We start from the raw sequence: 57,671 nt of genomic DNA, 5'->3' as shown, positions 1-57,671 counted from the left end.
ACAGACTGCCAAATGCCGTGGGTGCTGCGGAAGCTGGGGCGTGGGGACACGCCCGTTGGTCGGTGTTCCGTCACGGTGGGGTGACGGCTGGTCACGGTGGCGGCGGGTTGCCGGGGATGTGGAACCGGAGGCCCGGTGACCGGTGTCGTCGTACCGCATAGGCTGTCGACATCCGCGATCCATACCGCCGTACAGGCCACACAGAACGCCGCAGGGGGCAACTGCCATGACGACAGGTCGGCTCGGGCTGGGGGCTCCTCCCGGCCGCCAGCCCGGGGGACAAGCCGCGCCGCCGAACGCGGCCTATGCCGGGCAGGTCGTGCACTTTCCCGATCCGGTCCGGGCCGCGCGCCATCCGCGAGGGGTGCGGGTGGACCAGTACGGGTTCCCCGACTTCTCGCCGTACGCGCGGGCTGCCGCGGAGATCGCGGAGCCGCCGGAAGGTTTCGGCGTGGACGAGTTGCGGTTGACGGACTATGTGTCGGCGAACGCGGCGCTCGCGGCGTCGGGGCACGAGCTGTGGGACACGATCCCGGCGGTGGCCACTCCGCACGGCTGGACCTGGCATCACGTGCCGGGGGCGCGTCGGTTGGAGTTGGTCCCGGTCGAGGTGAAGGCGCTGTTGCGGCATCACGGCGGGATCGCGACGGCGAACGTCGATCAGAGCAAGCGGGGGACGCGGCCGTTGCAGGAGACGCGGCCCGCGCACTTCGGGTTGCCGAAGTCGTCGGTGGCGGTGTCGGAGCAGCAGGTGCAGGGGGTCGAGGAGGATCTCGGGTATCGACTGCCGGGCGCGTACCGGTCGTTCCTGAAGGCGGCGGGCGGGTGCGCGCCGGTGGGTGTGGCGCTCGACGCGGAGTTGGGGCTGTTGGTCGATCAGCCGTTCTTCACAGTGCGTGACGAGGCGGCGGTCAATGACCTGGTGTACGTGAACAAGTGTCTGCGTGACCATCTGACCAAGGACTATCTGGGCGTCGGCTTCGTCCAGGGTGGTCTGTTGGCGGTGAAGGTGAAGGGCGACCGGATCGGTTCGGTCTGGTTCTGCGCGTACGACGACGCGCGTGATGTCGACGCGTCGTGGCCGCCGGCCGAGCGCGTGCAGCGGCTGTTGCTGCCGTGCGGTGACGACTTCGACGCGTTCCTGTCCCGACTGGTGGGCCATCCGCCGGAGTTGGAGACGGTGGCGAGCCTGATGGTGGACGGCGGCTTCGCGCATGCGGTGCCCGTGTCGTCGGTGGGGGAGTGAGGTCGGCGATGGTGACGTTCGCGCAGGCGCAGGAGCGCGCGGAAGAGTGGATCAACGGCGATGTGCCGGCGTACCAGCATCGTGAGGTGCTGGTGCGGGAGTTCGGGCTCGGGTTCGTGGTGTGGGCCGAGGACCGCAGCGAGGGGCCGAGGGCGGACGGCGGTGCGCAGCGGTTGGTCATCGCTCGGGACAGCGGGGAGGCGACGCTGTGGCCGGGGTTGCCGGTGGGCGAGGTGATCCGCCGGTACGAGGAGGAGTACGGGGCGCAGGGTGAGGCGGAGCAGTCGGCTCCCGCGCCCGCGGCCCGGGTGGATCTGAATCAGACGTCGTTCTTGTTGAGCCCGCCGGAGTGGCTCCAGGAGGCGGCGGACAAGATGGGCATCCCGGACCGGCGTCAGGGGGACGGCGGGTCGTCGTCCGATACGTCGGGTGGTACGTCGTCCGGCGTGTCGTCCGATGCCTCGGGTACCTCGGGCGACGGGGGTGCCGGAGCGGCGCCCGTGCCGACCGCCGCGCCCGTACCGGCTGCCGCGTCCGGTCCGGCCTCGGACGGTGAGGGGTCGGCGTCGGGTACGGCGTGGCCCGCCGCCGGGGGCGGTGACGAGGCGCCGGAGGTGGCCGCGGGGGCGACTCCGTGGGAGGGCACCGACATCAGTGCCGAGGCGGGCGAGGACCGTTCGGTGCCGCTGCCGGCGACGGTGTTCGCGCCGCCGCTGAGCGACGCCGACGGGGACACGCCGCCGCCCGTGTCCACGCCGGACGCGAAGACGGCTCTGCTGGACGGCGGCAGCCAGTTGCCGCGTACGACGGTGGCTCCCGCGCTGGACGAGAAGGAGCTGCCCGGAACCCCGCCGTCGGGTGCCGCGACCGGTCCCGGTACGCCGCCGCCCGGTGGGCCGCAGACCTCCGGTGTGCCCGACGCGGCGCAGCCCCCGGCCGGTCCGCCCGTGCCGGGGGAGGGTTCGTCGTCGGCCGCCCAGGACATCGCCGACGCCGCGACCAGCAAGGCGCAGCCGCCGCGGAGCGCGCAGGCCGGTGGCGCGCCTCACCCGCCGGGTGCTCCGGGGGTGCCGGGTGCCACGCCTCCGCCGGGCGGGTACGTGCCCACGCAGCTCGTCTCGCAGCTCGGCCCGGACGGCCCAGGGGGCGCGACGGGACCGGGTACGCCGCCCGCGGGTGCGCCGACGCCTCCGGGCCCGCCGAAGCCGCCCGGTGCCACGCCTCCGGGCGGTGCGCACCACGCGGCGACGATGCTCGCGGACCCGAACCAGCCGGGTCCCGGCCAGCCGGGTCCGAACCCGCCCGGTCCTCACCCGCCCGGTCCGAGTCAGCCCGGTCCGAGTCAGCAGGGTCCGAGCCAGCCCGGTCCCGCGCCCGCCGCGCGCGATGCCGTCCATCAGGCCGCGACCATGCTGGCCGGTCCGCCGGTGGGTGCGCCGGTCGGTGGTCCGGGCGCGCCCCCGCCGCCTCCGGGTGTTCCCGGTGTGCCGGTCGGCGCTCCGCAGCCCCTGCCGGGCCGGCCGCCCGTACCGGTACCGGGTCAGCAGCCGTCGTACGGCTATCCGCCGCCCGGTCAGCCGACGGTCGGCCCCGGCTATCAGGCCGTGCTGCGCTATCGCGCTCAGGACGGTTCGGAGCAGCAGCTCATCCGGCGTTCGGCGCCGGGTACGCCGCACCCGGAGTGGCAGATCTTCCATGAGCTGCGCGCGATGAACGTCCCGCCGGACCAGGTGCTGGAGCTGCACACGGAGTTGGAGTCGTGCGAGCTGCCGGGTGCCTACTGCGCGCGGATGATCCGGGAGAACTGGCCGCAGGCGCGGATCACCAGCATCGCCCCGTACGGCACCGACCATGCCTCGCGTCAGCAGGGTATGCAGCAACTGCTCGCGCATCAGGGGGAGTTGCATCAGGTGGCGGACGGTCCGGCGCGTCCGGGTCCGGTGCGTGCGCCGCTGCCGCAGGTGCAGCCCGTGCCGCCGGTTCCGCCGGAGGGCATCGCGCAGGAGATGGCCGGTGCCTTCGGGCCGGGTGTCTTCCGGTTCGACCAGGTGGCGGTCTCCCGGCAGGGGGTGCCGCCGATCGTGGCGCACACCCTGGTGGTGGCCGGACTGCCGCTGGACATGGGCCCGTTCTTCTGGGCGCAGGCCCAGCCGGGCCGCCCGGTGCCGACGCTGGCCGAGCTGGCGCAGGAGCGCGGTGTGCAGCCGGCTCCGGACGCGGGTTCGTACCTCGTCGTGGGCAGTGACTTCGGCAAGGCGATCTGTGTGCAGTACGGCACGGCGGCCATCGTGGCGGTGCCGGTGGAGGCGGGTCCGGGCGGGGCGTCGGTGCCGCCGCAGTTCGTGAACTCGGGGTTGCCGGAGTTCGTGCGCTGCATGGCGCTGCTCGGCCGGATGTGGCGGCTGCGGTACGGGCTCAACCAGGAGCAGGCTGGCCGCTGGACCGTCGACTTCCAGGCCCAGTTGTGCTCGCTCGACCCGGCGGCCCTCGGTTCTCCGGAGAGCTGGTGGTCGGTGGTGCTGGAGCAGATGTGGGACGGACTGCTGTGACCCGCTGACCCGCTGACCCGCTGACCTGCTGACCGGTTGTCCGGTTGACGGAACGTCAAGGGCCGGTCCCGTCGTACGACTTCGTACGACGGGACCGGCCCTTGCGCGTATGTGACATCTCGTAGGTCACCCCTGGTGCCGTTTGTGCCCGGCCGCACCCTGTCGGTGATGCGCGGAGTGTCGTGTTATGAGCACTTCCGCCTGATCCATCAAGATGTGCGCGACATCATCGATGAGCGTCGGGTCAGGTGGAGAGGGGTCCCACGATGAGCAGCGCATCGAGGCCGGGGCAGGGTTTCGCGCGAGTGCGGCGCGGTTACCGCCCCGCCCGGATCGACGCCTTCACCGCGGCTCTCTCCGCGGAACGCGACGCCGCGTGGGAGCGGGCCGCCCGGCTGACGGTGCTGGCCAGGGAGATGGAGGCCGACCTGGAGCTGCTGCGCGAGACGGTGGCGCAGCTGCCCGAGCAGACGTACGAGTGCCTTGGCGAGCAGGCGCGGACCCTCTTCGCGCTGGCCCGGGAGGAGGCGGCGGTCGTACGGGCGGCCGCGCGGCGGGAGGCCGAGTCCCTGGCCGCCGAGGCGGAGGAGGCGGGGCGGCAGGTGCGGGAGGCCGCGCAGGCGTACGCCGACGAGGTGCGCGGCGAGGCCGAGGAGCGGGTCCGTACCCGGATGCTGGCCGCGCGGGCGGAGGCCGACGACGTACGGGTCACGGCGCGGCGCGAGGTGAAGAAGGGGCGCGGGGAGGCGCTGGCCGCGCTGCGCGAGGTGCGTCGGCGCACCGAGGGGCTGCTGGCCGAGCAGACGGCGGAGCAGGCCGAGCGCGAGGACCGCGAGAAGCGCGCGGCGATCGAGCGGACGGCGGCGCTGGAGACGGCGGAGGCGGAGCGGTCGGCCCGCGCGAAGGCCGCGCTGGCGGCGGCGAAGCGGGCGTACGCCGAGGCCGAGGAGGCGGCGCGGCGGATCGAGCGGGACGCCGAGGCGCGCGCGTGCGAGGTGATCGCCGAGGCGCGGGTACGGGCGGACCGCATCGCCTGTGAGACGGAGCGGGTGGTGGCGGCGCACGAGGAGCAGCGGGAGGTCGTCCGGGCCGAGATGGCCCATGTGCGCCACAGTCTCTCCGTGATCACGGACCGGGCTCCTGCGGAGTAGCCGTGGTGCGTCCTGCTCGTCGGGCGTTTCCGGGTGGGGGATTTGACCCTCACGCGGCGTGAAGGTGGAGGCTGACTGCATCGAAGGGCGGAGCCGACCCTGAGGTGGCCTCCGTCTGCGGGGTGAGGGCCCCTAGGGGTATGTCCCTACCGGAGACCGGGGTGGGTTCGTCCCGTCGGAGGACGAGGAAGGACCGGCCTCGTCCTTAACCTGGTCTTACACCGCCGGGGGGCGGTCGACGCACGGGGGCGTACGGGAAGCCGTACGAGAAGGGGTGGGGATTTCCCCCGTACAGAACGGGGTCGGGCACCAGCGCGCCGGGACCTCTTCGCCGCCAGACTGATGGGCGTATCCACCGCGCATGACCTGGTGCGGCACCGCACGTTCGCTTTCACATCGATATGGGAGACATGACATGACATCGGCCGTGACCATTCCCAGGCACGGGGGCACTGGAGGGCGTACGGCCGTTGCCGCGCGAGCGCGACAGGTCGTGAAGGCGTACGGGGCGGGGGAGACCCGGGTCGTCGCTCTCGACCATGTCGACGTGGACATAGCCCGGGGCCAGTTCACCGCGATCATGGGCCCCTCGGGGTCCGGCAAGTCGACGCTGATGCACTGCCTGGCCGGGCTCGACACCGTGACGAGCGGTCAGATCTACCTGGACGAGACCGAGATCACGGGGCTGAAGGACAAGAAGCTCACGCAGCTTCGCCGGGACCGGATCGGCTTCATCTTCCAGGCGTTCAACCTGCTGCCGACGCTGAACGCCCTGGAGAACATCACGCTGCCCATGGACATCGCCGGGCGGAAGCCGGACGCGGCCTGGCTGGACCGGGTCGTGACGACCGTGGGGCTCGCCGGGCGGCTCAAGCACCGGCCCAACCAGCTCTCCGGCGGTCAGCAGCAGCGGGTGGCCGTGGCGCGTGCGCTGGCCGCCCGGCCGGAGATCATCTTCGGTGACGAGCCGACCGGCAACCTCGACTCGCGTGCGGGCGCCGAGGTCCTCGGCTTCCTGCGCCGGTCCGTGGACGAACTGGGCCAGACCATCGTGATGGTCACGCACGACCCCGGGGCCGCCTCCTACGCGGACCGGGTGCTCTACCTCGCGGACGGCAAGATCGTCGACGAGATGCTCCAGCCGACGGCCGAGCAGGTCCTGGACCGGATGAAGGACTTCGACGCGCGGGGGCGCACGTCATGACCGTGCTGAAGACCTCGATGCGCAACTTCTTCGCGCACAAGGGGCGTATGGCCCTGTCCGCCGTCGCGGTCCTGCTGTCGGTGGCGTTCGTGTGCGGCACGCTCGTGTTCACCGACACCATGAACACGACGTTCGACAAGCTCTTCCAGGCGACGGCCTCGGACGTGACGGTCGGCACCAAGGAGTCGAGCGACACCGGCGAGACCACCTCCCGCACCGGCAAGCCGCCGGTCCTGCCCGCCTCCGTGGTCACCGAGGTCCGCAAGGCCGAGGGCGTGAAGTCGGCCGAGGGGGCGGTGTTCTCGACCTCCGTGACCGTGGTGAACGCCGACAAGGACAGGCTGTCGCCCAGCAGCGGGGCCCCGACGATCGTGGGCGGCTGGAACAGCAATGACGCCCGCACCATGAAGATCACCTCCGGGTCGGCGCCCGCGGGCCCCGACCAGGTCATGGTCGACGCGGACACGGCCGACAAGCACCACCTGAAGCTGGGCGACGAGATCGGTGTGATCACCGTCGTCGGCACGCACCACGCCCATGTGTCCGGCATCGCCGACTTCACCGTCACCAACCCCGGCGCGGCGATCTTCTACCTGGACACGAAGACCGCCCAGCAGGCCCTGATCGGCAAGAGCGGGGTGTACACGGAGGTCCACGTCACCGCCGCGCAGGGGGTGAGCGACGAACAGCTCAAGAAGAACGTGACGGCCGTGCTCGGTCACGACTACAAGGTGCAGACGGCCAAGGAGGTCGCCGAGGCCAACCAGAAGGACCTCGAGAGTTTCCTGAACGTGATGAAGTACGCGATGCTCGGCTTCGCCGGGATCGCCTTCCTCGTCGGCATCTTCCTGATCGTCAACACCTTCTCGATGCTGGTCGCCCAGCGCACCCGGGAGATCGGCCTCATGCGGGCCATCGGCTCCTCCCGCAAGCAGGTCAACCGGTCCGTGCTCGTGGAGGCGGTACTGCTGGGCGTGGTCGGTTCCGTGCTCGGTGTGGGCGCGGGCGTCGGTGTCGCGGTCGGCCTGATGAAGCTCATGGGCCAGATGGGGATGAACCTGTCCACCGACGATCTGACCGTCGCCTGGACCACCCCGGCGCTCGGCCTGGTCCTCGGTGTCGTCGTCACCGTCCTCGCCGCCTACCTGCCCGCGCGGCGGGCCGGGAAGATCTCCCCGATGGCGGCCCTGCGCGAGGCGGGCATGCCGGCCGACGCCAAGGCCGGTGTCGTCCGCGCCGTGATCGGCCTGGTCCTCACCGGCGCCGGCATCGCGAGCCTGTACGTGTCCGCCACCGCGGACGCGGCCAAGGGCGGCTCGGCCTGGCTGGGCCTCGGCATCCTGCTGAGCCTGATCGGCTTCGTCGTCATCGGCCCGCTGGTCGCGAGCGTGCTGGTCCGGGTCCTCGGCGCGGTCATGCTGCGGATCTTCGGCCCGGTCGGGCGGATGGCCGAGCGCAACGCCCTGCGCAACCCGCGCCGTACCGGTGCCACCGGCGCCGCGCTGATGATCGGTCTCGCCCTGGTGGCCTGCCTGTCGGTGGTCGGCTCCTCCATGGTGGCCTCCGCGACCGACGAACTCGACAAATCCGTCGGCACGGACTTCATCATCGACAGCGGCAGCACCGGAGTCATCGTGCCGCAGGCCGTCCAGGCCGCGAAGTCCGTACCGGAGATCGCCCGCGTCACCGAGTACCGGGTGCTGGACGCGGACCTGACCACCCCGGACGGCACCGTCGTCAAGAAGGAGACGATCAACGCGGCCGACCCGACCTTCGCGCAGGACCTGCGCACCAAGACGGTCTCCGGCGACATCGCCGACGCCTACCGGCCCGACTCGATGTCCGTCTTCGAGGGCTTCGCCAAGGACCACGGTCTCGAGCTCGGCTCCACCGTCACGGTCGACTTCAAGGACGGCAGGACGGCGAAGCTGACCGTCCGCGCCATCACCAGCGACGAGGCCGTCATGGACAAGGGCGCGATGTACGCCTCCATCGCCACGGTGGCGAAGTACGTCCCCGCCGACAAGATGCCGCAGGACCTGATGCTCTTCGCCATGGCCAAGGAGGGGCAGCAGGACACCGCGTACAAGTCGCTCAAGGCCGCGCTGCACGACTACCCGCAGTACCCCGTGCGCGACCAGACCGACTACAAGAAGGAGCTGAAGGACCAGATCGGCCAGATGCTGAACATGATCTACGGCCTGCTGGCGCTCGCGATCATCGTGGCGATCCTCGGTGTGGTGAACACGCTGGCCCTGTCGGTGGTCGAGCGGACCCGGGAGATCGGCCTGATGCGGGCCATCGGCCTCTCCCGCCGCCAGTTGCGCCGCATGATCCGCCTGGAGTCCGTGGTGATCGCCGTCTTCGGCGCCCTGCTGGGCCTAGGGCTGGGCATCGGCTGGGGCGCGACCGCCCAGAAGCTGCTCGCCCTGGAGGGCTTCAAGGTCCTGGAGATCCCCTGGCCGACGATCATCGGCGTCTTCATCGGCTCGGCCTTCGTGGGCCTGTTCGCCGCCCTGGTCCCGGCGTTCCGGGCGGGCCGGATGAACGTCCTGAACGCGATCGCGACGGACTGAGACAGGTCGTACGAGGACCGGGTACGAGCCGTACGAACCGTGCGGCGCGACCTCCGAGGGCCTTCGAGGGCGGAGGCCATGAGAAGCCGGGGCCGGGAAGTCAGTGGACTTCCCGGCCCCGCTTCGTGCGCCGGGGGCGCCCCCTGTCGTCCACAGCCCCACCGACCCCACTTCCGCGACGTACGCTGGACTGACCCCCGGCCCGCCCGGGGCCTGCTCTGAGTTGCCCGCCTGCGTCGCGACGCCTGGCACGGCACCTCGCCGCGTTGTCGGGATCATCCGCGTACGCCCAGTACGCGGACGACCCTCCGCCTTGCGAGGCACCGCACCAGACGCCGCGACGCCCGCCCTCCGGGCGAACGACGGGCAACTCAGAGCAGGCCCCAGACGTGTCGGGCCCGCCGCGTTGCCCACCTCCGGACGGAAAGCCCCCTCCATGAGCCTGCACGGTCTGCTCGACGCCGTCGTCAAGGACGCCGCCCTCACGGAAGCGGTCGCCGCGGCCGGTGACGGCAACCGCATGCATGTCGACCTCGTCGGCCCGCCCGCGGCGCGCCCCTTCGCCATCGCCGCGCTGGCCCGCGACGCCGCCCGCCCCGTGCTCGCGGTCACGGCCACCGGCCGCGAGGCCGAGGACCTCGCCGCCGCGCTGCGCTCGCTGCTGCCCGCGCAGAGCGTCGTGGAGTACCCCTCGTGGGAGACGCTCCCGCACGAGCGGCTCAGCCCCCGCAGCGACACCGTCGGCCGCCGCCTCGCCGTCCTGCGCCGCCTGGCCCACCCCAGCCCCGACGACCCCGACACCGGCCGGGTCTCCGTCGTCGTCGCGCCCGTGCGCTCCGTACTCCAGCCGCAGGTCAAGGGCCTCGGCGACCTGGAGCCGGTCGCGCTGCGCACCGGCGAGCAGGCCGATCTGAACGACGTCGTCCAGGCGCTGGCCGCCGCCGCGTACTCCCGGGTCGAACTGGTCGAGAAGCGCGGCGAGTTCGCCGTACGCGGCGGCATCCTCGACGTCTTCCCGCCCACCGAGGAACACCCGCTGCGCGTGGAGTTCTGGGGCGACGACATCGAGGAGATCCGCTACTTCAAGATCGCCGACCAGCGCTCCCTGGAGGTCGCCGAGCACGGCCTGTGGGCGCCCCCGTGCCGGGAACTGCTGCTGACGGGCGACGTACGGGAGCGGGCCGCCGCCCTCGCCGAGCGCCACCCCGAACTGGGCGAGCTGCTCGGCAGAATCGCCGAGGGCATCGCCGTCGAGGGCATGGAGTCCCTCGCGCCCGTCCTGGTCGACGACATGGAGTTGCTGCTCGACGTGCTGCCCGCGGGCGCCATGGCCGTCGTCTGCGACCCGGAGCGGGTACGGACGAGGGCCGCGGACCTGGTGGCGACCAGCCAGGAGTTCCTCCAGGCCTCCTGGGCGGCCACGGCGGGTGGCGGGGACGCGCCGATCGACGTCGGCGCGGCCTCCCTGTGGTCCCTCGCGGACGTCCGGGAGCGGGCCCGCGAGCTGGGCATGATGTGGTGGTCCGTGTCGCCGTTCGCGGCGGACGACGAGCTGGACGCCCTCGACGGGGACACGCTCAAGCTCGGTATGCACGCCCCGGAGACCTACCGCGGGGACACCGCGAAGGCGCTCGCCGACACCAAGGGCTGGCTCGCCGACCGGTGGTGCACGGTGTTCGTCACCGAAGGCCACGGCCCGGCCTCCCGCACCGTCGAGGTGCTCGGAGGCGAGGGCATCGCCGCCCGCCTCGACCCCGACCTCGGCGCCCTGTCCCCCGCGGTCGTGCACGTGGCGTGCGGCTCGATCGACCACGGCTTCGTCGACCCCGCGCTCGGACTCGCCGTACTCACCGAGACCGACCTCTCCGGCCAGCGGACCGCCGGCCGCGACGGCGCCCGGATGCCCGTCCGCCGCCGCAAGACCATCGACCCGCTGACCCTGGAGTCCGGCGACTACATCGTCCACGAACAGCACGGCGTGGGCCGCTACATCGAGATGGCCCAGCGCACGGTCCAGGGCGCCACCCGCGAGTACCTGGTGGTGGAGTACGCCCCGGCCAAGCGCGGCCAGCCCGGCGACCGCCTCTACATCCCCACCGACCAGTTGGAGCAGATCACCAAGTACGTCGGCGGCGAGGCCCCGACCCTGCACCGCCTGGGCGGCGCGGACTGGACGAAGACGAAGGCGCGCGCGAAGAAGGCCGTCAAGGAGATCGCCGCGGACCTCATCAAGCTCTACAGTGCGCGCATGGCGGCCCCCGGCCACGCCTTCGGCACGGACACGCCCTGGCAGCGCGAGCTGGAGGACGCCTTCCCCTACGCCGAGACCCCCGACCAGCTCACCACGATCGCCGAGGTCAAGGAGGACATGGAGAAGTCGGTCCCGATGGACCGCCTGATCTGCGGCGACGTGGGCTACGGCAAGACGGAGATCGCGGTCAGGGCCGCCTTCAAGGCCGTGCAGGACGGCAAGCAGGTGGCGGTGCTCGTCCCCACCACCCTGCTGGTCCAGCAGCACTTCGGCACGTTCTCCGAGCGCTACGCCCAGTTCCCGGTGAACGTACGGGCGCTGTCCCGCTTCCAGACGGACACGGAGGCGAAGGCCGTCCTGGAGGGCCTGACGGAAGGCTCGGTGGACGTCGTCATCGGCACCCACCGGCTGTTCTCGTCCCAGACGAAGTTCAAGGACCTCGGTCTCGTCATCGTCGACGAGGAGCAGCGCTTCGGTGTCGAGCACAAGGAGCAGCTCAAGAAGCTGCGCGCCAACGTCGACGTGCTGACGATGTCCGCGACGCCGATCCCGAGGACGCTGGAGATGGCGGTGACGGGCATCCGCGAGATGTCCACGATCACCACCCCGCCCGAGGAGCGCCACCCGGTGCTGACCTTCGTCGGCCCCTACGAGGAGAAGCAGATCGGCGCCGCCGTCCGGCGTGAACTGCTGCGCGAGGGCCAGGTCTTCTACATCCACAACCGGGTGGAGTCCATCGACCGTGCCGCCGCGCGCCTGCGCGAGATCGTCCCGGAGGCGCGGATCGCCACGGCCCACGGCCAGATGTCGGAGCAGACGCTGGAGCAGGTGGTCGTCGACTTCTGGGAGAAGAAGTACGACGTCCTGGTCTCCACGACGATCGTCGAGTCGGGCATCGACATCTCCAACGCGAACACGCTGATCGTGGAGCGCGGCGACAACTTCGGCCTCTCCCAACTGCACCAGTTGCGCGGCCGGGTCGGCCGGGGCCGCGAGCGCGGCTACGCCTACTTCCTGTACCCGCCGGAGAAGCCGCTGACGGAGACCGCCCACGAGCGCCTGGCGACCATCGCCCAGCACACGGAGATGGGCGCGGGCATGTACGTGGCGATGAAGGACCTGGAGATCCGCGGCGCGGGCAATCTCCTCGGCGGCGAACAGTCCGGGCACATCGCGGGCGTGGGCTTCGACCTGTACGTACGGATGGTCGGCGAGGCGGTCGCGGACTACCGCGCCTCCCTGGAGGGCGGGGTCGAGGAGGAGCCGCCGCTGGAGGTCAAGATCGAGCTGCCGGTCGACGCGCATGTCCCGCACGACTACGCGCCGGGCGAGCGGCTGCGCCTCCAGGCCTACCGGGCGATCGCCTCCGCGAACACGGAGGAGGACGTCAAGGCCGTACGCGAGGAACTCGTCGACCGCTACGGCAAGTTGCCCGAGCCGGTCGAGAACCTCCTGCTGGTGGCGGGGCTGCGGATGCTCGCCCGTGCCTGCGGCGTCGGGGAGATCGTCCTCCAGGGCAACAACATCCGCTTCGCACCGGTGGAGTTGAGGGAGTCCCAGGAGCTGCGGCTCAAGCGGCTCTACCCGGGCACCGTCATCAAGCCGGCCACGCACCAGGTCCTGGTGCCCCGCCCGAAGACCGCGAAGGTGGGCGGAAAGCCGCTGACGGGGCGGGAGTTGCTGGGCTGGACCGGGGAGTTCCTGGCGTCGGTCCTGGGTTCGTAGCCCCGGCGCGTGCGGGGCCTGAGCGAGCCGTCTCACCACCGGCGCCCGCAACCGGCGTGCACCGCGGGCCGGTTGGGCGCCGGTATGAAGATGAGGCTGCGGCGGATACGGTGGGACCAGCGGAAACGCGCCCGTCGGGGCGGCCCGCAACGTAGTGGAACACGCAAGGGGAGGACGTCGCGTGGTGCGTCTGAGGGGTGCTGTCGCCGCCGCTGCTCTGGTTCTGGTCGCCGTGAGCGGCTGCGCGGAGGAGACGACGGGGACCGGGGGATCGCAGGAGACGGAGGGGGCCGCGACGCCGCATGAGACCGCGTCCGGCGGTGCCGTGCTTGCCGCGATCGACTCCCTGACCGTCAAGTCATGGGCACCGAAGGACGGTTACGGCCGGGACCGGTTCGGCAGCCCCTGGGCGGACACCGACTCCAACGGCTGCGACACCCGCGACGACATCCTCCGGCGGGACCTGAAGAACGTGAAGTTCACCGACGGGGACTGCAAGGTCGCCTCGGGGCTGCTGGCGCCCGACCCGTACGGCGGCGAGAACGTGACGTTCGCGCGCGGTCGCAGCCAGGTGGACATCGACCACATCGTCGCGCTCTCGAACGCCTGGCAGACCGGCGCCAAGGGCTGGGCCCCCAGCAAGCGGATAGCGCTCGCCAACGACCCGCTCAACCTGCTCGCGGTGGGCGCGACCCCCAACCGCAGCAAGGGCGACGGCGACGCCTCGAACTGGCTCCCGCCGAACAAGGCGTACCGCTGCTCGTACGTCGCCGCCCAGGTGGCCGTGAAGAAGAAGTACGAGCTGTGGGTGACGGCCGCGGAGAAGACGGCGATGAAGAACGTCATCGCGGCCTGCCCGAGCCAGCGGCTCCCCTCCGGCGGCAACCCGACGAACGCGCCGGACCGGTTCCACGCGAACTGAGCCCGCGGGGCCGCCCGCCCGCGTCACCCGCCCAGTGCGTCCAGGTCGATGACCTTGCCCTGGGGCGCGGCGGCCCGTACCGGCTTCCCGTAGTCCGTGAAGGAGATCGTCACCGGTTCCTTCTTGGAGCTGCTGGTGACCTTCAGCAGGTAGGGCTTGCCCGAGGTGGCGACATACGCCGTGTACTTCTCCTTGCCGTCCTTCTCGCGCAGGACGACCGCCGGGACGCCGTCGACCTCGGTCGTCGCGCCGCGCTCGGCGTCCGTGGTCCCCTCGTCGGCCCCGGCCAGCACCGTGTCCAGATCGCAGAACCCGGAGATGTCCGCGGCGTCCTTGCCCGTGACCTTCGTCTTGGTCCACTTCCCGGCCATGAAGGACACCACCGCGTCGGTCTCGTCCTTGGAGTCCCCCTTGCTCTGTGCGCGCAGGAACGCCTCGTCGGGCTTCAGGTAGAGGGTGTCGCCGGTTTTGATCAGTTCGGCCTTGCCCGTTCCGTTCATGCTGATGGTGCCGGCGCAGGTGCCCTTCTTGTCCAGGGCCATGTCGAGCCGGATCATGCCGTCGGACTCGTCGTCGTACACGTCCCCGCGCATGCGCAGCGACGAGGCACCGGTGGTGGCCTTCATGGCGCGTTCGGCGATCTCGCTTCCGGAGAGCCCGGCGAACGGTTCCTCGGGCTTGCTGTCGGCCTTGCTCCCGCCGGGCAGGCAGCCGGTGACTCCGGCGGCGGCTGCGACGGCGAGGCAGAGGGCGGCGAGTGCGGTGCGGCGCATGGGAGTTCCTTGAGGTGATGTGACATGTGGTGCGGTGGGACGTGCCGGGGCGGGGCAGCGCGGCAGGCCGCCCCGGCCGGGGGACCCGGGAAGGTCCGGGGATCCGCGGTGGGTCAGGAGGACTTCGTCCAGTCCGCGCAGCCCGTGGTCTTGAAGTAGGCGTCGCTCGCGGCGACCGTGACGACGGCCGTCCCGCTGGCGTTGTCGTTCGCCGCGATGGAATCGAGGGAGTGCAGGGCGTCCTTGGCGCGCTCCCAGTAGCATCCGTCGTCCTTGTTGCCCGCGGAGGTGTAGGTGCCGGGGGCGATGTCGACGCCGACCCGGAGCATCCCCGCGTCGCCGTCGATCTTCCGGGTACGGGGCGTGCCGGACGGCTTGTCCTCGACGGTCTGCCAGTCCGCGCAGCCGTTCGTCTTGAACAGCTTGTCGCTCGCCTTGATGGTCACGTAACTCGTGCCGGTGACGTTGTCGTTGGCGAGGATCGCCTCGAACTCGCCCGAGGCGTCCTTGGCGCGCTCCCAGTAGCAGCCGTCGGAGTTGTCGGCCGTCCGGTAGGTGCCGGGCTTGACGTCCTTGCCGACCTGGTAGCTGCCGTCGCCGCCGAACGCGGGGGCCTTGCCCTTGTCCTTCGCGTCCTTCGCGGCGGACCCGCCCTTGCCCCCGGAGCCCTGGCCGGACCCGCTTCCGGAGTGCTGCCCCGAGGACGCGGACGTGTCCTTGCCGCCCTTGTCCTCGTCGTTGCCCGCGTTCGCGGACACCGCGCCGATGACGACGACGCCGACCACCACGCCCAGCGCGATCTTGCCCTTGCCCATGACGAAGCCTCCCCCCAGGCGATGCGCCACTGTTCGGCGGATCGCTCGTTCGATGGGTCAATAACAGCAGAGCGTGTGAACCGAGTCAACACGATTCACAGGTTGGGTAGTGTGCACGGGCGTGAAGGGGGGTGCGTTGCGTGCATCGGTATGCTCGACGCCACACAGAGCAGAGGGGAGCCGGTGGGTGGAGGACAACGGGACAGAGGTGACCGCGGCCGGTATCGCCCGGCTCGCGGGGGTCGGCCGGGCCGCCGTCAGCAACTGGCGCCGCCGCCATCCCGACTTCCCCAAGCCGGTCGGCGGCACCGACACCAGCCCCTCCTTCGCGCTCGGCGAGGTGGAGGGCTGGCTGCGCCGCCAGGGCAAGCTCGCCGAGGTGCCGCTGCGCGAGCGCGTGTGGCAGCACCTGGCGGGCCACCCGGAAGGGCCCCTGACGGCGCTCGTCCTCGCGGGATGCGTCCTCGTGCTCGTCCATGACCGGCCCGGCGTCTGGAAGGAGGCGAGCGCGGGCTCCGACGCCCACCTGGCCGAACTCCTGCCCACCGCCCTCGAACAGGTACTGGCCTCCGGCGCGCTCCACGGCTCCGCCGTACCCGTCCCGGCCCCCGAACGGCTCCGGCCCTCGGCCCCGCTGCTGCGCGGCGTCGCCGAACTCGCCGCCGAACTGGGCGCCCCCGAGGCGTACGAGTTCCTGCTCGGCCGGTATCTCGACGCCAACCCCCGTCAGTACACGCTCACTCCGGACGGCCCCGCCGCGCTGATGGCCGACCTCGCGGGCCCCGCCCGCACCGTCCTCGACCCGGCCTGCGGCACCGGCGCCCTGCTGCGCGCCGTCGCCCCCCTGCCCGAACAGCGGCTGTACGGCCAGGACGGCGACCCCGCGCTGGCCGCGTTCACGGCGCTGCGCCTCACCCTGCACACGAAGGCCGCCGTGCGCACCGCCGCCGGGGACAGCCTCCGGGCCGACGCGTTCGACACCCTCAGGGCCGACGCGGTGCTGTGCCACCCGCCGTTCAACGAACGCAACTGGGGCCACGACGAACTCACCTACGACCCCCGCTGGGAGTACGGCTTCCCGGCCCGTACGGAATCCGAACTCGCCTGGGTGCAGCACGCGTTGGCCCGCCTCAAGGACGGTGGCACCGCCGTCCTGCTGATGCCGCCCGCCGCCGCCTCCCGCCGCTCGGGCCGCCGCATCCGGGCCGATCTGCTGCGCCGCGGCGCCCTGCGCGCCGTGATCGCCCTGCCGGCCGGTGCGGCGCCCCCGTACAACATCCCGCTGCACCTGTGGGTGCTGCGCCGCCCCGAAGGAGCGCCCGCGCACCCGGAGTTGCTCGTCGCGGACGGCGGCGCCGCCACCGCCGAGGCGCGCGGCGGCCCGGACTGGGAGAGCGTGCGCACCGCGGTCCTCGACGCCTGGCGCCCGTTCGCGCGCAGCGGCAGCGTGTCGGAGGTGCCGGGCGTGAGCCGCTCCGTACCCGTCATCGAACTCCTCGACGACGACGTCGACCTGGCCCCCGCCCGCCATCTCCCGCCGCCCGCGGCGGGCGGCGGCGCCGAGGAGCTGACGGCCCTGAGCGCCCGCCTCGGCGAGACCCTGCGCCGCACCGCCGAACTCTCCGAGCCGCTCCCCGCGCCCGGCGCCGCCCCGCGCAGCCCCGTCGAACAGGTCCGCTGGTCGCTCACCACCGTCGGCGAACTCGCCCGTGGGGGCGCGCTGTTGATGCGCAGTGGAGGGAACGGCCCCTCGTCGCGCGTACTCACCGACCACGACGTCCTCGCGGGCACCGCACCGTCCGGCACGCTGCCCGCGGTCGGGGAGGAGCCGGTCCTGGTCGAGGAGGGCGATGTCGTCGTGCCCGTCCTCGGCGGCGGCGCCGTCGCGCGGGTGATCGACCGGGTGACCGCCGGAGCCGCCCTCGGGCGCAACCTCACACTGCTGCGGCCCGACCCGGCCGCGCTGGACGCCTGGTTCCTCGCCGGCTTCCTGCGCGGTACCGCCAACACCCGCCAGGCCAGCAGCTATGCCTCCACCGCGACCCGGCTCGATGTGCGCCGCCTCCAACTGCCCCGGCTCCCGCTGGACCGGCAGCGCCGTTACGGCGAACACTTCCGGGCGCTCGCCGCGTTCGAGGACACGCTGCGCCTCGCAGGCCGCCTCGGGGAACAGCTCGTCCGGGGCCTGCACGACGGGCTGACGGACGGCACGGTCGCCCCGGACTGACGGGTGCGGGGACGGGGAGGGGTAGGGGCACGGGGGGAGTACGCGCACGGGGAGGAGTACGGGAGGGGGGACGGGCACGGGTGCGGGGGACAGCAGGGGTTGTGCCCGACCCGTGACGCTGTGTCCGGGGAGGGCTATACGCTCGGACTCCGATCTTCGTCCGTCCTCACCACGGTCCCAGGAGCAGCCATGTACGGCCACGGTGTGCAGCCGCCCACCCGCACTTCGGGCACGGCCACCTTCCTGCGCGTCCTGTTCGCCGCCGTCGGCCCCCTCAGTTGCGGACTGCTCGCCGGTCTGCCGCTGTTCCGGGTGGCCATGCTGCGCGGAAGACGAGGGGACTGGCTGCTGGCCTGGCTCAGCCTGCCGGTGACCATCGCCGCGTTCGCCACCGTCGGCATGCTCCCGGACAACGACCACCGGGGCGACGTCGCGATGGCCGTGCTCCTGCTCCTCGCCGCGTTCAGCACCGCCCACTTCCTGGTCTTCGACGTGCGCCACCACCGCGCCGCCCCGCCCTTCGCGCCATTGCCCTCGCAGACCACGGCCGCCACGCCGCAGACCCCCGTGGTCCCCGCACCACCGCACCAGGGCTACGGCTACCCGGCCCCGGCCCCGCAGCCGTACGCCGCCACGCAGTCCCCGCCGACCCCGTACCCGCCGGTCCCACAGCCCCTGCAACCCCCGCGACCCCCGCAGCCGCAGCAGCCCGCCCCCGCGCGCATCGACCAGGTCCGGGCCGAACTCGACGAGCTGAGCGACTACCTCCGCAAGCACGAGGACGGTCGGTGACCATGGCGAGCGGACGCCTCATCGCCGACCGCTACGCACTGTCCACGCTCATCGGCCAGGGCGGCATGGGCCAGGTCTGGACGGGATACGACCAGCGCCTGGACCGGCGCGTGGCCGTCAAGCTGCTGCGCCCGGACAAGGTGGCCGGCCAGGAGGCCGACGAGCTGCGCCGCCGCTTCGTACGGGAGTGCCGGGTGACCGCGCAGGTCGACCACCCCGGGCTGGTCACCGTGCACGACGCGGGCAGCGCGGGCGAGGAGCTGTATCTCGTGATGCAGTACGTCGACGGGGCCGACCTCGCCGACCACCTCGCCGAGCACGACCCCTACCCCTGGTCGTGGGCGGTGGCCGTCGCCGCGCAGCTCTGCGCCGCGCTGTCCGCCGTGCACGCCGTACCGATCGTGCACCGCGACCTCAAGCCCCGGAACGTGATGGTCCGGCCGGACGGCACGGTCACCGTCCTCGACCTCGGTGTCGCCTCGGTGATGGACACGGACACCACCCGCCTCACCCACACCGGCTCTCCCATCGGCTCGCCCGCCTACATGGCCCCCGAGCAGGCGATGGGCGGCGCGGTCGGCCCCTACACCGACCTGTACGCGCTCGGTGTGCTCCTGCACGAACTCCTCACCGGACAGGCGCCGTTCACCGGGACCACCGCCCTCGGCGTGCTGCACCGCCACCTCTACGACCCGCCCGCCCCGGTGCGCACCCTGCGCCCGGAGGTGCCCGAGGCGCTGGAGGCGCTCGTGCTGCGCCTGCTCGCCAAGGACCCGCAGCACCGCCCGGCCTCGGCCCAGGAGACGTACGAGGAGCTGCTCCCGCTCATACCGGCGCGCGGCACACCCACAGGCGCCCCCCTCGACCCCACACGCCCCTTCCTCCTCCCGCATGCCCCATGGCCGTACCGGGCCCAAGTCCCCGCGCCCCGGCCGCAGTCGGCTCCGGCGCCCGAGCGAGCCGATGTCGCGGGCGCCGTCGACGAGGTCAAGCGGCTGCTCGGCGAGGGCCGGGTCACCCAGGCCGTGGACATCCTCGGCGCGATCCTCCCGGTCGCCGCCGCCCAGCACGGCGAGCACTCACCGGTCGTCCGCACCCTGCGCAAGCAGTACGCGGCCACGCTCATGGACGACGGGCAGTACCGCCGGGCGCTGCCCGAACTGCGCCGCCTCGCCGACGAACGCGCCACCGAGTCGGGCCAGGCCGACCCCCAGTCCCTGCGCTTCCGCTACGACGTCGCCCAGTGCCTGGAACAGCTCGGGGAACCGGTGGCGGCCCTCGCCGAGTACCGGGCCCTGCTGCCGTACTACGAGAACCGGTACGTGGCCGGGGACCCGGAACTCGCCCTGGACGTCCGCCGCCGCATCGGCCATCTGCTGCTCGCCCTCGGCGACCGGGTGAGCGCCCAGGACACCCTGGTGCGGCTCCTGCACGACGTGGAGCGCCTGCGCGGGCCCGGTCATCCGTTGGCCGCGGACATCCGCCGGACCCTGCAGTGGCTGGGGCAGGTGCGGGCCTGAAAACGCTCTTCGAGACGCCCGGCGGCGGCCGGACGGCGGGGAATCGGCCGTCTTCGGTCCGGCGGTGCCCGAACTCCCGTTGAATCGTTGGTCGAATGGGTTGGCCGGAGCTGGGCCACTGCCTACCATCGATCATCGCAAGACCCTGTGCTCCCGCCCGTCGCCCGACCACCACCCCTCGTGGCGCTCTGCGCCGCCTCGACATGGCAAGCTCTCCCAGGGAGGCCACCTTGCACCGCCGCCGCACCGCGATCGCCCTCAGCGCCGTTCTGGCCGCCGCCCCTCTCCTCGCCGCCTGCGGCAGCACGCCGCACCCCGGCGCCGCGGCCGTCGTCGGTCAGGACCGGATCACGGTCGCGCAACTGGAGGGCCGGGTGAACGAGATCCGTACCGCCCAGCGGGCCGCCGCCACGGACGACGTCCAGTACCAGCAGGCCGTCTCCCGGACCAGCAGCCTCAGCCGTGACACCCTGCACAGCCTGGTCCTCGACCGCGTCCTGGACCGCGCCGCCCACGACGCGGGCGTGAGCGTCACCCGCCGGGACGTCCAGCAACTGCGGACGAGCCTGGAGCAGCAGGCGGGCAGCGCGAAGGCGCTGGACGCCGCCTGGCTGGAGCAGTACGGAGTGGCCCCCGCGCGCGTCGACGACAGCCTGCGCACCACGGTCGAGGCGCAGAAGCTGGCCGCCGCGCTCGGCGCCGACATGACCACGGTCGAGGGCAAGGACACCTTCTGGAAGGCGCTGGGGCAGGCGTCGAAGGACCTGCACGTCGATCTGAACCCGCGCTACGGCGCCTGGGACGTGAGCAAGAGCAGCCCCGTGGACGCGAAGACACCCTGGATCAAGGAGGTCACGGCCCCGGCGGCGGTACCGCAGGCCGCGTAGGCCGGGGCGGTACCGCAGGCCGCGCAGACCGGTTGTCCACCGGCCTGTGGACAACTACGGGGGCGGTCGGTGGGGTGCGTTACGTTCGAGGGGTGAACGCAACCAGCTTCGAAGGCGCCCAGGGCCGGGGCGAGGTCGCCGCCCCCGGCCGGATCGTCCTGCTCACCACCAGCCACCGGGTCGCCCCCGGACTCCTGTCCTGGCCCGCCTGGCAGGCGCTGCGCGCGGCGGACCGGGTGCTGTGCGCGGACGGGGCGCATCCGCAGCTTCCGTATCTGCGCGAGGCGGGCACGGCGGTCGAGGAGGCCGCCCCGAGCGCACAGGAGCTGGTCGACGCCTGCGCGGGCGGGCGCACGGTGGTCGTGGTGGCGACCGGCGAGGGCGAGCCGCGCCTCACCGACGGCCTGGCCCGCCTCGCCGGATCCGGCCGCGTGAGCATGCCGGAGCTGGAGCTGCTGCCCGCCTCCTACGACCTCCCGGGCGCCCGCCTGCTCGACCTCGTCCAGGTCATGGACCGGATCCGCGTCGAGTGCCCCTGGTCCTCCCGACAGACCCACAAGGGCCTGGCGAAGTACGGCATCGAAGAGGCGTACGAACTGGTCGAGGCGATCGAGGAGGGCGACCGCGACGAGCTGCGCGAGGAGCTGGGCGACGTCCTGCTCCAGGTCGTCTTCCACGCCCGCATAGCCGAGGAGGACCCCGACGCCCCCTTCTCCATCGACGACGTGGCGGGCGGCATCGTCGCCAAGCTGATCCACCGCCACCCGCATGTCTTCGGGGACGCGACCGCGACGACACCGGAGGAGGTCAAGGCACACTGGCTGCGTACGAAGGCGGTCGAGAAGCAGCGCACCTCGGTGACCGAAGGCGTCCCGCTCGGCCAGCCCGGCCTCGCCCTGGCGGCGAAGCTGGCCTCCCGCGTCCGTACCGCGGGCCTCGACGTTCCGCTCCCGAAGGGCGAGGGCATCGGCTACGACCTGCTGGCGGCAGCCGCGCGCGCGGAGGCGGAGGGCGTGGACCCGGAGGCGGCCCTGCGTGCGGCGGCACGGGTGTACCGGGACGCGATCCGGGCGGTGGAGAGCGCGTGCTGAGCGTCCGGGCGGGCGTGAGGCATCCCGCGCCGCCGGATACGGTCGAGGAGTGACCGAGCAGCACCAGCCCCTCTCCTCCACCCCGGCCCCCGAACTCTTCACCTGGGAGTTCGCCGCCGATCCGTACCCCGCCTACGCCTGGCTGCGCGAGCACGCGCCCGTGCACCGGACGACGCTCCCGAGCGGGGTGGAGGCCTGGCTGGTCACCCGCTACGCCGACGCCCGCCAGGCACTCGCCGACCCGCGGCTCAGCAAGAACCCGGCGCATCACGACGAGCCCGCGCACGCCAAGGGCAAGACCGGCATCCCCGGCGAGCGCAAGGCCGAGCTGATGACCCACCTGCTCAACATCGACCCGCCGGACCACACCCGGCTGCGCCGCCTCGTCTCCAAGGCGTTCACCCCGCGGCGCGTCGCCGAGTTCGCGCCGCGCGTCCAGGAACTCACCGATCACCTCATCGACGGGTTCGCGGGCAAGGGCGAGGCCGACCTCATCCACGAGTTCGCCTTCCCGCTGCCCATCTACGCCATCTGCGACCTGCTCGGCGTTCCCCGCGAGGACCAGGACGACTTCCGGGAGTGGGCCGGGATGATGATCCGGCACGGCGGGGGACCGAGGGGCGGGGTCGCGCGGTCCGTCAAGAAGATGCGCGGCTATCTCGCCGACCTCATCCACCGCAAGCGCGCCGCCCTGTCCGACACACCCGCCCCCGGCGAGGACCTCATCTCCGGGCTCATCCGCGCCTCCGACCACGGCGAGCACCTCACCGAGAACGAGGCCGCCGCGATGGCCTTCATCCTGCTCTTCGCCGGGTTCGAGACCACCGTCAACCTCATCGGCAACGGGACGTACGCCCTCCTCACCCACCCCGAACAGCGCACCCGCCTCCAGCAGGCGCTCATCGCCGGGGAACACGGCCTCCTGGAGACCGGCATCGAGGAACTCCTGCGCTACGACGGCCCGGTCGAGCTGGCCACCTGGCGGTTCGCCACCCGGCCGCTCACCATCGGCGGGCAGGACATAGCGCCCGGCGACCCGGTGCTCGTCGTCCTCGCCGCCGCGGACCGGGACCCGGCGCGGTTCGCCGACGCCGACCTCCTCGACCTCTCCCGCCGCGACAACCAGCACCTCGGGTACGGGCACGGCATCCACTACTGCCTCGGCGCCCCGCTCGCCCGCCTGGAGGGACAGACCGCGCTCGCCACGCTCCTCACCCGCCTCCCCGACCTACGCCTCGCGGCGGACCCCGCCGAACTGCGCTGGCGCGGCGGGCTCATCATGCGCGGACTGCGCACGCTCCCCGTGGAGTTCACACCCGTTCCGCCACAGGGCCGCTGACGACCCTCCGCGACACCGCGGACACCCGGGCGGGAAGCGGGAGACGGCTCTTCGACAAGTCTGTGACATTCGCGTGATCCACGCTGCATGAACTTGTGACAAGCGTTCGAGTGCGGCTACGTTCGCGCAGTAACGCGGCGGTGCGCCACGGCTGCCGCGTGGTCTCTGCTGTCGCGCGAAAGGCAACCGTATGCTTCCCGGGAACGGCCGTCACCGTCGCCCCCGCCAGGCCCCCGCGATCCTCGTCGCGGCAGGTGTGACCGGGTCGGCGATCGCGATTCCGCTTCTCGGTGCCACCGGTGCGAGCGCGGCCGGTGCCACCACCTGGGACCAGGTCGCGGAGTGCGAGAGCGGCAGCTCCTGGAGCGCGGACACCGGCAACGGCCGCTACGGCGGCCTGCAGTTGACGCAGTCCGACTGGGAGAAGTACGGCGGCCTCGACTACGCGCCCCGCGCGGACCAGGCCAGCCGCTCGCAGCAGATAGCCGTCGCCGAGCGGATCCTCTCCCACCGGGGGACCTCCGCCTGGCAGTCCTGCGCCCCTCTCGCCGGTCTGACCAAGCACTCCGGTGAGACCGAGGTCGACACGGGCGTCGCGAACGACCCGTCGTCCTCCCCCCACACCTCAGGCCCCCTCACCTCCGGCTCCGACTTCGGCGCGGCGAACGATCCCGGTCTGCCAGACATGCCCGGATCGCCCAAGTCGACTCCGCTGCCGCCTACTTCCTCCCCTTCGCCCTCCACGTCCGAGTCCTCCTCCGAGTCCTCCTCCGAGTCCTCCCCGTCCTCGGACCCGACCACCGTTCCCTCCGAGCAGGGCACCGAGACGAGCGGCGCACGGGAGTCCGGCGAACCGTCCGAGGAGGCCACGAAGCAGGCCGAGCCCGGCAAGTCGGCGCGGGAGAAGGCCACTTCGGGCAAGGACGCGCACCGCACCTCCGGTGGCGGGCGTCATCGCGGCGGCAGCGCCGACGAACAGGGCGCGAACGGGCGCAGCGGCGACGGGTTCGGGCGGCACGCCTCGCCCGACTCCCCTGCCGCGCACGGCGCCACGGACGGCTCGTACACCGTCCGCCCCGGCGACACGCTGTCCGCCATCGCCGACTCGCTTGAGCTGCGCGGCGGATGGAGCGGGCTGTACGACGTGAACAAGAAGGCGATCGGCTCCGACCCCGACCTCATCCTCCCCGGTCAGAGCCTTGCGCTGGAAGACGGCCACGCATCGAAGAAGCACTGAACTGTCCGGTTTCTGACGCCAGTTCACGCCCTACTTCGACGTCAAATGTCCGCTTTGGCGAGAGTGAGATATGAGTCTCATAAGCCTTGATCGTCTTTGAAATTCAGCCGAGAGGCTGCTTACGGTCAAGGCCGCTCGCCACAGCGGGCCCCGACGGTCGCCACGCCGAATCCTGCCAGTGGCCGCCCGGGAACAGTCGTCGCGTCAAGCGCCGTAGGCAGGAGCGGGGGACCCAAGGTAAGTGCCGCGCCCGGGAGTTGACCGGGACGGCTAGGGGTGAAGCCGTACGCCCTTCGGGGCGTGCGACCGGGCAGCTCGACCGGCCCGAACCCGACAGCTCACCTCGCAGGCGTCGGTGAGGGGAATCGAAGCATGCTGTCTTCCGGTAAGGGCAAGCACCGTCGTCCGTCCAAGGCCGTCCGCGCCATCACGCTCGCCGGTGTCACCGGCGCCGCCGTCGCCGCCCCGCTGATGGCGGCAGGCAACGCCTCCGCCGCCACCACGGCCGAGTGGGACGCCGTCGCCCAGTGCGAGTCCGGCGGCAACTGGTCCATCAACACCGGCAACGGCTACTACGGCGGCCTGCAGTTCGCCACGTCCACCTGGGCCGCGTACGGCGGCACCGCCTACGCCGCGCGCGCCGACCTGGCGAGCAAGGCACAGCAGATAGCCGTCGCCGAGAAGGTGCTCGCGGGTCAGGGCAAGGGCGCCTGGCCGGTCTGCGGCAAGGGCCTGTCCAGCACCCCGAACAACGGTGGCGCGGCCCCCGCCGCCCCTGTCGCGCCCAAGAGCACGGCCCCGGTCGCACCCAAGAGCACGACCCCCGCCGCGCCCAAGAGCACGCAGAGCGGCACCGTCTCCCGTTCGGCCGAGCCGCAGAAGGCCTCCCGTTCCACCGAGCGCCCGGCGGCGCGGACGACCGTGACCACCCCGACCGGCAAGAAGGTCAAGAAGGGTGACGGCGAGTACAAGGTCGTCCGGGGCGACACCCTCAGCTCCATCGCCGCCGAGAAGCACATCCGCGGCGGTTGGCAGAAGCTGTTCGAGCTGAACAAGGACATCGTCGAGGACGCCGACCTCATCTACCCGGGCCAGCAGCTTCACCTGAAGTGACGGCCGGACAGCCGGGCCGCAACTCCCTTCTCCCGGCGGCCACCTCGACGTAGGTCGTCCGGAGACCCCCGCTCCCCGCTCCGGCGCGTGTTCCCCCGCACGCGCCGGAGCGGGGTTCTTCTGCCGTTCCCGCCCCGTCATTTGTTCCGACGTGAAACAATATGGACCGTCAACCTGTTCGCGGGTCGGTCGGTCAGTCGGCCGGGTCCCGCAGGCGGATAGGCTCTGAGGGCTGTTCCGTAATCCCTGGTGGATCAGCGCGCGGCGTCAGATGCGGTGCATCGCAAGGCGGAGGGACGTCCGCATACTGGATGTATGCGGTCGTCCCGACAACGCGGCGAGGCGCCGTAGCTGTCGTCGCGCGCCCGCCAGGGATTACGGAACAGCCCTCAGCCACCAAGTGCCCCGCACTCCAAAGCGTCACATCCCAGAAGGAGATGCACGTGCCGTCCATCGACGTCGTCGTAGCCCGGGAAATCCTGGACTCCCGAGGCAACCCCACGGTCGAGGTCGAGGTCGGCCTCGACGACGGCAGCACCGGTCGTGCCGCCGTCCCGTCCGGCGCCTCCACCGGCGCCTTCGAGGCCATCGAGCTCCGCGACGGTGACCCGAACCGCTACCAGGGCAAGGGTGTCGAGAAGGCCGTCCTCGCCGTCATCGAGCAGATCGGCCCGGAGCTGGTCGGCTACGACGCCACCGAGCAGCGCCTGATCGACCAGGCGATGTTCGACCTGGACGCCACCGACAACAAGGGCTCCCTCGGCGCCAACGCCATCCTCGGCGTCTCCCTCGCCGTCGCCCACGCCGCCTCCGAGGCCAGCGACCTCCCGCTCTTCCGCTACCTCGGCGGCCCGAACGCGCACCTGCTGCCGGTGCCGATGATGAACATCCTGAACGGCGGCTCGCACGCTGACTCCAACGTGGACATCCAGGAGTTCATGATCGCCCCGATCGGCGCGGAGTCCTTCTCCGAGGCCCTGCGCTGGGGCGCCGAGGTCTACCACACCCTCAAGAAGGTGCTGAAGAACAAGGGCCTGTCCACCGGCCTCGGCGACGAGGGCGGCTTCGCCCCGAACCTCGGTTCCAACCGCGAGGCCCTCGACCTCATCCTGGAGGCGATCAAGGAGGCCGGCTACACCCCCGGCGAGCAGATCGCCCTCGCGCTCGACGTCGCCGCGTCCGAGTTCTACAAGGACGGCTCCTACACCTTCGAGGGCAAGCAGCGCTCCGCCGCCGAGATGACCGAGTACTACGCCGAGCTGGTCGCGGCGTACCCGCTGGTCTCCATCGAGGACCCGCTGTTCGAGGACGACTGGGAGGGCTGGAAGACCATCACCGCGGGGCTCGGTGACAAGGTTCAGCTCGTCGGCGACGACCTGTTCGTCACCAACCCCGAGCGCCTGGCCCGCGGCATCGAGGAGAGCGCCGCCAATGCCCTGCTGGTCAAGGTCAACCAGATCGGCTCGCTGACCGAGACCCTCGACGCCGTCGAGCTGGCCCAGCGCAACGGCTTCAAGTGCATGATGTCCCACCGCTCCGGCGAGACCGAGGACGTCACCATCGCCGACCTGGCCGTCGCCACCAACTGCGGCCAGATCAAGACCGGTGCCCCGGCCCGCTCCGAGCGCGTCGCCAAGTACAACCAGCTCCTGCGCATCGAGGAGATCCTCGACGACGCCGCGGTCTACGCCGGCCGCAGCGCCTTCCCGCGCTTCAAGGGCTGAGTAGCCAGTCGTCGTACGTCCCCGTACGCGGTCCCGTACCGTGTGCGGGGACGTACGTACGTATGAAGGGGAGGCGGGAGAGATGGCCGTGAAGGACCGCGACCGGTTCTCCACCACGACCAGGCTGCGGCTGCTCGGCGAGCAGACGGCCGCCCGGGTCTACCGCTCCCAGACCAGACGGCAGGCCCGCCGCTCCCGGCTCACCGGCCGCGCCGCCCTCCTCGCGCTGGTCCTGTGCTCACTGATCGTGGCGCTCGCCTACCCGACCCGGCAGTACTTCTCCCAGCGCTCCGAGATCGCCGCCAAGCAGCGGGAGCAGCAGCAGGCCCACGAGCGGGTCGAGCACCTGCGCGACCTCAAGGCACGCTGGCAGGACGACGCGTACGCGCGGCAGCAGATCCGGCAGCGGCTGCACTATGTGATGCCGGGGGAGACCGGCTACATCGTGATCGACCCGCAGACGGCCAAGCCGTCGCAGCCGGGCCGGGCGATGGCCGCGCGCCCCTGGTACACCAGCCTCTGGGACGGAATCGACCGGGCCGACGAGCCCGGCGGATCCGGCCACTGAACCGGCGAGCCGACCCGGCACGCCCGCCGAACCGACACGAAAGACAGTCTGAAAGACAGCCATGGAAACCCCTCCGCCGCCCACCCCTCGCACCGAGCCCACGAACGCGGACATCGCGGCCATCCAGCAGCAGCTCGGCCGCACGCCGCGCGGGCTGTGCGCGATCGCGCACCGGTGCCCGTGCGGGCAGCCGGACGTCGTGGAGACGGCGCCACGGCTCCCCGACGGCACGCCGTTCCCAACGACGTACTACCTGACGTGCCCGCGCGCCGCCTCGGCCATCGGCACGCTGGAGGCGAACGGCGTCATGAAGGAGATGACGCAGCGCCTCGCCACCGACCCCGAGCTGGCCGCCGCCTACCGCGCCGCGCACGAGGACTACATCGCCCGCCGGGACGCCATCGAGGTCCTGGAGGGCTTCCCGAGCGCGGGCGGCATGCCCGACCGCGTCAAGTGCCTGCATGTGCTCGTGGCCCACTCGCTGGCCGCCGGGCCGGGCGTCAACCCGCTCGGCGACGAGGCGATCGCGATGCTGCCCGAGTGGTGGCGCAAGGGCTCGTGCGTGACGGGCGAGGCAGGCGCGGAGCGGGCCGGGGCGCCGGACTCCGGCACCACCGACCCCGGCTCCACCGATGCGGGGGAGGCGGGCGCGTGACGCGCGTCGCCGCCGTCGACTGCGGTACGAACTCCATCCGGCTCCTGGTCGCCGACATCGACCCGGCCACGGGCGAACTGACCGAACTGGACCGGCGGATGACCATCGTCCGGCTCGGCCAGGGCGTCGACCGGACCGGCCGCCTGGCCCCCGAGGCGCTGGAGCGCACGTTCGCCGCCTGCCGTGCGTACGCGGAGATCATCAAGGAGCACGGCGCCGAGCGCGTCCGCTTCGTCGCCACCTCCGCGTCCCGGGACGCCGAGAACCGCGACGAGTTCGTGCGGGGCGTCCAGGACATCCTCGGCGTCGAGCCCGAGGTCGTCTCCGGCGACCAGGAGGCGGAGTTCTCCTTCACGGGCGCGACCAGGGAACTGGCGGGCCGCACCGACCTGGCCCGGCCCTATCTGGTCGTGGACATCGGCGGCGGCTCCACGGAGTTCGTCGTCGGCGACGACCGGGTGCGCGGCGCGCGGTCCGTCGACGTCGGCTGTGTCCGGATGACCGAGCGTCATCTCGTACGCGACGGCGTCGTCACCGACCCGCCCACCGAGGAGCAGATCGCGGCCATACGGTCCGACATCGAGGCCGCGCTGGACCTGGCGGAGCGGGACGTGCCGCTGCGCGAGGCGCGGACGCTGGTCGGGCTCGCGGGCTCGGTCACCACGCTCTCCGCGATCGCCCAGGACCTCCCGGAGTACGACTCGACGGCGATCCACCACTCCCGCGTCCCCTACGAGCGCGTCCGGGAGATCACCGGCCGGCTGCTGAGGTCCACCCACGCCGAGCGCGCGGCGATCCCCTCGATGCACCCGGGCCGGGTGGACGTCATCGGCGCGGGCGCCCTGGTCCTGCTGACCATCATGGAACGCATCGGCGCGGCCGAGGTCGTGGTGAGCGAGCACGACATCCTCGACGGCATCGCGTTCTCCGTGGCGGGCCCGAGGCCCTGAGTCACCCTCCGCGGATGGTGCGCGAACTGACCGGGGCTCAGACGGGGCCCCGGTCACGCTTCGGCTACCCGCTGGTACCTGCCCGTGAGCAGGTCGGATACCGTAGGGGCGGGTTCCGGAAGATCTTGGTCGGAAACCTGTTGACGGCATGCTGTCGGAAAACTTGTGAAGTTCTTCACAAGGAATTCGCCCTCGCTGGGCGGTGATTGGGGCCTATGGAGACGTACAGAGGGCTCGAAGTGCCGTGGACCGCGCTCGCGTGAGCGGTCCCCCGAGGGCCCGGCGGTGACGGAACCGGGCCCGGCACGGAACAGCGAAGGTCTCAAGGGGCAGCTCACGGCCCTGGCGGGAGAAGAGGCTCGTACAGAGGTTCCCACTTGGCGTCATGACCTTCGTCACGTGGGCCGCGCAGTGTAGCAGACACCCCTTGCAAGCTTGTGAAGGGGCGCACGAGCGACCCCGTAGGGGCAGGTGGATACTCGATGCCATGAGCACCACGGAGCGTCCCAGGATCCTCGTAGTAGGCGGTGGGTACGTAGGCCTGTACGCGGCCCGACGCATTCTCAAGAAGATGCGCTACGGCGAGGCGACCGTCACGGTCGTCGACCCGCGCTCGTACATGACCTACCAGCCCTTCCTGCCCGAAGCCGCCGCCGGCAGCATCTCCCCCCGGCACGTCGTCGTCCCGCTGCGACGCGTGCTGCCGAAGGCGGAGGTCCTCACCGGCCGGGTCACCACCATCGACCAGGACCGCAAGGTCGCCACGATCGCCCCGCTGGTCGGCGAGGCGTACGAGCTGCCCTTCGACTACCTCGTCATCGCGATGGGCGCGGTCTCCCGTACCTTCCCGATCCCCGGCCTCGCCGAGCAGGGCATCGGTATGAAGGGCATCGAGGAGGCCATCGGCCTGCGCAACCACGTCCTGGAGCAGCTCGACAAGGCCGACTCCACGACCGACGAGGAGATCCGCCGCAAGGCGCTCACCTTCGTCTTCATCGGTGGTGGCTTCGCGGGCGCGGAGACCATCGGCGAGGTCGAGGACATGGTCCGGGACGCCGCCAAGTACTACAAGAACGTGTCCCGCGAGGACATGCGCTTCGTCCTGGTCGACGCCGCCGACAAGATCCTCCCCGAAGTCGGTCCCAAGCTCGGCCAGTACGGCAAGGCGCACCTCGAGAGCCGCGGCGTCGAGGTCTACCTGTCCACCTCCATGGACTCCTGTGTCGACGGCCACGTGGTGCTCAAGAACGGCCTCGAGGTCGACTCCAACACGATCGTGTGGACGGCGGGCGTCAAGCCGAACCCGGCGCTGTCCCGCTTCGGTCTGCCGCTCGGCCCGCGCGGCCACGTGGACACCGAGCCCACCCTCCAGGTGAAGGGCACGGACTACATCTGGGCCGCGGGCGACAACGCCCAGGTGCCCGACATGGTCGGCCGCAGGGCGGGCAACGAGAACGCCTGGTGCCCGCCGAACGCGCAGCACGCGCTGCGTCAGGCCAAGACCCTCGGCGACAACGTGATCTCCGGTATGCGGGGCTTCCCGCAGAAGGAGTACAGCCACGCCAACAAGGGCGCGGTGGCGGGCCTCGGCCTCCACAAGGGCGTCGCGATGATCGTCGTCGGCAAGTCGAAGATCAAGCTGCGCGGCCGGCTGGCCTGGTACATGCACCGTGGCTACCACGGTCTGGCGATGCCGACCTGGAACCGCAAGATCCGCATCTTCGCGGACTGGACGCTGAGCATGTTCCTCAAGCGCGAGGTCGTCTCGCTCGGCGCCATCGAGTCCCCGCGCGAGGAGTTCTACGAGGCCGCGAAGCCGGCCCCGGCTCCCGCCGCGAGCAAGCCCGAGGAGAAGGCCAAGGCCTCCTGACCTCACGGCACTTGTCCGACCGAAGGGCCTCCCGTCATCCGTGGTGCGGGAGGCCCTTCGGCGTCGCCCCGCTCCGCTTTCGCCGAAGCCCCCGTATTTTGCCCAGTCATGACGCCGACGGGGGACTGTAACGCCGCCTCGCCGGTGTTTACGTGGTGTTGAACATTCCGGGATCCTGTCACGGAGGTGTGCACCATGGTCGACGCCGCGCAGCGGCTGAACAGCCTCGTCGAACAGTTGCTGGGAGCCCCGCTCCCGGTGCGTGTTCGCGCCTGGGACGGCTCGGAGGCCGGCCCGCCGGGTGCTCCCGTCCTGGTCGTACGCAACCGCCGGGCGCTGCGCCGACTGCTGTGGAAGCCGGGCGAGTTGGGGCTCGCCCGCGCCTGGGTCGCGGGGGACCTGGGCATCGACGGAGACCTCTACACGGCCCTCGATCGGCTCGCCGGGTTCATCTGGGAGCGCGGTGAGGACGCCCGTACCCTCACCCAGGCGCTGCGCGACCCGGAGGTCCGCGCCGCCGTCCGCGGTCTCGCCGCGCTGGCCGGTCCCTTCCCGCCGCCCGCGCCCCCGCGCGAGGAGGTCCGCAGAGCCCGCGGCCACCTGCACACCCGGCGCAGCGACAAGCACGCCGTCAGCCATCACTACGACGTCGGGAACGACTTCTACGAGATCGTCCTGGGCCCGTCCATGGTGTACTCGTGCGCCTACTGGGACTCCCCGGAGGGCACGTTGGAGGACGCCCAGCGCGACAAGCTCGAACTCGTCTGCCGCAAGCTGGATCTGAAGCCCGGTCAGCGACTGCTCGATGTCGGCTGCGGCTGGGGCTCCCTGGCCGTCCACGCGGCCCGCGAGCACGGCGTCGACGTCGTGGGCATCACCCTCTCCGAGGAGCAGGCCGCCTACGCCCGCAAGCGGGTCGCCGACGAGGGGCTCACCGACCGCGTCGAGATCCGGGTGCAGGACTACCGCGATGTGGTCGACGGGCCGTACGACGCCATCTCCTCCATCGGCATGGCCGAACATGTGGGCGCCGAACGGTACTTGGAGTACGCCCGTACCCTGCACGCCCTGCTGCGGCCCGGCGGGCGGCTGCTCAACCACCAGATCGCGCGCAGGCCGCAGCGGGACGAATCCACGTACTCCGTCGACGCGTTCATCGACGCCTATGTCTTCCCGGACGGCGAACTCGCGCCCGTCGGCACCACGGTGACCCAACTGGAGCGAGCCGGGTTCGAGGTGCGCGACGTCGAGTCCCTGCGGGAGCACTACGCCCTCACGCTGCGCCGCTGGGTCGCCAACCTGGAGGCGCAGTGGGGGCGGGCGCAGGGCCTCACCAGCCCCGGCCGGGCCCGTGTCTGGCGCCTCTACATGGCCGCCTCGGCCCTCGCCTTCGAGCGCAACCGCATCGGCGTCAACCAGGTCGTCGCGGTCCGCACCCCCGAACCGGGCACCTCCGGGATGCCCCTGCGGGCCCGTACCTGGAACTGATCGGCCGAAGACAAGGGGCCCCGTCCGGTCGAGAGTGGCCGGACGGGGCCCCGACGCATGGGCCGCTACTGCGACTTGATCGCCGTCAGCATGTTCAGCCGGGCCGCGCGCCGGGCCGGCCACAGCGCGGCCAGCACGCCGACCAGCCCCGCGAGCAGCAGGAAGACGGCCATCCGCCCCCAGGGCAGCACCAGTTGGTACGTCGAGATCTGCGTGCCGACCAGCCGGCCGGCCGCCCAGCCGAAGAACACGCCCAGACCGATGCCGAGCACGCCGCCGAAGAGCGAGATCACCAGCGACTCCAGCCGGACCATCCGCTTGATGCCGCCGCGGTCCAGGCCGATCGCGCGCAGCATCCCGATCTCCTGCGAGCGCTCGAAGACCGACATGGCCAGGGTGTTGATGACACCGAGGACCGCGACGATCACCGCCATGGCCAGCAGGCCGTAGAGGATGTTCAGCATCAGCGTGACCGACTGACTGATGCCGTTGGAGATGTCCTTCTTGTCCTGGACCTGGATGGCCGGGTTGTCGCCGAGCGCCTTCTCCAGCGCGCTCTTGGCCGACGCGGTGGCGCCGTCGGACATCTTGACCATGACCTGGAGGTCGGACGGGTGGCTCGCGTGCGCGGAGAGCGTCGCGTTGTCCAGGATGATGCCGCGCATCATCGCGGTGCTGCGGTAGATCCCGGCGACCGTCAACTGCTGCTTGTGGCCCGCTTCGAAAGAGGCGGTGAGCCGTGAACCGGTGTGCCAGTCACGGGACTTGGCGGTGTCCTCGTCGACGACGATCTGCGCGCCGCCGATCTTCATCGAGCCGCTGTCGACCGTGAGGTCGGTCAGGTCGGTGAACGTGGCGCCGTTGACGCCCATGACGTACTCGGTCTCGCCGTCGATGCGGGAGGAGGCGAAGCGCAGCGCGCTGGTCGTGGTGACGCCATCGGCCGACCTGAGCTTTCGGTCCACGTCGGGCGAGAGCGGATTGCCGTTCGCCATCGTCACCACGTAGTCCGCCTTGATCGAGGAGGCGGCCATCTTGTCGATCGCGATCTGGAGGCTGCCTGCCATCACCGTCAGACCGGTGATCAGGGTCAGACCGATCATCAGGGCCGAGGCGGTGGCGGCGGTGCGGCGCGGGTTGCGCACGGAGTTCTGCCGGGCGAGCTTCCCGGCGATCCCGAAGACCCGCAGCAGGGGCGCGGCGGCGGCGATCAGCGGGCGGGACAGCAGCGGGGTGAGGACGAAGACACCGATGATCAGCAGGACTGCGCCGAGCCCCATCGGGGCCTGGCCGTCCGTGCTGTTCAGCGTGGTGGCGTACAGGACGGTGGCGATACCGGCCGCGGCGAACAGGGAGCCGATGGTGTTGCGTACGACGAGGGACTTGGTCGTCGCCTTCGCGTGGACGCTGCTCATCGCGGCGACCGGCGGGATCTTCGCGGCGCGGCGGGCCGGCAGATAGGCGGCCAGCATCGTGATCACGATGCCGACGGCGAAGGCGGCGAGGACCGTGCTCGGGGAGATGACGAGCGGCCCGTCCGGCACGCTGTCACCGAAGGAGCCCAGCAACGCCCGCAGTCCGGCGCCGACGCCGATGCCGGCCAGCAGGCCGGTGACGGCCGCGACCGCGCCGACCACGAACGCCTCGATGAGCACGGACCGGGTGACCTGACGGCGGGAGGCGCCGACCGCACGCAGCAGGGCCAGCTCCTTGGTCCGCTGGGCGACCAGCATCGTGAAGGTGTTGGCGATGATGAACGTGCCGACGAACAGCGCGATGCCGGCGAAGACGAGCAGGGAGGTGCGCAGGCTGCTGGTCGCGTCGGTGATCTGCGCGGCCTGGTCGTCGGCGAGCTTCTCGCCGGTGATGGTGGAGGCGACGTCCTTGGGAAGGGCCTTGTCGAGGGCGTCGCGCAGCGCGACCTGGCTGGTGCCGGGGGCGGCCTTCACGTCGATCTCGTCGTACACGCCGGTCTTGCCGAACAGCCGCTGGGCGGTGGCCGTGTCGAACAGCGCGAGGCTGCCGCCCGCGGCGACGTTGCCGTCGTCGGTGGTGAAGATGCCGGTGATCTCGGGCTTGAGGACGGGTCCGTCGATGGAGATCCGTACGGTGTCGCCGACCTTGTACCCGGCGCGCTCGGCGGTCTTGGAGTCGATGAGGACCTGGCCCGCGCCCTTGGGCGCGTGTCCGCTGACCAGCGGGTACCGGATGTCCTTGGTGCCCCAGTAGTTGCCGCCCTGGGTGCGGAAGCCGCCGCCGATGAGCTTGCCGTCCTTGTCGGCGATGGCGGTGAAGCCGCCGACCACACCGATGGCGCTGTCGGCGCCCTGGACCTCGGCGGCCTTGTCGAGGAGCGGCTGCGTCAGCTCGGGCTTCTTGCCGAGCGTGTCGCCGGTGCTCTTGCGGGTCTTCGGCTGGATGGCCACGTCGACCTGGTCGAAGCCCTTCGCGGAACTCTTCTGGAAGGCCTCCGAGACGGTGTTGGTGAAGACCAGGGTGCCCGACACGAAGGCCACGCCGAGCATCACGGCGAGCACGGTCATCAGCAGCCTGGCCTTGTGCGCGAGCACGGTGCGCAGGGCAGTACGGAACATTCTCTTGTCCAGGGGCTGGGTTGAGCGACGGATGGGGGAGGGGGCGTGGGGCCGCGGCGACCGGGCCGCCGGGTCAGCTCGTGCGGCCCTTGGCGTCGAACTGCTTCATCCGGTCCAGCACCGCCTCGGCGGTCGGCGCGTGCACCTCGTCCACGATCCGGCCGTCCGCGAGGAAGATGACCCGGTCCGCGTACGCCGCCGCCACCGGGTCGTGGGTGACCATCACCACCGTCTGCCCCAACTCCCGTACGGAGTTGCGCAGGAAGCCCAGTACCTCCGCGCCCGAGCGCGAGTCCAGGTTGCCGGTGGGCTCGTCACCGAAGATGATCGCGGGCTTGGACGCCAGCGCCCGCGCCACCGCGACGCGCTGCTGCTGACCGCCCGAGAGCTGCGCGGGCCGGTGACCGAGCCGCCCGGACAGGCCGACCATCTCGATCACGGTGTTCAGCCACTCCTTGTCGGGCTTGCGGCCCGCGATGTCCATCGGCAGCGTGATGTTCTCCAGCGCGGTCAGCGTCGGCAGCAGGTTGAACGCCTGGAAGATGAAGCCGATCTTGTCCCGGCGCAACTTGGTCAGTTGCTTGTCCTTCAGCGAGCCCAGCTCGACGTCGCCGACGCGGACGGAGCCGGAGGAGAAGGAGTCGAGCCCGGCGACGCAGTGCATGAGCGTCGACTTGCCGGAGCCCGAGGGCCCCATGATCGCCGTGAACCGGGCCTGCTCGAAGTCGACGGTGACGCGGTCCAGGGCCACCACCTGGGTCTCGCCCTGACCGTAGACCTTCGACAGGTCCGTGGCGCGGGCGGCCACCGCGGTGATGGGGTCGGCGAGGGGGGTGCTGGTCACGGGACGGCTCCTGTCGGGACGGCGGTCGAGTCAAGGACGACGGTCAAAGGGGGACGTCTTCCATCATCCGTGCCGATCGAAGTCGTGAAGTCACCCGCTGTTCTGGTTCTGGGGGCAGCCTCGGGTCGGACCGTCCCTCGGCGGTGTCATACCTGGGGATGACACGGCCCGGGACCGCACCTGGTGGGAAGAGGGGTGGGTGACGTCGTGCGGAGCTGTCCGCGTCGCCGTCATTCCGGACGGTGAAATCCCGTCATTCCCCGTACACGCGCAGTCGCGACCGGAAGCGCCATCGGCACGTGTGGATGGCCCGTCGCGTGTGCTGATGCACCCTCAGGCGCCAATAAAATAAGACAACATGGCGTCGCCCGCCCGCTGTTCGAGGGATCCGCCCCGATAGGCTCGACGCCGAGATGCGGAGGCCATGGCCTGCCCGGATGGTGGAATGCAGACACGGCGAGCTTAAACCTCGCTGCCCCTCGCGGGCGTGCCGGTTCGAGTCCGGTTCCGGGCACCTCCGATCTCAAGTCACTGATCAGCGGAAACAACCGAAGACCGTTGACTCACCGCAATGTCACGGGAACACCACGGGAACATCCCGGGTAGCCTCCCCTGGCATGAAGCGAGCGTAATTGCGCGTAGAGGCAAGACCGGAGCGTTATCGAGCTACCAGGTTCGATGGAGGCTCGGGGGTGCCAAGCACGCACCGTGGCAGAACGAGCGGTTCGACGGCGACGAGGACGGTCGCGCAGCCGCTGAGACGTTTCGCGACGCGGTCAACGACAACGGTCAGCAGTGGAGACCCCCACACGGAGCCGTACACCGGACCCGAAGTCGACTGGCCATCCTGGCGAACCTTCGCCGCGGCCCTTGCCGATCCGCACCTGACCATGCCGGGCTACGCCCGGACCTGTGGACCATCGGCCACTCGACCCCGACCTCGGCCGCCGTCATCCAGCAGGACGGCACGATCATCGCCGACAGCCCCGACTCCCCGTCCCTCACGATCCTGCGCACCTGGCTCGCCGCCTGGGAAGCCGCCGGGCGCCCGGCCCCCGAGACCTACAGCCCCGAACTGGTGCACTGCGAGGGCTCGGGAGAGACCGGGTGGAAGCTGCGCCTCACGAGCGGGGAGTTCCGGACGGACGAGTACCGGCTGTCGACTCGCCGCTGAAGGGCGCTGCTCCATCAGGTCGCAGGCTGGGCAACGGGCGGCAGAGAACCGCATCTAAACCTGCCGGGCGGCACCGTCCGGCCAGACGACATCTACAGGCAGGCCGATTGCGCGGGCTTCGAGGACGGTGTCCGCAGTGCCTCCGCCCTTACTACCCGACGGCGGTTCGCCGTTCCATACGGCCAGGAGACGATCAGCCCGCGTCAGGAGCGTCCGGTTCGCGTCTTCGTACGCCGACCGGTTAGCGGTCTCGTGTTCGAGGACAGACACCTCGGCAGCCGCCGCGATGAGCCGGTCGAACATGACCGCGTGGTCGGGCTTTACCTTGGTCTGCCGGTAGTCCTTCGACGGGATGACCGCGACCAGGCGGCCACCCAGCTCCAGCACGATGTCCGCGAACAGGGAGTCAGCCCCCCTGGCGACGCAGGAGACGCCTGTCAGGTCCGTAGCATGCGGCTTCAGCATCTCTCGCAGGGCGTCGCGTACCAGGGGCACGCTGGCATCGGTCAGGTCCATGTGCCCCGTCACGGCGATGGTTGTCACAGTGTTCCCTCAGTTCGACAGCAGATCGCGGATCATAGTGCGCGCCTCGGCCACGCGAGGTGAGACGCCCCGGCCGACCGTGTACGGGTACAGTCGGCCGAGCTGCGTCCTCACCCTTGCTGACTGCGTGCGGGTAGCCGCCTCGACCGCGCTTGTGGTGAGATCGGCGGCGCCTGTCACGTCGCCCATGAGGAAATGGCACTCGGCCAAACCGATCATGTCGAGGGCATGGCTTCGGCCAGCTTCCGGGCCGCGCCGGGCAATGGCCTGGCGGATGGAGTCTGCGGCTTCTGTGGCGTGCTGCCGGGGCTCTTTGCGGGCCAGGTCCAGCAGACGGCCGCCGACGGCACGCTCCTCGCCGACCGTCCGGACTCCCCGCCCCTCACGATCCTGCGCACCTGGCTCGCCGCCTGGGAAGACGCTGGGCGCCCGGCCCCCGAGGCCTACAGCCCCGAGCTGGTGCGCAGCGAGGGCGTGGGAGAGACCGGGTGGAGGCTGCGCCTCGCGGTCCACGGGTTCCAGACGGACGAGTACCGGTTGCCGACCCGTCGTTGACCCGTTCGGGTGCAGGTGCTGTCCCGTCAGGAGCGCGCGGATTAGAGGTTTCCGGAGGCCTGGAACACCCATAAGGGGCTACATGAGAAAGGTCTCGCCCATACCCTGACAGTGACGAGCTGTTCAGAGAGGGGCGAGACCGTGCCATCTGATGCTACCCCGGACCCGTACGCCGATCCGCTGAAGTTCGGACAGCGGGTGCAGATTCTCCGCGAGCGCCGCGGAATGACCCAAGTCCAACTCGCTGATCTCGTAGGGCTCTCATCGCACACCCTCCGCAAGATCGAGAATGGGCAGCAGCAGGCGCCACGTCTCGACCTGGTGCTGAGGATCGCCGAGGCTCTCCGAGTGCGCGACCTTGCCGACCTGACAGGCCTCCCAGACATGCATGTTGACCTCTTCGTCGGGCCTGGCCATCCGCGGCTTGCCGCGGTGAAAGCGGCCATCGACAACTTCGCCCTCGGCTCCAGCGCCGAGCCGCCGCCCGTCGCGCACCTGGAGGCCCGCCTGCACGCGGCGTGGAAAGCCAGGCACGCCGCGAAGAACCATCGGGAGACCATCGGGAGGCTGCTGCCGGACCTGATCCGGGACGGCCAGGCCCTCGTCCGGCACGCTGAAACCGCCAACGGACGGCGCCACGCTCAAGCTCTCCTGTCGCAGACGTACAGCCTGAGCCAGTTCTTCGTCGCCTACCAGCCCGACGCCGCTCTGCTGTGGCGCGTCGCCGAGCGGGGCATGGTCGCGGCAGAGGACTCCGCAGACCCGCACGCGATCGGCGTTGCTGCCTGGCTGCTGGCCCAGGCGCATCGCGACTCCGGGCGGCAGCATTTCGACGCTGCCGACGCCATCAACCTGGAAGCCGTCCGCTTCCTGGAGCCCTTGCTGCCGGAGGCGAGCGACGATGTCCTCGCCATCGCGGGAGCGCTGGAGTTTGAGCTCGGCTACACCGCAGCCCGCCGACGGGAGACCGGTACCGCGTGGGGGCACTGGGACAAGGCGGAGGCCATGGCGAAGCGCCTGCCGAGCGACTACGTCCACCCGGTGACGAGCTTCGGCCAGGCCATCATGGGCGCCCATGCCGTGACGGTCGCGGTCGAGCTGCACCAGGGAGGGGAGTCGGTACGGCAGGCGGCTCGGGCAGAACGGGCTGCGATCCAGTCCCGCCCGCGCCGGGCCCGGCACCGGATCGAGGAGGCCCGCGGCTACCAGCTCGACAGCCAGCCGGATGTGGCAATCGCCTCGCTGGAGAAGGCCTTTGAAGCTGCGCCGGAAACGATCCGGTACAACGGCTACGCCCGGTCGATCTTGCTGGAGGAGATCGAGTCGACGCAGGCCGTCCGGCGCAGGCGGGCGTCGGAGCTGGCGGTGAAGGTCGGCATTCTCGCTGCTTGAACGTACCGACCGGATTCCGGTCGGCGATGCTGTGTGCACGCCTCTACGGTCACTTGTGTGAGACGCATCACCATGATCGTGGAGGCGTGACCATGCCTGCGGATACTGCGAGCACGCTCACGGACAAGCAGCTTGCCGTACAAGGCGTCGACCTGGCGACGCGGCGGGAGCGAGGCCTCGCGGTCTCTCGGTGGCTCCTGTCCGCGGCCGAGGACCCGGTGCAGGCCTGCACGGACTGGCGGGAGCACGGCGTAGCGCTGCTGGCAGCCGGCGAGACCTTCGGCGCGGTCCGGATTCCGGGCGAGCTCATGCGGGTGGCCGCGAAGACGGGCGACGACGAGGACGTGGACGAATTCCTTCTCCGTGTCCTGAGGGGCGGACCGGTGTTCCGGGACCGGATCTCTGACGCGTACTACGCCCTGGTCTCCGAAAGTACCGCTCGGCGGTGGAATCCGCAGGCCTGGCCCGGCGTGGCCTGCCTCGGCAGAGACTGCTACCTGGGTGTCCCCGCGCTCGACCCCGGGCTCTGGCAAGGGCGCTCGTACTGGTGCGTTGCCCTGAACTCGCCCACGAAGCTGTGCGATCCGCGGTTGGTGTGGGCGGTAGTGCAGCGCGCGCGGGACTACCGCCGAGCCACGGATTCGGATGCGGATGCTGGCCGGTCGTGCGCGACGTGAGGCCGGACAGCCTGGCGGGCCAGATCGTGTACGTGCTGATCGTCTTGGCCGTCCTGGGCGCGCTCGCTTACGGGGTGGCCTCCGGGTGACGGATCAGTACGGCACGGTCCTCGTCGGGTGGACCACGGGTACCTGCTGGAAGTGCGAGCGCGTCAGTCTCCCGGTGACGTGGGTGGGACCCGCTCGGTACGCCGGGCAGGACGCCCCGATCTACCTGTGCCAGTACTGCCTCGCCGCCGTCGAGCGCCGAGCCCGAAGTTACTTCCTGGAGCCTCGCTCCGAGGAGCCTCCCTCCGTCATCGCGCGGCCCTACGCCCGCCCCGTCCCCCTGGAAAGGAACCCCATGAACACCACCCAGCAGAGCGGCCAGCCCGCCCTCCAGTTCGTGACCATCTCCGTGAGCGGCTTCGGTATCCGTGCGCGGGCCGACGGGCGCACCGGCCTGGACGCCTGGCGGATCATCCGCCAGCGGCACCCGCGGGTCACCTGGGCGGTCGGCGCGTACGCGCTGCTGCTCGCGGGGCTCGTCGCCGCGGTGGCGATCCACCTGGTGGCCTGACCCGCTACGCGCGCCAACGCATTGAAGGAGGGGAACGTGAGGACACTGCCGAAGACCGCGCGGCGCTGCTCGATGCTGCCGCCAGCTCCGCTCGGGATCGTGCCGTATATCGCGGGGTACAGCCGGGAAGAGGTCGTGACGCCGCAGCTCATCAAGGCGCCGTTTCGCGGGCGTCTTGGTTTCGAGGACGAGACGGATCACGACCGGGACAGTTTCGGTGTGCCGTGGGTGCGCCCGACGATCCTGCCGAAGGCACGGCGCGGGAGCCCGCGCCTCAAGACCATCCATCCGTACCGGCAACGCCGCTGCATGCTGGATCTGCTGTGCCAGATCTGTAGGCGGCCGACGTCGCCGGACTACGAAGGCCCGTACCTGTTCCTCGCCAAGAGCATGGGCGGACCGATCACCGAGGGCGAGACGACCGGGAGTCCGCCCGTGTGCGTGCCGTGCGCCGCGATCTCCGTCCAGCTCTGTCCGGCGATCAGGGGGCAGTTCACGGCGGCGTGGGTGCAACACGCCCCGTTCTGGGGCGTGGTCGGCAACGTCTACGACCCCAAGACGCTCCAGGTGAGGGCCGTTATGGCCAACGTCCGGCGTGAGTCGCCGCTGGCCGCCTGGACGGTGGCCTCCCGGATGGTCGTGGAACTCCAAGGCGTGCGACCGGCCAACCTGGCCGAGGAGTGGGCTGCCCTCGGCCGTGACCGGCTGGAGGCGGAGTTCGCCAGGGTCGTGGAACTGGCCTCCTGATTCATCGACGTCCGCTTCGGGCCAGCCGCGACGAGACGACCGGATCCACCCACTGAGATCACCGTACGAGCACACTGCTTGGAGGCGTCAGCATGGCGAGCATCACCAGCCGCCAGACCGGGAGAGAGGACTGGCTGCGGCCGGTCGCCTCGGCCACCGGAGCCCCGGCGTACACCGGAGTGATACAGCGGGACGAGCAGGCCGCGGAGGACGCCAGAGCCATGGTGGCCCTGGCGCTGGCCGTGTGGCACCTGGAGCAGCTCGCCGAGGACGCCACGCTGGTGGTCTCGGAGTTGATGAGTAATGCGGTCCGCCACGGTCGGGGCGCGGTCGTGCGGGTCACGGTGACCCGCACGACCAGTTCTCGGGTGCGCATCGCGGTCACCGACCGGAGCCGGACCCTGCCCCAGCTCCAGGAGAGCGACCTGCTGGCCGAGGGGGGACGGGGGCTGCGCCTGGTCAACGCGCTGTCCAGCGACTGGGGGGTCATTCGATACGGCTGGGGCAAACGCGTTTGGTCGGAGGTGAGCGAGTGATCACCAGCCGCTGCGCTGACACGGCCGTACCGCCGCGCGAGATCGTTTGCGGAGCCCCTGGCCCGGGGTGGGTCACCAGCCCCCGCTGACACTCCTGAGGCCGAGGCGACACCCGACGCCCTCGCCGTCGATCGGAGACGCCTGCCGGGGTTCCCCTGCCCTGGTGGGGCAGCCGGGTTCACACGTTCACGGATAACGAGCAGCCCGAGGAGGCGTTCGTGACCATCGGTGTGTATGCCGTTCCTGCTCAACAAGAGTTCACCCCGCCCGGTATAGCTGACGTATTCAGCTACGCCGCCGCACAGATCCACCGGGCTGCTGCCGACATATGGCCTGACGAGCCCGTCCTGTTGGACGGTCACGTGCCCAGCGTCACCGGGTACGTGCACCGCGCCCGCGTTGGCGAGCGTGTCCTGTACGCGAAGACGTCCGTCCTGGGTGTCTCCCTGGTGTCCCTGCTGCGTGGTGCGTGCGGCTCCTGGTCCGAGGTTCGTCGGGCTCAAGAGGCGTATGTGGCACAGCCGGACGGCCTTCTCGTGCGAGAGGCCGCACAGCTACGCGTCCTCACCAGCATGGACCGACCCCGGGTGTGCGCCGTCGCCGGGATCCGGCGCGGCGTCATCTTCACCGAGCCGGTGACCGGGCCGTCTCTCGGGGAGCTGCTGCTGGCACACCCGGGCGAGACGTGCGAGCTGCTGACCCGCCCGTTCGCCGAGCTGCGCCCGCTGCACCAGCCAGGCTCCTTAAGCCGTCTGGATCCCAGCGGTGTCATCGGGGAGCGCAGCATCGCGGGCACCTTCCTCCGGAAGTTCAACGGCCTGTCCGGGGCCGCCTACGTTGACCGGCTCGGTGCCGAGCGGTGCGGGCCTGGCCCGCGCGAGGAGACGGTTGATCTGGTGCGAGGCAGTGTGGATCGTCTGCGGCGGCTGCGGATGGCACTGCCCTCGACGGAGAGCACGACTCTTGCCTACGGAGACCTGAAACCCGAGCACGTCTTCTTCCCCGACGGGCCCGATGGGCGGCCGGTGTTGCTCGACCCTGGCCTTCTACGGGCGAGCCCCATGACGGACCTGGCCAAGCTGATCAGCCGGACCGTTCTGTTCCTGGCCGCGCACCGGCCCAGCGCGGGAACGGCTTGGCGCGTCGTCGGCGGTATCGAGAAGTTCGCTGAGTCTCAGGTGACGGGCTTGTCCGGCCGGGACCGCGATGTCCTGCTGCGCGGGCTGCTGACGCTCTGGTTGATGGACACCGTCAACATCCTGACGACGTATCTGTCCGCCCCGGCCGCGTTGCCGCTGCCCGCCCTCGGAGCGGCGCTTGTTGACCGGGCCGTACCGGTGAGTTCCCTCGTCGATGTGGTGAGTGAAGCTCTCACCGACCGGGCTGCGGTGCGGGACGTCTGGGACCTCGCCATCTCAATGGCTTTGGCGGTGGCCTCGTGACGGCCGTAGTACCGGCCGTGGGCGTGGTCGGCGCGGGAGCGGTCGGGCAGACCGTCGGTGGCGCTCTGGTGGCCGCGGGGCTGTCCGATCGGCTCCTCGTGGTCTCCCGCACGCCTGCTCAGGCCGCCGCGTTGGCCGACGACCTGGACGACATGCGCGCCGCCCTCGGCTCCTCGGTTCTGCCAACGCCTGCGACTGTGGACGAGCTGCGTCACTGCCCGGCCTTCGTGGTCGCCGTGAGGGCCCAGTTCACCAACGACCGCAGCCGGGACGTGCGGATGGCCGGGGTGCAGGCGAACGCTCCGGCCGTCCGCGCTCTCGCCGCTCAGATGCGGGGCTATCAGGGGACAGTGCTGATGGTGACCAACCCCGTGGACCTGATGACGCGCCTGTTCGCTGAGGAGTCCGGCTGCCCCCGGGTGTTCGGGATCGGTTCCAACCTCGACAGCGCGCGGTACCGGCTCACCCTCGCACGGCTCTTGGATGTGCCCGTCGCCGTGGTGCGCGGCCATGTCATCGGCGAGCACGGGGACTCGGCCGTTGTCTGCGCCTCCTCGACCACCGTCAACGGACATCCCGTACCTGTCCCCCTTCAGGAGGTACGCGACGAGCTGGCCGGGCGGCCAGGCCGGATCAGTGCCGGGATCGGGCGCACCCGGTGCGGCCCTGCCGGTGCTGTGGTGTCCGCGCTGCGCCTGGCGCTCGGTGCCGAGGACGGCATGGCCGAGCTGTCTGTCCCGTACCGGGAGGACTGCTGCGGAATCCCGTTGCGGTTCACCAGCGGCCGTCACCTACCGTTCCTGCCTCCGCTGGACGACACCGAGGCCCGGCAGTTGGAGGCCGCCCGTACCAAGCTCCGCGCCGCCTACCAGGCCATGCGCGGTATCCCATCTCAATCGCTTCCATCAGGGAGGAATTCGTGACCACTCACGCTGTCCGTCTGGAGGCCGCCGATGCGGCCGTGACCGTCGTTTCCACCGAGCGGGCCGTCACCGACTGGTCTGCCCGCTACTTCGGACCGTGGTGGAAGGCCGCCGGTGTGCCGCCGGAGAGCGTCTGCGCCGGGCCGCTCGTCACCGCCGAGGTCGACCCGGACAGGTACGCGGATGCGGCGCTCGAGGTGACACGGGCCCCGCACACGAGCACCACCTACGCGAAGGCGCAGCTGCTCCTCGCCCACGACCAGGCCGCGGGCGTGATCCGCGGCGTCTGCCCAGAGGAAGCACTCGCCTACCGGTCCGAGCCCGGCGTGGCAAACCTGACGATCCTCGGGCGCGATCCTGGGCCGGTTGCGACCGCGACCGCGCGCCTGGCGCGCGAGGTGATGCGCGGGACGTTGCTGCGGGACGGCTGGTCGGTGCTGCACGCCTCCGCGGTCGTCCAGGACGGCCGTGTGATCCTGACGTTCGGCAAGAAGGGCGCAGGCAAGACAACCGCCGCTTTGGCCATGGCCCACCGGCACGGCCTCGGGCTGCTGGCCAACGACCGCGTGTTCGTCCGGCCCAACGACGGCGGGGGCGTGGACGTACTGCCGTGGCCGTCGGCAGCCGCGATCGGCCTCGGTCTGCTGGATGCCCTCGGCTGGTTCGACATCGCCCGCGAACGGCTGACCGGCGGCGAGGCGCTGCACCCGACGCAGGACCAGCGGGTCACTGAGGCCTTGCTCGCCGGGCTCTGCGAGCCGCTGTGGGAGGACGGCAAGGAGCTGAAGGCACAGGTGTTCCCTGACCAGTTCGTGCGCTGGTTCGGACTGCCCCTGGCGACCGGCGGCAAGGCCACGGTCCTGGTGTTCCCTCGGATCGAGGCCGGAGCTGCCCCGGCCTTGCAGGAGCGCAGCCGGTCCCTGAGCGACCACGACTTCATGAGCGGGAAGACCGAGGACCGTTACCCCGACGTGTTCGAACTCGCGCGGGTCGACGGCGGCGGCACCGCCGAGTCCCGTCAGGAAGTCGCCCGGCGCCTGGCCGCGCTTCCGCACCACTGCGTCGTGCTCGGGCACGACGTGGCGGCGAACGCTGACTTCCTCGCCAAGATCACCGAGTCTGACTGAGCGGCAGGATCCCACTACCGCCCCAGCGGGGAGACCCCGTCCCGGGTCGGTCGCGGCACAAGTGACCGGCTCCCGTGCCGCAGGACCTGCACCCCTCCCGCGAGGGCCCCGTGCCCGGGGCGGGCCACCCGTCCCGGCTGGCCTCGATGCTGACCCCCGTGGGAGGCGCCAGCCCGGGACCGAGGGCCCTGGTCTGCCTGCACCAAGGCCCTCACCCCATGTGAACCTGTCGCACGGGGCCGCTCCCGGCAGCCGGTCGGGGCGGGGCGCCGTGCTCCCGGCGTGTGTTCCCACGGGAACACGGGCCGCGTGCTGGGTCGGGCTGGTCCGGGCTGATCCGGGCGCCCGAGCTGGGAGTTCGAGGAAAGCGCAGGTCGGCGCGTTCGCCTATGCCGGTTCGAGTCCGGTTCCGGGCACCTCCGACATACGGCGCCTCAGGGGATCTCCTGCTCGGTCCAGATGATCTTGCCGCCGGATGTATGGCGTGTGCCCCAGCGATGGGAGAGCTGGGCCACGAGGAAGAGGCCACGGCCGCCCTCATCCGTGCTCCGGGCGTGCCGGAGCCGCGGGGAGGTGCTGCTGGCGTCGCCGACCTCGCAGGTCAGCCGGCCGTTCCGGAGCAGTCGTAGCCGTACGGGCCCCGAGGCGTAGCGGATCGCATTGGTGACCAGCTCACTGGCGATGAGTTCCGTCGTGACGGCCAGTTCCGCGAGGCCCCAGTCCTCCAGCGTGCGGATGACCCGGGCGCGGGCGTCGCCGACGGCGGCCGGATCGAGGGGCACGTCCCACTCGGCGACCTGGTCGGGGCTCAGGGCGTGGGTACGGGCCAACAGCAGGGCCACGTCGTCGGGTTGAGGCACGGGCACCAGATGCCGCACCACACTCGAACTCAGCGCCTCAAGGCTCTCGGAGGGCTGGGACAGCGACTCTCCCAGCCGCGTCATGCCCAGCTCCATGTCGCGGTCGGCGCCCAGCAGGAGCCCGTCGGTGTACAGCCCGAGCAGGCTGTTCTCGGCCAGCTCGATCTCGGCGGCCTCGAACGCCAGCCCGCCGAGGCCGAGCGGCGGCCCCGCGGGAAGCTCGGGATAGGACACCTCCCCCTCGGGGGTGACCACGACCGGGGGCGGATGACCGGCCCGCGCCATCGCGCAGCGCCGCGCCACCGGATCGTAGACGGCGTAGAGACAGGTCGCCCCGAGCACGGTCGTACTGGTCCGGTCCGCGCCGTCACCGTCGCCGTCGTCCTCCTCCTCGCTCAGCCGGAGCACGAGGTCGTCGAGATGGGCGAGGAGTTCGTCGGGCGGCAGATCCATGTCGGCGAGGGTCTGCACCGCGGTACGCAGCCGGCCCATGGTCGCCGCCGCGGTGATGCCGTGCCCGACCACGTCGCCGACGACGAGACCCACCCGGGCGCCGGACAGCGGGATCACGTCGAACCAGTCGCCGCCGACCCCGCCTGCCGCGTTGGCCGGCAGATAGAACGACGCCACCTCCATCGCCGTGCCGCCGGTCAGGGCGTGCGGCAGCAGGCTGTGCTGCAGCGTGACCGCCGCCGTGTGCTCCCGGCTGAAGCGGCGGGCGTTGTCGATGCCGAGCGCCGCCCGCGCCACCACTTCCCGGGCCAGCAGGACATCGTCCGCGTCGAAGGGCACCGGGTTCTGCGACCGCATGAACGTGGCGAGGCCGAGGACGGTGTTCCGCGCCCGCATCGGCACACAGATCAGGGAGTGCAGTCCGAACTCGCGGACGCGTGTGTTCCGGTCGGACTCTTCGTCGTCCCACAGCGGGGTCGCCGGATCGATGACCGGTACGAAGATCGGTTCGCCATGGACGAGCAGATTCGCCTGGCGGGGCACCGGGTCGAAGTCCACCGTGTCCCCGATCCGCGCGACCGCCTCCGGGCAGCCCTCCCGCACCGAACTCATGCCTGTCCGGCGCATCAACGGCCGGGCGACCGACAGTTCGGCCTCGGGCAGCCACACCCCCTGCCCCTGGGCGCTGAGGACGGACTCCAGCAGATCGACGACGACGAAGTCCGCGAAGCGGGGAACGGCGAAATCGGCGAGTTCCTGGGCTGTCCGCGCCATGTCCAGGGTCCTGCCCACACTGGTCCCGGCCTCGTTGACCAGCATCAGGAGCTGACGTGCCTTCCACCGTTCGGTGATGTCCATGACCATGTAGCAGACGCCGGTGACGGACTGGTCGGCGTCCACCAGGGGGAAGAACGAGCAGGAGTAGGCGCGCTGGCGATACGGATCGGCCCAGCTCCACCCCACGTACTCGTGGTCGAGGACCGGTATCCCGGTCAGCAGCACCTTGCGCATCAGGGCCTCGAGGGTGGAGGCGTCCATGCCCGGCAGGATGTCGGTCACCCGCTGCCCCAACCGTTGCTCACGGGGCACCCCGCCGAAGCGTTCCAGGGTGTCGTTCAGCCAGACGTAGCGGAGCTGGACGTCCAGAACCGCCATGCCGACCGGGGAGCGGGTGAGGAAGCCGTCGAGCACGGACTGGCCCACCGTCCACTGCTGCTTGCGCTCGCGCGCCGAGATCAGGAAGCACTCGTCCGGGCCGAGCCGAAAGGACGCGGACACCCGCAGATCGACCTCGACGCGCTCGCCATTGCGGCGCCGCAGCAGGACCAGACCGCTCCACCCCATCCCCGCGCGGCAACGCACCGCGACACTCGCGACGCGGACCGGGTCTCCGCGCATGCCCAGCAGCCGCGCGGCGGAGTCGCCGACCACCTCCCGGGCCCGATAGCCGAGAAGCGCCTCGGCGGGACGGGTCCAGCCCAGCACGAGCCCGTCCGCGCGGACCACCGCCGTCGCGTCACTGGACGCGTCGAAGAGATCGCGTGGTCCTGCGGACAGCGGCACATCGGAGCCGTTTCGCCCGGGAGACATCCATCTCATCCTCTCCACGGTCAATGTTCCTGCTTGGCCGTCCGATGCGCACGGCCCCGCGTGGGCGCCGCCCGACCTCCGTCCTGACCGGCCCTCAGCGCCGTGGCGGGCGCCGGGGCCACCGGGGCCCTGGCGGGTGGGACGTCGGCCGTCGGCCATCGGAGTGATGTTGCGGCGCCGGTTCGGTCAGCGGCCGGTCTCGGCCAGGTACCGAGTTGGTCAGGGTCCGCGGGGTTCTGTGCCAGGAATCACCCGTACGCGTACCGTGTTGCCGACAAGGACAAGGGAAAGATCCTCCCCAAGCACTAGAGTCAATCCTTTGCCTACCTATTACTCTTGAGCCCAAGGCCGCGCAGGGTGGCCATGGAGGAGTGAAATGAGGAGCAGCAACCCGGTCTTCTCGCGACGGGGGTTCAGCCGCGACAACGGCTACGCGGGCTTCAACACCGCGCCGCAGGCCGGGGGAGCCGCTGCCGGAACGCAGGGCAACCCGTATGCGCAGGGCAACCCGTACGCGACCGGTAACCCGTACGCCCAGAACCCCTACGCCCCGCAGGCGCCGTACGGCGCCCCGCCGCAGGCCCCGGCCACCACCGGCCGGATGACGATGGACGACGTCGTCATGCGCTCGGCGATGACGCTCGGCACGGTCGCCGTCACGGCGATCCTCGCCTGGGCGGTCCTTCCGGTCACGCCCAGCAGCTACGGCCTCGCGATCGGCGCGGCCCTCGTCGCGTTCGTCCTGGCGATGGTCCAGTCCTTCAAGCGCAAGCCGGTGCCCGCGCTGATCCTCGGGTACGCCGCTTTCGAAGGCGTCTTCCTGGGCGTCATCAGCGAGATGTACAACGCCCGGTGGGCCGGCGCGCCCTTCCAGGCCGTGCTCGGCACCATGGCGGTCTCCGGCGCCACCCTGCTCGTCTACAAGGCGGGCTGGATCCGGGTGACCGCGCGGTACGCCCGGATCGGCATGGCCATCGCCATCGCCTTCGTCCTGGCCACGGCGGTCAACATGCTCCTGGTCGTCTTCGGGGTCGCCCCCGACGGCGGGCTGCGCAGCATGGGCCCGCTGGGCGCCATCGTCGGCGTGATCGCGATCCTGCTCGGCGCGTTCTTCCTGACCCTCGACTTCAAGCAGATCGAGGACGGCATCGCCTACGGCGCGCCGCGCGAGGAGGCCTGGCTGGCCGCGTTCGGTCTGACCATGACCCTCGTGTGGATCTACGTCGAGATGCTGCGGCTGGTCGCCATCTTCAGCAGCAGCGACTGACGTTCCGGACGAACTGCCACGGAACACGGAACACGGAACACAGGCGAAGGGCCCGCGAACCCCACGGTTCGCGGGCCCTTCGCCCGTCTGCGAGGGCGTGCTCAGAGCAGCTTGCGCGCGGCCCGCCGCAGGCCGTACTCGTGGACGATCGCCTTGGCATGGCCGTACGCGAGATCGTGCTCGTGCCGGAGCCAGTGGACCTTCTCCTCGAAGCAGAGAGCGGGGCCTTCGTCGACGGTGCGCAGCCATTCGGAGACTTCACGGCCAGTGCACTGGGGGATACGGGCGAGCAGATTGCGATGGGTCTCTTCGGAGAAGACGTGGGACATCGGCGCCTCCGGGCGCTCTCGTGGCCGGTCCTTCTCGTCACCGTGCCTGAGCGTTCGCCCGTTGGCAACAGTCCGTTGGCACCGGTCCCACCTGGGCGCGTAGTCTCGCGGGGTGCTTGATACGACGCCTTTGACCCGGGCCGTTGACCACTTCGCCGACCGGTTGCGGGCCGCTCCGCAGAGCAGGTTGCAGCGGGGGGCGGCGGCCGAGGCGCTCGGGCTGGCCAGGGAACTGGCGCGGCGCGCCCAGCTTCTGGAGGAGCCCGCGGCCGAGCCCCGTGAGATGCCGGACGCGGGCATGTTCGCCGCCGCCGACCAGATCACGGTCGCGGCGCACGACCTGGCGCTGGTCCTGCGGGACCCGGAGGAACTCGAGACGGCGGTGACCCTCGTGGAAGAGGCGTTGAAGCGCGCCGGGATCTGAGCGGCGCGGGGCGGCCGTTGGCTGCGGCGGTTCGTACGGCGGTTCCCGCGGCGTCGTCTACAGGGCCTCTACAGGGACGCGACCACGCGGTCCGCGAGGACGTAGACGCTCTCCTCGCCGCACGCGAACGTGAGCGCGTACGCACCCGAGACGCCCGAGCCGCCGAGCAGGACCGGGGCGCGGCCGGTGTCCAGGGCCGCGATCAGGCGCTCCGCGGTCTCGCGGTGGCCCGGGGTCATGCACAGCGTCGTACCGTCCGCGAAGACATAGATGTCGAGGGTGCCCAGCGGCCCCGGGCGGACATCGGCGAGTTCGGTGCGGGCGGCGGCCAGGTCCTCCAGGCAGGCGATCGTCTGCTCGTGGTCGCTGATGATCGGCGACGGCGCCGGGACGAAGTCGGGGTGCGAGGGGTGGCGGCGGCGGGCCGCGGCCAGGTCGGGCGAGTCTCCGCCCGCGTCCACGGGGGTGCTCCCGGCGAACCCGCTCTCGTCGGCGGCGGGCTCGGCCACCGGCTCCAGGCTGTCGTGCTCCAGGCCCGCGAAGTCCGACTGGCGGGGCAGGAAGATCTCGGCGTCGGACAGGCCGGGCAGCGGCGGGAGGTCGGCGAGGTCCCGGGCTTCCTGAGCGGCCCAGAAGGCGCGTGCCTCGGCCAGTTCGCGCTCCCGTTCCTCGGCGAGCGCCTGGGACACGGCGGTGCGTATCTCCTCCGTGTCGGCGGTGGGGCGGGCGGCGGGCACCAGCCCTCGCGTCTGCGCGGCGCGGCTCGCGGTGAGTTCGCTGTGCAGGGCCGCGACCTGGCGGCGCAGTGCCCGCACGGAGCACAGGACAGCCACGCCCACGCCCGCGGTGGCGGCCGTGGTGAGCAGCAGAGCGATCGGCATGGTGCTCACTGAACGTACTCCCGGTTCACAGTCGACCCCGACTTCCTACCTCAGCTTGGCGGGCGGACTCGCCACCTGTCAGTGCGTAACGTCACGAAACGGACAGGTTCCTGTCGCTGCGGTACCCCGCCGAACGGGCTCTGACCTGGGCCGATGCCCGGTGGAGGGAGTTAGATCACATCCTGGGGGAGATTGGATCACGGAACGGCCCGGAGCCTCGAAGGACGCGAGGCTCCGGGCCGCTCACGGGAGGGCGGGTGCCGTCAGCTCAGGCCGGTAAGGGCGGGTGCGTCAGCTCAGGCGCTCGATGACCATGGCCATGCCCTGGCCGCCGCCGACGCACATGGTCTCCAGGCCGAACTGCTTGTCGTGCCACTGGAGCGAGTTGATCAGCGTGCCGGTGATGCGGGCGCCGGTCATGCCGAAGGGGTGGCCGACGGCGATGGCGCCGCCGTTCACGTTCAGCTTCTCCAGCGGGATGCCCAGGTCCTGGTAGGAGGGGATCACCTGGGCGGCGAAGGCCTCGTTGATCTCGACGAGGTCGATGTCGCCGATGGTGAGACCGGCCCGCTTGAGGGCCTGGTTGCTGGCCTCGACGGGGCCGTAGCCCATGATCTCGGGGGAGAGTGCGGAGACACCGGTGGAGACGATCCGCGCGAGCGGCGTGAGCCCCAGCTCGCGGGCCTTGGTGTCGCTCATGATGACCAGCGCGGCGGCGCCGTCGTTGAGGGGACAGCAGTTGCCCGCGGTGACGCGGCCGTCGGGGCGGAAGACGGGCTTGAGACCGGCGACGCCCTCCAGGGTGACTCCGGCGCGCGGGCCGTCGTCCGTGCTGACGACGGTGCCGTCCGGGAGGGTCACCGGGGTGATCTCGCGCTCCCAGAACCCGTTCGCGATGGCCTGCTCGGCGAGGTTCTGCGAGCGGACGCCGAACGCGTCCATCTCCTCGCGGGTGACGCCCTTGAGACGGGCGAGGTTCTCGGCGGTCTGGCCCATCGCGATGTACGCGTCGGGGACCAGGCCGTCCTCGCGCGGGTCGTGCCAGTCGGCGCCCTCGGACGCGGCGACCGCGGCGGTGCGGGCCTCGGCCTCGGCGAAGAGCGGGTTGTGGGTGTCCGGGAGGCCGTCGGAGGTGCCCTTGACGCTGCGGCTGACCATCTCGACACCGGCGGAGACGAAGACGTCGCCCTCACCGGCCTTGATGGCGTGCAGGGCCATCCGCGAGGTCTGCAGCGAGGAGGAGCAGTAGCGGGTGATGGTGCACCCCGGGAGGTGGTCCATGCCCATCTGCACGGCGACGATCCGGCCGAGGTTGTGCCCCTGCTCGCCGCCGGGCAGGCCGCAGCCCAGCATCAGGTCGTCGATGTCCTTCGGGTCCAGCTCGGGGACCTTGGTGAGGGCCGCCTGGATGATCGTGGCGGTGAGGTCGTCGGGGCGCAGGTCCTTCAGGGAGCCCTTGAAGGCGCGGCCGATGGGGGAGCGGGCGGTCGAGACGATGACGGCTTCGGGCATGACGGCTCCAGTGCGAGGAAGGCAGGGCTGTGGGCGAAGTTACCCGCACGTACGGTGCGGGTCACCAGCGCGGCAGTGTGACGCCGACCGCACTTTCCTAAGCGCTTGCTTTCCCCTTCCGAGTCCTCCGAGTGAACCCTCAAGTGTCACACCGTGGCCTCCGGAGCGGGAGCCGGTGCGGCGTCCGGGGTCGGCAGCCGCCGCCGACGGCGGCGCTTGAGCAGGGCCCACGGGCCCCGCGGACCCGTCGGCACGGCGGCGGCGACCTCGGTGCCCGCCTCGGAGGCGGCCTCGGCCGCGGCGCGGGCCACCGGCAGGAAGCCCTCGCGGCGCGAGACGTCCGGGCGCTCCTCCTCGGCCGGCCACAGGCCGAGGGCCGCGCAGACCGTCGGCAGGACCGCCATCGCCGCCGTGGCATAGCCCTCCGCGGAGGGGTGGTAGTTGTCGGGGCCGAACAGCTCGCGCGGGTTCGCCTCGAACTCCGGGCCGAGCAGATCGCCCAGGGACACCGTACGGCCGCCCTGCTCGACCGCGCCGATCGTCTGGGCCGCGGCCAGTTGCCGTGAGGCCCGGCGGGCCAGCCAGCGCAGGGGCTGCTGCACCGGTTCGATCGTGCCCAGGTCGGGGCAGGTGCCCACGACGACCTCCGCGCCCGCCGTACGCAACCGGCGGACCGCCGCCGACAGATGGCGCACGGAGCGGGTCGGCGGGATGCGGTGCGTGACGTCGTTCGCGCCGATCATGATGACGCAGATGTCGGGCAGCCGGTCATGGTCCCGCAGTGCCAGCGTCACCTGGCGGTCCAGGTCGTCGGACTGGGCCCCGGCCAGCGCCACGTTGCGCAGCTCCACCGGGCGCTCCGCGACGGCCGCGAGCCCCGAGGCCAGCAGCGCCCCGGGCGTCTGGCGGAAGCGGCGCACGCCCTGCCCGGAGGCCGTGGAGTCGCCGAGCATCGTCAGCCGCAGGGGCACCGGGGCATCGTCCTCCCCGGCCGCGCCCGCGCGGAGGCCCTCCCAGCCGTACACGCCGTCGGCGCTCGGCGGGTGCGGGGCGTGGCCGTTGCCCACATGGCGCTTGGCCATCTGCACCTCCGCCAGCACCAGCCCTATGGCAGCCGCTCCCACCAGGCCGATCCCGCCACCGCCGTACGCCGCGCCCGCCGCGATGCGCCGTGCCACTCTGGCTCTGGACATGCTCGACATGCGTCGCCGCCACCTCCTCGTAGCCGTACACCCAGTGCTTGCCCCGTACGCCCCGTCGTCCAATCTCGACAGGACGTAACGTCCGGGGCGGCCCGCCCGCCCGGGACCACCCGGGCCCGGCGAGCGCTTACGCTGGCGGAACCATCAACGACCACGTCCTTTGCAGCGACCGGAGACAACGGTGCATTTCCACGACTCGATGATCAGCCTCGTCGGCAACACCCCGCTGGTGAAGCTCAACAGCGTGACCGCCGGCATCCAGGCGACCGTGCTCGCCAAGGTCGAGTACTTCAATCCCGGCGGTTCCGTGAAGGACCGCATCGCCCTGCGCATGATCGAGGCGGCCGAGAAGAGCGGCGAGCTGAAGCCGGGGGGCACGATCGTCGAGCCGACCAGCGGCAACACCGGCGTGGGCCTGGCGATCGTGGCCCAGCAGAAGGGGTACAAGTGCATCTTCGTGTGCCCCGACAAGGTGTCCACGGACAAGATCAACGTGCTGCGTGCCTACGGGGCCGAGGTCGTCGTGTGCCCGACCGCCGTCGCGCCCGAGCACCCCGACTCGTACTACAACGTCTCCGACCGCCTCGTCCGTGAGACCCCGGACGCCTGGAAGCCCGACCAGTACTCCAACCCCAACAACCCGCTCTCGCACTACCACTCCACCGGTCCGGAGCTGTGGGAGCAGACGGAGGGGAAGATCACGCACTTCGTCGCGGGTGTCGGCACCGGCGGGACCATCTCCGGCACCGGCCGCTATCTGAAGGACGTGAGCGAGGGGCGCGTCAAGGTCGTCGGCGCCGACCCCGAGGGGTCCGTCTACTCCGGCGGCAGCGGGCGTCCGTATCTCGTCGAGGGTGTCGGTGAGGACTTCTGGCCGACCGCGTACGACCGTACGGTCGCCGACGAGATCGTCGCCGTGTCCGACAAGGACTCCTTCCAGATGACCCGGCGCCTGGCGAAGGAGGAGGGGCTGCTGGTCGGCGGCTCCTGCGGGATGGCGGTCGTGGCGGCGCTGCGGGTCGCCGAGCGGCTCGGCCCGGACGATGTCGTCGTCGTCCTGCTGCCGGACAGCGGTCGCGGCTACCTGAGCAAGATCTTCAACGACGAGTGGATGGCGGACTACGGCTTCCTGGAGGACGCCGGTCCGAGCGCCCGCGTCGGTGATGTGCTCAGCGACAAGGAGGGCGGCTCCATCCCCTCCCTCGTGCACATGCATCCCGACGAAACGGTCGGTCAGGCCATCGAGGTGCTGCGTGAGTACGGCGTCTCGCAGATGCCGATCGTCAAGCCGGGCGCGGGTCACCCGGACGTGATGGCCGCCGAGGTCGTGGGCTCCGTCGTCGAACGCGAGCTGCTGGACGCCCTGTTCACCAAGCGCGCCTCGCTGGAGGACCCGCTGGAGAAGCACATGTCGGAGCCGCTGCCGCAGGTCGGTTCCGGTGAGCCGGTGGCGGACCTGATGGCCGTGCTCGGCGGTGCCGACGCGGCGATCGTGCTCGTCGAGGGCAAGCCCACCGGTGTGGTCAGCCGCCAGGACCTGCTGGCGTTCCTGGCCAAGGGCGGCGGCAAGCAGTAGCCGACGCGCGGCGACACCTGGCTTCCCGGGCGCGGAACACACGCGTCATCTGCGCGTAGCACCCGCTTCACATGGGTCCGGCAGGGTGGTGACCACACGGCGCCACGGACTTCCGGAGCGGCTCCCGGGCCTCCATGGACGCCACGGACGTACGGCCCTGACCCGGCCCGCGTCCCTCGCGGGGACCGCCGCCGTCCCGACCCCCGGGAACGGGGGTGCGGCGGTCCCCGCGTTCGCTTCCCTCTCAGGGGTGGTGGTCGGCGCGTTCAGTCCCGCCAGTCGCTGTCCTCGGCGGCCCGGTCGCGGCGGCCGAAGAAGCCGGGAGTGGTGCGCGCGGCCTGCGCCACGTTGACGCCGACGATGCCGAGCCAGGCGATCAGGAGACCGGCCCGGCCGCCGAGGCCGCCACCGATCGCCGAGAGCGGGGCCGCGAGGACCAGCGACACGATGCCGAAGCCGAAGCGTTCGGCCCAGGAGTCCGTGGCCCGCGGCGACCGGGTGCCGCGCGCGACCACCATCTGCTGTTCGGCGAGCTGCCGCCGCACCCGGCGGTCGATCGTGCTGTCGATCCGCTGGTCGACCTTCTCCAGGAAGGACTCGATCAGCGCGGACTCGTACTCTTCGCCCAGCTCCTTGCGGGCTCGCAGGCCGGCGTCCAGGTCCTTCTTGAGGTCGGCGTCCCGCGCGTCCATTCCCGTCATGCTCACCACGGTAGAGAGCGGCCGGTGCCGCGGCACTGGGGGTAACCCCCCTCTTGCGGTGGGGTCTCCTGCGGCGCGGGTCTCATGGGGCGGGGCCCCTGCGGTGAGGGCCGCCGGACGCCCGGATTGCATATCGCCATGCAGGCTTCCTGGTGTTTGAATAGTTCTCCGGTGGTCGGGCAGCACGAGGCGATGTCCGGTTCGAGAGGGGGAGCACGTCATGGGCGTGACCGACAGTCCTGCCGCACGGCTGCAGGCGCTCTTCGAGGGGCACCGGTTGACGCCGACCCAGCGGCGTATCGCGCACAGCATGGTGCGGCGGGCCGCCGACGTGCCGTTCCTGTCGAGCGTCGAACTGGCCGAACTCGCCGGGGTCAGCCAGCCCTCCGTGACCCGCTTCGCGGTCGCCCTCGGCTTCGACGGCTACCCGGCGCTGCGCAGACATCTGCGCGAGGTCGCGCCCGCCGAGCGGACGACGGACGCGGGGGCCCGCAACGCCTACCAGCAGGCCGTCGAGGCCGAGATCGAGAACCTCCGTCATCTGGCGCAGGTACTGGCCGATCCGCGGCCGGTGCGGCGGGCGGGCCGGATCCTCGCCGCGTCCCGCCCCCTGCCGGTGCTCGGTCTGCGCGCCGCGGCCTCCCAGGCGTACGGTTTCGCCTACTTCGCCGCGAAGGTCCATCCGGACGTACGGCTGCTCCACGAGGGCGGCACGATGCTCCAGGACCGGATCGACGCGGCGGTCAGGGCGGGTGCGAGCGCCCTGCTGTGCTTCGCGCTGCCCCGGCATCCGCGCGAGGTCGTGGACGCGCTGGCCTACGCCCAGCAGACGGGCCTGACGGTGGTCACGGTCGCCGACTCGGCGTTCGCGCCCGTGGCGAAGGCCTCGGACCTGCTGCTGCCGGCCGCGGTCGGCACCGGCCTTGCCTTCGACACGGTCTGCGCGCCGATGCTGCTCGGCCGGGTCCTGCTGGAAGCGATGTGCGACGACCTGCCGGACGCCCAGGCCCGGTTGGAGGAGTTCGATACGCGGGCGGCGGCCAGAGGGCTGTTCGTGGATTGACTTGCTCCTCGGGCTGAGGCCCGGGGC

Annotated in this window: 44 protein-coding genes, 1 tRNA gene, 2 pseudogenes and 1 riboswitch; of the genes and pseudogenes, 36 read left to right on the top strand and 11 right to left on the bottom strand. The window is 71.3% G+C overall.

Features of this window, described 5'->3' with window-relative positions:
* The first annotated feature begins 226 nt into the window (after nt 1-226).
* From NGF19_RS14125 to NGF19_RS14095, 7 genes are all read left to right on the top strand, one after another.
* On the top strand, nt 227-1,246 hold the full coding sequence (locus NGF19_RS14125) for an SMI1/KNR4 family protein (RefSeq protein ID WP_252425218.1): 1,020 nt from the start codon (nt 227-229) through the stop codon (nt 1,244-1,246).
* Nucleotides 1,247-1,254: 8 nt separating this feature from the next.
* Nucleotides 1,255-3,795 carry an SUKH-4 family immunity protein gene (locus NGF19_RS14120; protein ID WP_252425217.1) on the top strand — a complete coding sequence of 847 codons (2,541 nt, stop codon included), beginning with the start codon at nt 1,255-1,257 and terminating at the stop codon, nt 3,793-3,795.
* 266 nt (nt 3,796-4,061) lie between these two features.
* Nucleotides 4,062-4,946, top strand: coding sequence for a coiled-coil domain-containing protein (locus NGF19_RS14115; protein WP_252425216.1), 885 nt, complete (start codon nt 4,062-4,064; stop codon nt 4,944-4,946).
* A 415-nt stretch (nt 4,947-5,361) separates the two neighbouring features.
* Nucleotides 5,362-6,150 (top strand): ABC transporter ATP-binding protein, encoded by a 789-nt coding sequence (locus NGF19_RS14110; RefSeq protein WP_252425215.1) that lies wholly within the window; start codon nt 5,362-5,364, stop codon nt 6,148-6,150.
* Nucleotides 6,147-8,726, top strand: coding sequence for an ABC transporter permease (locus NGF19_RS14105; protein ID WP_252425214.1), 2,580 nt, complete (start codon nt 6,147-6,149; stop codon nt 8,724-8,726). The genes NGF19_RS14110 and NGF19_RS14105 overlap by 4 nt, the downstream gene beginning before the upstream one ends.
* A gap of 436 nt (nt 8,727-9,162) precedes the next feature.
* Nucleotides 9,163-12,702 carry a transcription-repair coupling factor gene (gene mfd, locus NGF19_RS14100; RefSeq protein WP_252425213.1) on the top strand — a complete coding sequence of 1,180 codons (3,540 nt, stop codon included), beginning with the start codon at nt 9,163-9,165 and terminating at the stop codon, nt 12,700-12,702.
* Nucleotides 12,703-12,883: 181 nt separating this feature from the next.
* Complete coding sequence (locus NGF19_RS14095; protein WP_252425212.1) at nt 12,884-13,624, top strand: HNH endonuclease family protein; 741 nt, start codon at nt 12,884-12,886, stop codon at nt 13,622-13,624.
* Between the two features lie 23 nt (nt 13,625-13,647).
* Here NGF19_RS14095 and NGF19_RS14090 read toward each other — a convergent pair whose 3' ends face one another.
* Complete coding sequence (locus tag NGF19_RS14090) at nt 13,648-14,397, bottom strand: hypothetical protein (RefSeq protein WP_252425211.1); 750 nt, start codon at nt 14,395-14,397, stop codon at nt 13,648-13,650.
* Between the two features lie 113 nt (nt 14,398-14,510).
* Entirely contained in the window at nt 14,511-15,212 is a 702-nt protein-coding gene (locus NGF19_RS14085) for an Rv1352/Rv1906c domain-containing protein (protein ID WP_252425210.1), read from the bottom strand.
* Between the two features lie 187 nt (nt 15,213-15,399).
* Here NGF19_RS14085 and NGF19_RS14080 point away from each other — a divergent pair, with 187 nt between their 5' ends.
* The 15 genes and pseudogenes from NGF19_RS14080 (at nt 15,400) to NGF19_RS14015 (ending at nt 32,673) form a co-directional block, all read left to right on the top strand.
* A complete protein-coding gene (locus tag NGF19_RS14080; protein WP_252425209.1) occupies nt 15,400-17,439 on the top strand; it encodes an N-6 DNA methylase in 2,040 nt (679 codons plus the stop codon).
* A 189-nt stretch (nt 17,440-17,628) separates the two neighbouring features.
* Nucleotides 17,629-18,231 carry a hypothetical protein gene (locus NGF19_RS14075; RefSeq protein WP_252425208.1) on the top strand — a complete coding sequence of 201 codons (603 nt, stop codon included), beginning with the start codon at nt 17,629-17,631 and terminating at the stop codon, nt 18,229-18,231.
* The gene (locus NGF19_RS14070) at nt 18,228-19,751 is read left to right on the top strand and encodes a serine/threonine-protein kinase (RefSeq protein ID WP_308288483.1); all 1,524 of its coding nucleotides are present in this window, start codon (nt 18,228-18,230) and stop codon (nt 19,749-19,751) included. The genes NGF19_RS14075 and NGF19_RS14070 overlap by 4 nt, the downstream gene beginning before the upstream one ends.
* A 230-nt stretch (nt 19,752-19,981) precedes the next feature.
* Nucleotides 19,982-20,638 carry a SurA N-terminal domain-containing protein gene (locus NGF19_RS14065; RefSeq protein ID WP_252425207.1) on the top strand — a complete coding sequence of 219 codons (657 nt, stop codon included), beginning with the start codon at nt 19,982-19,984 and terminating at the stop codon, nt 20,636-20,638.
* A gap of 92 nt (nt 20,639-20,730) precedes the next feature.
* Nucleotides 20,731-21,729 carry a nucleoside triphosphate pyrophosphohydrolase gene (locus tag NGF19_RS14060; RefSeq protein ID WP_252425206.1) on the top strand — a complete coding sequence of 333 codons (999 nt, stop codon included), beginning with the start codon at nt 20,731-20,733 and terminating at the stop codon, nt 21,727-21,729.
* 49 nt (nt 21,730-21,778) lie between these two features.
* Complete coding sequence (locus tag NGF19_RS14055; RefSeq protein WP_252425205.1) at nt 21,779-23,068, top strand: cytochrome P450 family protein; 1,290 nt, start codon at nt 21,779-21,781, stop codon at nt 23,066-23,068.
* 190 nt (nt 23,069-23,258) lie between these two features.
* On the top strand, nt 23,259-24,305 hold the full coding sequence (locus NGF19_RS14050) for a LysM peptidoglycan-binding domain-containing protein (RefSeq protein WP_252425204.1): 1,047 nt from the start codon (nt 23,259-23,261) through the stop codon (nt 24,303-24,305).
* Nucleotides 24,306-24,504: 199 nt separating this feature from the next.
* A riboswitch (cyclic di-AMP (ydaO/yuaA leader) is annotated at nt 24,505-24,672 on the top strand.
* Between the two features lie 5 nt (nt 24,673-24,677).
* Nucleotides 24,678-25,047: pseudogene (locus NGF19_RS31120) on the top strand (transglycosylase family protein); the annotation flags it as partial.
* 110 nt (nt 25,048-25,157) lie between these two features.
* Nucleotides 25,158-25,418, top strand: a pseudogene (locus NGF19_RS31115) (LysM peptidoglycan-binding domain-containing protein); the annotation flags it as partial.
* Nucleotides 25,419-25,861: 443 nt separating this feature from the next.
* Entirely contained in the window at nt 25,862-27,142 is a 1,281-nt protein-coding gene (gene eno / locus NGF19_RS14040; RefSeq protein WP_252425202.1) for a phosphopyruvate hydratase, read from the top strand.
* An 82-nt stretch (nt 27,143-27,224) separates the two neighbouring features.
* Complete coding sequence (locus tag NGF19_RS14035) at nt 27,225-27,710, top strand: FtsB family cell division protein (RefSeq protein WP_252425201.1); 486 nt, start codon at nt 27,225-27,227, stop codon at nt 27,708-27,710.
* 61 nt (nt 27,711-27,771) lie between these two features.
* Entirely contained in the window at nt 27,772-28,365 is a 594-nt protein-coding gene (locus NGF19_RS14030; RefSeq protein ID WP_252425200.1) for a DUF501 domain-containing protein, read from the top strand.
* Entirely contained in the window at nt 28,362-29,315 is a 954-nt protein-coding gene (locus tag NGF19_RS14025; protein ID WP_252425199.1) for a Ppx/GppA phosphatase family protein, read from the top strand. The genes NGF19_RS14030 and NGF19_RS14025 overlap by 4 nt, the downstream gene beginning before the upstream one ends.
* A 487-nt stretch (nt 29,316-29,802) precedes the next feature.
* Nucleotides 29,803-31,185 (top strand): NAD(P)/FAD-dependent oxidoreductase, encoded by a 1,383-nt coding sequence (locus tag NGF19_RS14020; RefSeq protein WP_252425198.1) that lies wholly within the window; start codon nt 29,803-29,805, stop codon nt 31,183-31,185.
* Nucleotides 31,186-31,380: 195 nt separating this feature from the next.
* Nucleotides 31,381-32,673 carry an SAM-dependent methyltransferase gene (locus NGF19_RS14015; protein WP_252425197.1) on the top strand — a complete coding sequence of 431 codons (1,293 nt, stop codon included), beginning with the start codon at nt 31,381-31,383 and terminating at the stop codon, nt 32,671-32,673.
* A gap of 65 nt (nt 32,674-32,738) precedes the next feature.
* Here the strand turns inward: NGF19_RS14015 and NGF19_RS14010 are convergent, their stop codons facing one another.
* Together NGF19_RS14010 and NGF19_RS14005 are read right to left on the bottom strand one after the other, a co-directional pair.
* Nucleotides 32,739-35,267: an ABC transporter permease gene (locus tag NGF19_RS14010; RefSeq protein ID WP_252425196.1), complete on the bottom strand. Its 2,529-nt coding sequence runs from the start codon at nt 35,265-35,267 to the stop codon at nt 32,739-32,741.
* A 73-nt stretch (nt 35,268-35,340) separates the two neighbouring features.
* Nucleotides 35,341-36,111, bottom strand: a complete 771-nt coding sequence (locus NGF19_RS14005) for an ABC transporter ATP-binding protein (RefSeq protein WP_252425195.1) — start codon at nt 36,109-36,111, stop codon at nt 35,341-35,343.
* Nucleotides 36,112-36,542: 431 nt separating this feature from the next.
* Between NGF19_RS14005 and NGF19_RS14000 the strand changes: the two genes are divergently transcribed.
* Nucleotides 36,543-36,625: transfer RNA gene (locus NGF19_RS14000), tRNA-Leu, on the top strand.
* 714 nt (nt 36,626-37,339) lie between these two features.
* On the opposite strand, the gene NGF19_RS13995 is transcribed toward NGF19_RS14000, so the two are convergent.
* Nucleotides 37,340-37,828 (bottom strand): hypothetical protein, encoded by a 489-nt coding sequence (locus NGF19_RS13995; protein WP_252425194.1) that lies wholly within the window; start codon nt 37,826-37,828, stop codon nt 37,340-37,342.
* A gap of 228 nt (nt 37,829-38,056) precedes the next feature.
* On the opposite strand from NGF19_RS13995, the gene NGF19_RS13985 reads away from it, so the two are divergent.
* The 9 genes from NGF19_RS13985 (at nt 38,057) to NGF19_RS13945 (ending at nt 45,786) form a co-directional block, all read left to right on the top strand.
* Nucleotides 38,057-38,383, top strand: a complete 327-nt coding sequence (locus tag NGF19_RS13985) for a hypothetical protein (protein WP_252425322.1) — start codon at nt 38,057-38,059, stop codon at nt 38,381-38,383.
* 141 nt (nt 38,384-38,524) lie between these two features.
* Nucleotides 38,525-39,775, top strand: a complete 1,251-nt coding sequence (locus NGF19_RS13980) for a helix-turn-helix domain-containing protein (RefSeq protein ID WP_252425193.1) — start codon at nt 38,525-38,527, stop codon at nt 39,773-39,775.
* Nucleotides 39,776-39,867: 92 nt separating this feature from the next.
* A complete protein-coding gene (locus NGF19_RS13975) occupies nt 39,868-40,452 on the top strand; it encodes a hypothetical protein (RefSeq protein WP_252425192.1) in 585 nt (194 codons plus the stop codon).
* A gap of 85 nt (nt 40,453-40,537) precedes the next feature.
* Nucleotides 40,538-41,011 carry a hypothetical protein gene (locus NGF19_RS13970; RefSeq protein ID WP_252425191.1) on the top strand — a complete coding sequence of 158 codons (474 nt, stop codon included), beginning with the start codon at nt 40,538-40,540 and terminating at the stop codon, nt 41,009-41,011.
* A gap of 36 nt (nt 41,012-41,047) precedes the next feature.
* Nucleotides 41,048-41,758 carry a hypothetical protein gene (locus tag NGF19_RS13965; RefSeq protein ID WP_252425190.1) on the top strand — a complete coding sequence of 237 codons (711 nt, stop codon included), beginning with the start codon at nt 41,048-41,050 and terminating at the stop codon, nt 41,756-41,758.
* Nucleotides 41,759-41,850: 92 nt separating this feature from the next.
* Nucleotides 41,851-42,294 (top strand): ATP-binding protein, encoded by a 444-nt coding sequence (locus NGF19_RS13960; RefSeq protein WP_252425189.1) that lies wholly within the window; start codon nt 41,851-41,853, stop codon nt 42,292-42,294.
* Between the two features lie 587 nt (nt 42,295-42,881).
* Nucleotides 42,882-43,736 (top strand): hypothetical protein, encoded by an 855-nt coding sequence (locus NGF19_RS13955; protein ID WP_252425188.1) that lies wholly within the window; start codon nt 42,882-42,884, stop codon nt 43,734-43,736.
* Nucleotides 43,733-44,659 carry a lactate/malate family dehydrogenase gene (locus NGF19_RS13950; protein WP_252425187.1) on the top strand — a complete coding sequence of 309 codons (927 nt, stop codon included), beginning with the start codon at nt 43,733-43,735 and terminating at the stop codon, nt 44,657-44,659. Before NGF19_RS13955 ends, NGF19_RS13950 begins: the two co-directional genes overlap by 4 nt.
* Entirely contained in the window at nt 44,656-45,786 is a 1,131-nt protein-coding gene (locus tag NGF19_RS13945) for a phosphoenolpyruvate carboxykinase (ATP) (protein ID WP_252425186.1), read from the top strand. Before NGF19_RS13950 ends, NGF19_RS13945 begins: the two co-directional genes overlap by 4 nt.
* A gap of 434 nt (nt 45,787-46,220) precedes the next feature.
* Here the strand turns inward: NGF19_RS13945 and NGF19_RS13940 are convergent, their stop codons facing one another.
* On the bottom strand, nt 46,221-48,689 hold the full coding sequence (locus NGF19_RS13940; protein ID WP_252425185.1) for a SpoIIE family protein phosphatase: 2,469 nt from the start codon (nt 48,687-48,689) through the stop codon (nt 46,221-46,223).
* A gap of 376 nt (nt 48,690-49,065) precedes the next feature.
* Between NGF19_RS13940 and NGF19_RS13935 the strand changes: the two genes are divergently transcribed.
* The gene (locus NGF19_RS13935) at nt 49,066-49,956 is read left to right on the top strand and encodes a Bax inhibitor-1/YccA family protein (RefSeq protein ID WP_252425184.1); all 891 of its coding nucleotides are present in this window, start codon (nt 49,066-49,068) and stop codon (nt 49,954-49,956) included.
* A 101-nt stretch (nt 49,957-50,057) separates the two neighbouring features.
* Here NGF19_RS13935 and NGF19_RS13930 read toward each other — a convergent pair whose 3' ends face one another.
* Complete coding sequence (locus NGF19_RS13930) at nt 50,058-50,285, bottom strand: DUF4287 domain-containing protein (protein ID WP_252425183.1); 228 nt, start codon at nt 50,283-50,285, stop codon at nt 50,058-50,060.
* A 112-nt stretch (nt 50,286-50,397) separates the two neighbouring features.
* Between NGF19_RS13930 and NGF19_RS13925 the strand changes: the two genes are divergently transcribed.
* Nucleotides 50,398-50,709 (top strand): hypothetical protein, encoded by a 312-nt coding sequence (locus NGF19_RS13925; RefSeq protein ID WP_252425182.1) that lies wholly within the window; start codon nt 50,398-50,400, stop codon nt 50,707-50,709.
* 68 nt (nt 50,710-50,777) lie between these two features.
* Here the strand turns inward: NGF19_RS13925 and NGF19_RS13920 are convergent, their stop codons facing one another.
* The 3 genes from NGF19_RS13920 to NGF19_RS13910 form a co-directional block, all read right to left on the bottom strand.
* The gene (locus tag NGF19_RS13920; protein WP_252425315.1) at nt 50,778-51,590 is read right to left on the bottom strand and encodes a hypothetical protein; all 813 of its coding nucleotides are present in this window, start codon (nt 51,588-51,590) and stop codon (nt 50,778-50,780) included.
* A 291-nt stretch (nt 51,591-51,881) separates the two neighbouring features.
* Nucleotides 51,882-53,102 carry an acetyl-CoA C-acetyltransferase gene (locus NGF19_RS13915; RefSeq protein ID WP_252425181.1) on the bottom strand — a complete coding sequence of 407 codons (1,221 nt, stop codon included), beginning with the start codon at nt 53,100-53,102 and terminating at the stop codon, nt 51,882-51,884.
* 146 nt (nt 53,103-53,248) lie between these two features.
* Nucleotides 53,249-54,304 (bottom strand): SGNH/GDSL hydrolase family protein, encoded by a 1,056-nt coding sequence (locus NGF19_RS13910; protein ID WP_252425180.1) that lies wholly within the window; start codon nt 54,302-54,304, stop codon nt 53,249-53,251.
* A 181-nt stretch (nt 54,305-54,485) separates the two neighbouring features.
* Here NGF19_RS13910 and NGF19_RS13905 point away from each other — a divergent pair, with 181 nt between their 5' ends.
* Nucleotides 54,486-55,880 carry a cystathionine beta-synthase gene (locus NGF19_RS13905; RefSeq protein WP_252425179.1) on the top strand — a complete coding sequence of 465 codons (1,395 nt, stop codon included), beginning with the start codon at nt 54,486-54,488 and terminating at the stop codon, nt 55,878-55,880.
* A gap of 266 nt (nt 55,881-56,146) precedes the next feature.
* Here NGF19_RS13905 and NGF19_RS13900 read toward each other — a convergent pair whose 3' ends face one another.
* Nucleotides 56,147-56,572 (bottom strand): hypothetical protein, encoded by a 426-nt coding sequence (locus NGF19_RS13900; protein WP_252425314.1) that lies wholly within the window; start codon nt 56,570-56,572, stop codon nt 56,147-56,149.
* 229 nt (nt 56,573-56,801) lie between these two features.
* Here NGF19_RS13900 and NGF19_RS13895 point away from each other — a divergent pair, with 229 nt between their 5' ends.
* Nucleotides 56,802-57,644: a MurR/RpiR family transcriptional regulator gene (locus NGF19_RS13895; protein ID WP_252425178.1), complete on the top strand. Its 843-nt coding sequence runs from the start codon at nt 56,802-56,804 to the stop codon at nt 57,642-57,644.
* Nucleotides 57,645-57,671 lie beyond the last annotated feature (27 nt).

This window comes from Streptomyces macrolidinus (assembly GCF_023887685.1).
GTDB lineage: Bacteria > Actinomycetota > Actinomycetes > Streptomycetales > Streptomycetaceae > Streptomyces > Streptomyces macrolidinus.
This window is presented reverse-complemented; position numbering and strand designations above follow the sequence as displayed.

Excerpts from the sequence above, each read along its gene's own strand:
- NGF19_RS14010 (WP_252425196.1), bottom strand. The coding sequence starts at position 35,267 with ATGTTCCGTACTGCCCTGCGCACCGTGCTCGCGCACAAGGCCAGGCTG.
- NGF19_RS13975 (WP_252425192.1), top strand. The coding sequence starts at position 39,868 with ATGCCTGCGGATACTGCGAGCACGCTCACGGACAAGCAGCTTGCCGTA.
- mfd (WP_252425213.1), top strand. The coding sequence starts at position 9,163 with ATGAGCCTGCACGGTCTGCTCGACGCCGTCGTCAAGGACGCCGCCCTC.
- NGF19_RS13930 (WP_252425183.1), bottom strand. The coding sequence starts at position 50,285 with ATGTCCCACGTCTTCTCCGAAGAGACCCATCGCAATCTGCTCGCCCGT.
- NGF19_RS14035 (WP_252425201.1), top strand. The coding sequence starts at position 27,225 with ATGGCCGTGAAGGACCGCGACCGGTTCTCCACCACGACCAGGCTGCGG.
- NGF19_RS14050 (WP_252425204.1), top strand. The coding sequence starts at position 23,259 with ATGCTTCCCGGGAACGGCCGTCACCGTCGCCCCCGCCAGGCCCCCGCG.
- NGF19_RS13900 (WP_252425314.1), bottom strand. The coding sequence starts at position 56,572 with ATGGACGCGCGGGACGCCGACCTCAAGAAGGACCTGGACGCCGGCCTG.
- NGF19_RS14125 (WP_252425218.1), top strand. The coding sequence starts at position 227 with ATGACGACAGGTCGGCTCGGGCTGGGGGCTCCTCCCGGCCGCCAGCCC.
- NGF19_RS13895 (WP_252425178.1), top strand. The coding sequence starts at position 56,802 with ATGGGCGTGACCGACAGTCCTGCCGCACGGCTGCAGGCGCTCTTCGAG.
- NGF19_RS13985 (WP_252425322.1), top strand. The coding sequence starts at position 38,057 with ATGGCTTCGGCCAGCTTCCGGGCCGCGCCGGGCAATGGCCTGGCGGAT.
- NGF19_RS13960 (WP_252425189.1), top strand. The coding sequence starts at position 41,851 with ATGGCGAGCATCACCAGCCGCCAGACCGGGAGAGAGGACTGGCTGCGG.
- NGF19_RS14085 (WP_252425210.1), bottom strand. The coding sequence starts at position 15,212 with ATGGGCAAGGGCAAGATCGCGCTGGGCGTGGTGGTCGGCGTCGTCGTC.
- NGF19_RS14120 (WP_252425217.1), top strand. The coding sequence starts at position 1,255 with ATGGTGACGTTCGCGCAGGCGCAGGAGCGCGCGGAAGAGTGGATCAAC.
- NGF19_RS14105 (WP_252425214.1), top strand. The coding sequence starts at position 6,147 with ATGACCGTGCTGAAGACCTCGATGCGCAACTTCTTCGCGCACAAGGGG.
- NGF19_RS14075 (WP_252425208.1), top strand. The coding sequence starts at position 17,629 with ATGTACGGCCACGGTGTGCAGCCGCCCACCCGCACTTCGGGCACGGCC.
- NGF19_RS14020 (WP_252425198.1), top strand. The coding sequence starts at position 29,803 with ATGAGCACCACGGAGCGTCCCAGGATCCTCGTAGTAGGCGGTGGGTAC.
- NGF19_RS13920 (WP_252425315.1), bottom strand. The coding sequence starts at position 51,590 with ATGCCGATCGCTCTGCTGCTCACCACGGCCGCCACCGCGGGCGTGGGC.
- NGF19_RS13935 (WP_252425184.1), top strand. The coding sequence starts at position 49,066 with ATGAGGAGCAGCAACCCGGTCTTCTCGCGACGGGGGTTCAGCCGCGAC.
- NGF19_RS13940 (WP_252425185.1), bottom strand. The coding sequence starts at position 48,689 with ATGTCTCCCGGGCGAAACGGCTCCGATGTGCCGCTGTCCGCAGGACCA.
- NGF19_RS14015 (WP_252425197.1), top strand. The coding sequence starts at position 31,381 with ATGGTCGACGCCGCGCAGCGGCTGAACAGCCTCGTCGAACAGTTGCTG.
- NGF19_RS14090 (WP_252425211.1), bottom strand. The coding sequence starts at position 14,397 with ATGCGCCGCACCGCACTCGCCGCCCTCTGCCTCGCCGTCGCAGCCGCC.
- NGF19_RS13915 (WP_252425181.1), bottom strand. The coding sequence starts at position 53,102 with ATGCCCGAAGCCGTCATCGTCTCGACCGCCCGCTCCCCCATCGGCCGC.
- NGF19_RS14030 (WP_252425200.1), top strand. The coding sequence starts at position 27,772 with ATGGAAACCCCTCCGCCGCCCACCCCTCGCACCGAGCCCACGAACGCG.
- NGF19_RS14110 (WP_252425215.1), top strand. The coding sequence starts at position 5,362 with ATGACATCGGCCGTGACCATTCCCAGGCACGGGGGCACTGGAGGGCGT.
- NGF19_RS14115 (WP_252425216.1), top strand. The coding sequence starts at position 4,062 with ATGAGCAGCGCATCGAGGCCGGGGCAGGGTTTCGCGCGAGTGCGGCGC.
- NGF19_RS13910 (WP_252425180.1), bottom strand. The coding sequence starts at position 54,304 with ATGTCGAGCATGTCCAGAGCCAGAGTGGCACGGCGCATCGCGGCGGGC.